Here is a 57,671-nt window from a genome sequence, read left to right on the forward strand (position 1 = left end):
CCACCCACCGAACCCCAGGCGCTACACGCACCCCCACCGAACCCGCACAGGCGCCGCAGGCATCACACCCACCCAACCCGCACAGGCGCCGCAGGGACCCTCCCCCGCCACAACCGAACCCGCACAGCCCGCCGCAGGCACCGCCACCCGCCCCCACCGCCGGAGGCACCCGCGCTGCACCACCTACGCTGAACACATGAGCAAGCAGACCGGCCGCCGCCGCCATCTCGCGGGACTGACCGCATGGGACCGCTGCGCGGTCATGGGAGTCGTCAACGTGACCCCCGACTCCTTCTCCGACGGCGGCCGCTTCTTCGACACCACCGCCGCCATCAAGCACGGCCTCGACCTGGTCGCCGAGGGCGCCGACCTGGTGGACGTCGGCGGCGAGTCCACCCGCCCCGGCGCGACCCGCGTCGACGAGGACGAGGAACTCAGGCGAGTGGTCCCCGTCGTGCGCGGCCTCGCCTCCGAGGGCGTCACGGTCTCCGTCGACACCATGCGCGCCTCCGTCGCCGAGCAGGCCCTCGCCGCCGGCGCGGCCCTGGTCAACGACGTCAGCGGCGGTCTCGCCGACCCCCGCATGATCCCCGTCGTCGCCGGCACCGGCGCCCCCTTCGTCGTCATGCACTGGCGCGGCCTCCTGGAGGGCGGCAACGTCAAGGGCACGTACACCGACGTCGTCACCGAGGTCGTCGACGAGCTGCACGCACGCGTGGAGGCCGTCCTGGAGGGCGGCATCGCCCCCGACCGCATCGTCGTCGACCCGGGCCTCGGCTTCTCCAAGAACGCCGAGCACGACCTCGTCCTCCTCGCCCACCTCGACCGCCTCCTCGCCCTCGGCCACCCCCTCCTCGTCGCCGCCTCCCGCAAGCGCTTCCTCGGCCGCGTCCTGGCCGGCCCGGAGGCCACCCCGCCCCCCGCGCGCGAGCGCGACGCGGCCACCGCCGCGGTCTCCGCGCTCGCGGCGCACGCCGGCGCCTGGGCCGTACGCGTCCACGAGGTCCGCGCCACCGCCGACGCCGTACGGGTCGCCCGCGCCGTCGAGGGCGCCCGGTGAACGCGCCGCACGTCGACGTCGAGCAGGTCGAGGCCGCCAACACCGCCTTCTACGAGGCACTGGAGGAGGGCGACTTCGAGAAGGTCTCCGAGTTCTGGCTCACCCCCTCCGACCTGGGCATCGACGAGTCGTACCACGACCCGGCCGACGCCGGCGTGGTCTCCTGCGTACACCCGGGCTGGCCGGTGCTCACCGGCCGCGGCGAGGTGCTCCGCTCCTACGCCCTGATCATGGCGAACACGGACTACATCCAGTTCTTCCTCACCGACGTGCACGTCTCCGTCACCGGCGACACCGCCCTGGTCACCTGCACCGAGAACATCCTCAGCGGCGGCCCCGCCCCCGACGGCGGTGAGGAGCTCGGCCCGCTCGTCGGACAGCTGGTGGTCGCCACCAACACCTTCCGGCGCACTCCGGCCGGCTGGAAGCTCTGGTCGCACCACGCCTCCCCCGTACTGACGGAGACCGAGGACGAGGACGGCGAGGACACCCCTCCCTGACCGAACTGGACCTGACCGGGACCGGACCTGACGTGACCGGCCCCGGCCTGGCCCGACCCCCCGTGTCCCGGCACTGTCGGTGCACGCGGGTAGATTCGACTGGGGCCGCCGTACCGCCCGCACGTGGTGCGACCGGCCGAGACCGACGACTGCAGGAGTGATTCGCGTGGATCGTGTCGCGCTGCGCGGCCTGAGGGCCCGCGGGCACCACGGTGTGTTCCCCAAGGAACGCGAGGACGGCCAGACCTTCCTCGTGGACATCGTCCTTGGCCTGGACACCCGCCCGGCCGCGGCCGACGACGACCTGGCGAAGACCGTGCACTACGGCATCGTGGCCGAGGAGGTCGTGGCCGTCGTCGAGGGCGAGCCGGTCAACCTCGTCGAGACGCTGGCCGAGCGCATCGCCCAGGTCTGTCTGAAGCACGAGGGGGTCGAGGAGGTCGAGGTCTGCGTCCACAAGCCGGACGCGCCGATCACCGTGCCCTTCGACGACGTGACCGTCACCATCATCCGGAGCCGTGCATGAGCGCCCCCTTCGCCAAGGGTCCGAGCGACCCGACCGTACAGCCCGTGCCCGCCTCCGTCATCGAGCAGGTCGACGCCGCGGACACCACCCTGTCCAACCCGAAGCGCGCGGTGATCGCCCTCGGCGCCAACCTGGGCAACCGCCTGGAGACCCTCCAGGGCGCCATCGACGCCCTGGAGGACACACCGGGTGTGCGCGTCAAAGGGGTCTCCCCCGTCTACGAGACGGAGCCGTGGGGCGTCGCGCCCGACAGCCAGCCCTCGTACTTCAACGCGGTCGTGATCGTGAAGACGACGCTGCCCCCGTCCTCCCTCCTGGAGCGGGCGCACGCCGTCGAGGAGGCGTTCCACCGGGTCCGCGACGAGCGCTGGGGCCCGCGCACCCTGGACGTCGACATCGTCGCGTACGCCGACGTCGTCTCCGACGATCCGCAGCTCACCCTCCCCCACCCGCGCGCCCACGAACGCGCCTTCGTGCTGGCCCCCTGGCTGGACGTCGACCCCGAGGCGGCGCTGCCCGGGCAGGGCAGGGTCGCCGACCTCCTGGCCGCCGTCACCCGCGACGGCGTGACGCTCCGCGCCGACCTGGAACTCCGGCTGCCCGAGTAGTCGTTAAGGTCGACGAGGACGACGAGGTCACGACGACCCGCGCCGGGGAGCGAAGGGACACCGGAACACCGTGAAAGAGTTGCGCATCAGGGTGCTGGCCGCCGTGTTCGTCGTCGCGGGGGTGCTGTCCTGGGCCGGCGCCCGCCTGTGGAACTCGGTGGGGACCCTCCCGAGCGTCCCCCTGGCCGCCCCCGTCGTCCTCGCCCTGATCGCGGTGATCCTCCTGGCCACGGCCCTGTCGATCCGCGCCCGGCTCAAGGCCCAGCGGGACCGGGTCCCCGGCGCCAAGGGCGTCGACCCGATGATGGCGGCCCGCGCCGTCGTCTTCGGCCAGGCCAGCGCCCTGGTGGCCGCCCTCGTCGCCGGCATGTACGGCGGCACGGGCGCGTTCCTGCTGGAGTACCTCGACATCCCGGCCCGCCGCGACCAGGCCATCTACGCGGGCGCCTCGGTCGTGGCGGGCATCGGCGTGATAGCGGCCGCCCTCTTCATGGAGCGAGTCTGCCGACTCCCGGAGGACGAGGACGACGACCACCCCGGCGCGGCATCGGCAGCCTGACCGGCGCCCCACACCCCCGGCGAACACCCGGGACAAACAGAACTCAGCCACACCCAGCCGCACTCACCGCCCTCAGCCACACCCAGCCGCACTCAGCCGCACTCAGCCGCACTCAGCCGGCCATGATCAGGCTCATCGCCTCGTTCCGCGTGGCAACGTCCCGCAGCTGTCCGCGCACGGCGGAGGTGAGGGTCTTGGCGCCGGGCTTGCGGATGCCCCGCATGGACATGCACATGTGTTCGCACTCGATCACGACGATCACCCCGCGCGGCTCCAGGATCTCCATCAGGGAGTCCGCGACCTGCGTCGTGAGACGTTCCTGCACCTGCGGGCGGCGCGCGTAGACGTCCACGAGCCGGGCCAGCTTGGACAGTCCGGTGATCTTCCCGTTGACGGACGGGATGTAGCCGACGTGCGCCACCCCGCGGAACGGCACCAGATGATGTTCACAGGTCGAGAAGACTTCGATGTCCTTCACGAGGACCATTTCGTCGTGGCCCAGGTCGAACGTCGTCGTCAGCACGTCCTCCGGCTGCTGCCACAGCCCGGCGAATATCTCCCGGTACGCACGCGCCACGCGCGCCGGAGTCTCCTTGAGGCCCTCGCGGTCCGGGTCCTCACCGACCGCGATGAGCAGTTCCCGTACGGCGTTCTCGGCCCGCTTCTCGTCGAACTCGCCGATCTGGCCCTCGCCGTCCAGCGTCACGGGGTCGGTCATCTGATGCCTCGTTCCTGATCCGTCCTGCGGTCGGCATCACGGAAATGCCGCACCCCCCAAGGCTAGAACCTGGGGGGTGCGGCAGACATTCCGGGCCTGGTGGGGCCGCCGGGGGCGTCCCCGCGAGCCGGACCGGGGTCAGCTCTCCGGGCGGTCCTCCGGTGCACGTTCCGGTGCCGGGGCGGGCTCCGTCGTGGTGCTCTTCGCGGTGGAGATCGCCGCCGCGGCGCCGTTGGCCCCGTTCGTCAGGGCGAGCTCCTTGGGGGAGAGCACCGGCGGACGGGTCGACGGCGTACGGCGGGAGGAGCCGGTCCAGGCGGGCCGGGCCGGGCGCTTGACGATCTGGGCGAAGACCTCGGCGATCTCCTCCTTGCCCAGCGTCTCCTTCTCCAGCAGCGCGAGGACGAGGTTGTCGAGGACGTCGCGGTTCTCGACCAGGATCTCCCAGGCCTCGTTGTGCGCCGTCTCGATGAGCTTCTTGACCTCCTCGTCGACCAGCGCGGCGACCTCTTCCGAGTAGTCGCGCTGGTGCGCCATCTCACGCCCGAGGAACGGCTCGCTGTTGTCCCCGCCGAACTTGATCGCGCCGAGACGCTCGGTCATGCCGTACTGCGTGACCATGGCGCGAGCCAGGCCGGTGGCCTTCTCGATGTCGTTGGCCGCGCCCGTCGTCGGGTCGTGGAAGACGAGCTCCTCGGCCGCGCGGCCGCCCAGCATGTAGGCGAGCTGGTCGAGCATCTCGTTGCGCGTGGTCGAGTACTTGTCCTCGTCCGGGAGCACCATCGTGTAACCGAGGGCGCGACCGCGGGAGAGGATCGTGATCTTGTGGACCGGGTCGGAGTTCGGTGAGGCCGCCGCGACCAGGGCGTGACCGCCCTCGTGGTACGCGGTGATCTTCTTCTCCTTGTCCGACATGATCCGGGTCCGCTTCTGCGGGCCCGCGACCACGCGGTCGATCGCCTCGTCCAGCATGTGGTTGTCGATCAGCTTCTGGTCGCTGCGGGCCGTCAGCAGGGCGGCCTCGTTCAGCACGTTGGCCAGATCGGCACCGGTCATGCCGGGGGTGCGGCGGGCGACGGCCGACAGGTCGACGTCGGGCGCGACCGGCTTGCCCTTCTGGTGGACCTTGAGGATCTCCAGCCGGCCCTGCATGTCCGGGCGGTCGACGGCGATCTGCCGGTCGAAGCGGCCGGGGCGCAGCAGCGCCGGGTCGAGGATGTCGGGCCGGTTCGTCGCGGCGATGAGGATCACGCCGCCCTTGACGTCGAAGCCGTCCATCTCGACGAGCAGCTGGTTCAGCGTCTGCTCGCGCTCGTCGTGACCGCCGCCGAGGCCGGCGCCGCGGTGGCGGCCGACCGCGTCGATCTCGTCGACGAAGACGATGGCCGGGGCGTTCGCCTTGGCCTGCTCGAACAGGTCGCGCACTCGGGAGGCACCGACACCGACGAACATCTCGACGAAGTCGGAACCGGAGATCGAGTAGAACGGCACGCCCGCCTCACCCGCGACGGCACGCGCGAGCAGGGTCTTGCCGGTGCCGGGCGGGCCGTACAGCAGTACGCCCTTGGGGATCTTGGCGCCGACGGCCTGGAACTTGGCCGGCTCCTGGAGGAACTCCTTGATCTCGTGGAGCTCCTCGACGGCCTCGTCGCTGCCGGCGACGTCGGAGAACGTCGTCTTGGGGGTGTCCTTGGTGATGAGCTTGGCCTTGGACTTGCCGAAGTTCATGACCCGGGAGCCGCCGCCCTGCATCTGATTCATCAGGAACAGGAACACGACGACGATCAGGACGAAGGGGAGCAGGGAGAGCAGGATCCCGACGAACGGGTTCTGCTTCGACGGCGACACCGTGTAGCCGTCGGGGATCTGCTTGTCCTGGTACTTGTTCTGCAGTGTGTTGGCGAGGGTCACGCCCTGGTCGCCGATGTAGCTCGCCTGGATCTTCGAGCTGTCTTCGACCTTCTGGCCGTCCTTGAGCTGGACCTTGATGGTCTGCTCGTCACCGGTGGTCAGCTTGGCCGACTCGACCTTGTTGTCGTTGATCGCCTGGACGACCTGGCCCGTGTCCACCGTCTTGTAGCCACCGGACGAGCCCACGACCTGCATCAACACGACCACGGCAAGGACGGCCAGCACGATCCACATGATTGGCCCACGGAAGTATCGCTTCACGTCCATCCACACGGAGCGGTGTCGCCCCGTCCCTCCTGCCATAGTGAGTTTGATAAGACAGTTCTTCTGACGGTACCCCAGCGTGGCGGCCGTCAGCCGCACGGGCGGGCCGACGGCCCGTCTGCATGCTCCAACGGCGCGGGGGCCTCAGGGGTTCCCGGTGACCCGCCGGAACGCGGTGGAACGCGCCACGGTTCGTGTCAGCCGCCGTACACGTGGGGCGCGAGCGTACCGACGAACGGGAGGTTGCGGTACTTCTCGGCGTAGTCGAGGCCGTAGCCGACGACGAACTCGTTGGGGATGTCGAAGCCGACCCACTCCACGTCGATGGCGACCTTCGCGGCGTCGGGCTTGCGCAGCAGCGTGCACACCTTGAGGGAGGCGGGCTCGCGCGAGCCGAGGTTGGAGATCAGCCAGGACAGGGTCAGGCCGGAGTCGATGATGTCCTCGACGATCAGGACGTGCTTGCCCTTGATGTCGGTGTCGAGGTCCTTGAGGATCCGCACCACCCCGGAGGACTGGGTGCCGGCGCCGTACGAGGACACCGCCATCCAGTCCATCGTGGCGGGGGTGGACAGCGTGCGCGCCAGGTCGGCCATGACCATCACGGCGCCCTTGAGGACGCCGACGAGGAGCAGGTCCTTGCCCGCGTACTCCGCGTCGATCTTCGCGGCCAGCTCGGCCAGCTTCGCGTCGATCTCTTCCTTGGTGATGAGTACCTTCTCGAGGTCGGCACCCATGTCGTTCGCGTCCACCCGCATCACTTTCGGTCGTCCCACCGGCCACTCCGGACCGTCCCGGTGATCCGTGCGGATCGGTGGGAGGGTCCGGATTCAGCCTTGCCGAATCACCAGTCTGCCACCCTGCCGCCGGGCGACGACTTTGCCCGGGAGGTTGATGGCCCCCTGACCGCGCCAGCCGGTGATCAGCCGGTCGACTTCCTCGATGTGGCGGGCGAACAGGGCACCGCCCGGGGCCCCCGCGTCGAGGGCGGCGCGGCGCAGGATCCGGCGGCGCACGGCGGGGGGCAGCGCGTACAGCTTGGCGCACTCCAGGACACCGGTGGCGTCGCGGACGCCGGCCTCGGCCTGGCGGGCCCAGGTGTCCAGGGCGTCGGCGTCGTCCCGGGAGAGCTGGGCCGTACGGGCGAGGGCTTCGACGACGCCCTTGCCGAGGGCCTTCTCCAGGGCGGGCAGGCCTTCGTGCCGCAGCCGGGAGCGGGTGTAGGCGGGGTCGGCGTTGTGCGGGTCGTCCCAGACGGGGAGGGACTGGACCATGCAGGCCTTGCGGGCGGTCTGGCGGTCGACCTGGAGGAAGGGGCGCCGGTAACGGCCGCCGGCCCCCGAGACCGCGGCCATGCCCGACAGGGAGCGGATGCCGGAGCCGCGGGCGAGGCCCAGCAGGACGGTCTCGGCCTGGTCGTCGCGGGTGTGGCCGAGCAGGACCGCGGCGGCGCCGTGCCGGGCGGCGGCGGCGTCCAGCGCGGCGTAGCGTGCGTCGCGGGCGGCGGCTTCCGGGCCTCCCTCGCGGCCGACGGTCACGGCGGTGGCCTCCACGGGGTCGAGGCCCAGTTCGCGCAGGCGCAGGACGACCTCCTCGGCGCGCAGGTCGGAACCGTGCTGCAGGCCGTGGTCGACGGTGACGCCGCCGGCGCGGATGCCGAGCCGGGGGGCCTCGAAGGCGAGGGCGGAGGCGAGCGCCATGGAGTCGGCGCCGCCGGAGCACGCCACGAGGACGAGCGGGGAGTCGGGGAGTCCGGACGCGCCTTCGGGCGTGCGTCCGGCGGCCGTCGTGGCGGGGACGCCGGCCGGAGTGTTCAGTTCGGTGAGGATGTCGTGGAGGACGCGGCGGACCGCCAGGCGTATCGCCGCGACCGCAGGATGGGGACCCATGTCCGGTGCCCTTCATGAAGTTGTCGGGGGTGAGCCCGAGGTTCGGTCACGCAGAGTGTGTAGATGGTGACAGAAACGGGCCGTTCCCCGAGCATCGCACGCCTGCCGGGGGCTCACGGTCCCTCGGACGGGTGATTGAAGGGTCGTTCGTCTGCCGTCGGCCGGAATCGTTCACGCCCCTTCCGCGCGGCTCACGCCTCCGGCTTGCGGTGCACCCGCGCGATCCAGTCCGCCGGTTTGGCGATCTCCGACTTGGTGGGGAGCGTGTTGGGCGAGGTCCAGACGCGGTTGAAGCCGTCCATGCCGCACTCGTCGACGACGGCCCGCACGAAGCGTTCGCCGTCGCGGTACTGGCGGAGCTTGGCGTCGAGGCCGAGCAGCCTGCGCAGGGCCAGGTCGAGGCGGGAGGCACCCTTGGCGCGACGCTGCTGGAACTTCTCGCGGATCTCGCCGACGGTCGGCACGACCGCCGGTCCGACGCCGTCCATCACGAAGTCGGCGTGCCCCTCCAGGAGGGACATGACGGCGGTGAGACGGCCGAGGACCTCCCGCTGGGCGGGGGTCTGCACCAGCTCCACGAGCGAACGGCCGCCGTCGTCCTCCTCTCCCTCGGGACGGCCCCCCGCCAGCGTCTGGGCCGCCTCGCGGATCCGTTCGAGGACGGTCATGGGGTCCACGTCGGTCTCGGCCAGGAACGACTGGATTTCGCCCTCGAGGTGGTCGCGCAGCCAGGGCACGGCGGTGAACTGCGTGCGGTGGGTCTCCTCGTGCAGGGTCACCCACAGGCGGAAGTCGTGGGGCTCGACGTCGAGTTCGCGCTCCACGTGCACGATGTTCGGCGCGACGAGGAGCAGCCGCCCGCCGCCGTTCGCGCCGGCGGGCAGCTCGCGGGTGGCGGGGGCGAAGGTCTCGTACTGGCCGAGGACGCGGGAGGACAGGAACGACAGCAGCATGCCCAGCTCCACGCCGGTCACCTTGCCGCCGACGGCGCCGAGGACCGCGTTGCCCGCGCCGCCGCCGCGCCGCTCCTGCATCTTCTCCAGCAGGGGCTTGAGGAGCTCACGGAACCCGGCGACGTTCGCCCGGACCCAGCCGGGCCGGTCGACCACCAGGAGGGGGGTGTCGTGGGTCTCCTCGGTGCCCATCCGGGTGAAGCCGCGGACGTGCTCCTCCGAGGACCTGGCATGGCGGCGGAGCTCCCCGACGACCGCCCTGGCCTCGTCGCGGCTCACCTCGGGGCCCGGTCGCACGAGCCGGGTCGCGGTCGCCACCGCGAGGTTCCAGTCGACCATGCCGGAATTTGCGCCGATGCTCGTCATGCGTCAACGGTACGGGAGCGCCGCCGCATGGGGCAGCCGTGCGGACCGGGGCCGGGCCGGGGGCGGGTACGCCGCCGGGCGTCGCCGACGCCCGCTAGGGCTCCCGCGACGCCAGCGCCGTCGCCGCGCGGTCCAGGGTCGACTGCGCCGCCCACGCGTCCGTCGTGGCGTTGGCCAGGAAGGCGAAGGCCAGGAGGCGGCCGTCGGGGGTGGCCACCGTGCCGGCGAGGGTGTTCACGCCGGTCAGGGTGCCGGTCTTGGCCCGGACGAGGCCCGCTGCGCCGTCCGTGTAACGGCCGGCCAGGGTCCCGGTGAAGTGGGCGACGGGCAGGCCGGTGAGCACCGGGCGGAGCTGGGGGCGGGCCGGGTCGGCCGCCTCGGTCAGCAGGCCGGTGAGCAGGTCGGCGGTGAGCAGGTCGGTGCGGTCCAGGCCGCTGCCGTCGTGGAACCGCGCGCCGCGCACCGGCAGGCCGAGCTGCTTCAGGCGGGCCGCGACGGCGGCGCCCGCACCCTCGAAGTCGGCGCTCTTGCCGGTCGCCACGGCGGTGTGGCGGGCCAGGGCCTCGGCGAGGTCGTTGTCGCTGTTGGTCAGCATCCGCTCGACCAGGGCCGACAGCGGGGGCGAGGAGACGGTGGCGAGGGTGTCGGCGCGGCCGGTGGCCTTGGAGGGGCCGGGACGGGAAGCGGTGACGCCGTGCTCCTTCAGGAAGCCGGCGAAGGCGCGGGCGGCGTCGGCGGCCGGGTCGGGCACCCGGGGGGCGGGGCCGCTGGTGGAGTCGTCGGTGCGGCCCTCGTCGGCCATCAGCGCGGTGACGCGGGCGAGGTTCTCGTTGACCCCGATCGGGTGCGTCTCCGTCCCGGCGTACAGCGTCGTGTCGTAGGACAGCGTCACCTTGCGCACGTCGCGCTTCTTGAGGGCGGCGGCGGTCTTCTCGGCGAGGGTGCGCAGGCTCGCCGGGCCCCGGGGGCCCTTGCGTGCGGTGAGGGTGGGATCGCCGCCGCCCACCAGGACGACCTCGCCGGTGTCGGCCTCCAGGGCGGTGCGGGTGGTGAGGCGGTGGTCGGGGCCCATGGCGGTGAGGGCGGCCACCGCCGTGGCGATCTTGGTGGTGGAGGCGGGGGTGAGGGGGAGGCCGGTGTCGAGGCCGTACAGGCGCTTTCCGGTGGTGAGGTCGACGACGGTGGCCGCGCGGCGCTCACCGAGCGCGGGGTCGTCCTCCAGCAGGGGGCCGAGGATCTCCGCGACGTCCTCCTGGCCCGGGGCCGCCTTGACGCCGCCGGGGTCGGTGGTGCCGCCCAGTCCGGTCAGTACGGCGCCGGCGCTGGGCGCGGGACGGGGCGAGCCGGACGCCGTACCGGAGGCCCCGGATCCGCGGCCGTGATCTGTGCCACCCGTGTGCTCCAGGGCGACTGCCCGGTCCCGCTCGGCCGTACGCTGACCCGTGGAGTCCCAGGGGCCGGCGGCGGTCACCACACCGGCGGCGAGTGCCAGTCCGGCGGTGGCGGCACCGGCGGTGTACTGCCAGGTCTTCGGCCTCGTGATCCGGGTGAGTCGCGGCGCCGTGGCCCGCACGGACCGCGCGACGCGCGGTGCGGCGGCCCGGGCGAAGCGTGCCAGACGGGGACGAACGGCACCCGCGGCGCGCGCCACGCGCGGTCGCACGGTCCGCCAAGGCCTCAGCTCTGGCACTGCCACCAGCCCCTTTCGCGATCACACACCTGCGTGAGGGACACTTAACCACCAGAACTATGTGCTGATCATGGAGGAGCGTCCGGTGGAGTTCGACGTCACGATCGAGATCCCGAAGGGTTCGCGGAACAAGTACGAGGTGGACCACGAGACCGGTCGTATCCGCCTGGACCGCCGCCTGTTCACCTCGACCGCCTACCCGACCGACTACGGCTTCGTCGAGAACACCCTCGGCGAGGACGGCGACCCGCTGGACGCGCTGGTCATCCTGGACGAGCCGACCTTCCCGGGCTGCCTCATCCGCTGCCGCGCGATCGGCATGTTCCGGATGACGGACGAGGCCGGCGGCGACGACAAGCTGCTGTGCGTGCCGTCGACCGACCCGCGCGTGGAGCACCTGCGTGACATCCACCACGTGTCGGAGTTCGACCGCCTGGAGATCCAGCACTTCTTCGAGGTCTACAAGGACCTGGAGCCCGGCAAGTCCGTCGAGGGCGCCGACTGGGTGGGCCGTACCGAGGCCGAGGCCGAGATCGAGCGGTCGTACAAGCGTTTCAAGGACCAGGGCGGCCACTGACCAGGCACCCTTCCCGCAACGGGCCGCACGCACCCGCGTGCGGCCCGTTCGCGTTTGAGTGGCCATACTGAGGTCAGCAGGTGGGTGTGGTCGTACCAGGGAGCGTTGCGCAGGTGACGGAGGCGGAGGACCCCAAGCCGCAGTCGGACGAGGCTCGCAGTGCCTTCCGGCAGCCCGGCGGGACCGTGGCGTCCATCGACGGCGAGTCGTCGACGACGTCGGAGTTCGAGATCCCGCAAGGGCTCGCCGTCCCGCGACACGCCGGTGGCGAGTCCGAGACGACCTCGGAGTTCGCGCTCCCCGACGGTCTGGAGGCGCCGCAGGCCACGCCCGCGGACGCCGAGGGTTCGGCGTTCACCATGCCGAGCACGCACAGCGCGTGGACCGCCCCGGCCACCTTCACCCCGGCGAGCGGCTTCCCCGCGGTGAGCCTCGCCGATGTGCCCTGGCAGGACCGGATGCGCGCCATGCTGCGCATGCCGGTGGCGGAGCGGCCCGCGCCCGAGCCGTCGCAGCGGCACGACGACGAGACCGGCCCCGCCGTGCCGCGCGTGCTCGACCTGACGCTGCGTATCGGGGAGCTGCTGCTGGCGGGCGGTGAGGGCGCCGAGGACGTGGAGGCGGCCATGTTCGCCGTCTGCCGGTCCTACGGCCTGGACCGCTGCGAGCCGAACGTCACCTTCACCCTGCTGTCGATCTCCCACCAGCCGTCCCTGGTCGAGGACCCGGTGACGGCGTCGCGGACGGTACGCCGCCGCGGCACCGACTACACCCGGCTCGCGGCCGTCTTCCACCTGGTGGACGACCTCAGCGACCCGGACACGAGCATCTCCCTGGAGGAGGCCTACCGGCGCCTCGCGGAGATCCGCCGAAACAGACACCCGTACCCCACCTGGGTACTCACCATGGCGAGCGGTCTGCTCGCGGGCGGGGCCTCGCTGCTCGTCGGTGGTGGGCTGACCGTCTTCTTCGCGGCGATGTTCGGCTCGATGCTCGGCGACCGGCTGGCGTGGCTGTGCGCCGGGCGCGGGCTGCCGGAGTTCTATCAGTTCGCGGTCGCGGCGATGCCGCCCGCGGCGATGGGCGTCGTGCTGACCGTGACCCACGTCGACGTGAAGGCGTCGGCGGTCATCACCGGTGGGCTGTTCGCGCTGCTGCCCGGGCGGGCGCTGGTCGCGGGGGTGCAGGACGGCCTGACCGGCTTCTACATCACCGCCGCCGCACGTCTGCTGGAGGTCATGTACTTCTTCGTCAGCATCGTCGCCGGGGTGCTGGTGGTGCTGTACTTCGGTGTCCAGCTGGGCGCCGAGCTCAACCCGGACGCCAAGCTGGGCACCGGTGACGACCCGTTCGTGCAGATCTTCGCCTCGATGCTGCTGTCGCTGGCCTTCGCCATCCTGCTCCAGCAGGAGCGGGCCACCGTGCTGGCGGTCACCCTGAACGGTGGCGTCGCCTGGTGCGTGTACGGCGCCATGAACTACGCCGGCGACATCTCACCGGTGGCCTCCACGGCCGCCGCGGCGGGGCTGGTGGGCCTGTTCGGGCAGCTGATGTCCCGGTACCGGTTCGCGTCGGCGCTGCCGTACACCACTGCGGCGATCGGGCCGCTGCTGCCCGGTTCGGCGACGTACTTCGGTCTGCTGGGCATCGCGCAGGGCAAGGTCGACGCGGGGCTGCTGTCGCTGTCCAACGCGGTGGCGCTGGCGATGGCCATCGCCATCGGGGTGAACCTGGGCGGGGAGATCTCCCGGCTGTTCCTGAGGGTGCCCGGCGCCGCGAGTGCGGCGGGACGCCGGGCGGCCAAGCGGACGCGAGGTTTCTAGCGGCCCTGGTTGTACGGGTACTGGTCGCCGTACTGCTGGTGCCGGTCGCCGTACTGCTGATGCCCGTCGCCGTACCCCTGCGGGTGCTGCGGGGCGTACGGCTGCTGCGGGGGCTGCTGGGCGTACGGCTGCTGCGGGGGCTGCCGGTACTGCTGCGGCTGCTGGTACTGCTGCGGCTGCTGCGGCTGGTCGTAGGGGTCCACCCGGCGCAGCTGCGTCGTGGCGTCGTCCATGACCGGGTACGCGGGCTGGTGCTGCTGCGGAGCCTGCGGGGCCGGTCCGGCCGCCGCGGCGCGCCGCTTCTTCTTGCGCTCGCGCAGGTACTCGACGGCGATCGGGACGACCGAGACCAGGACGATCAGGACGAGGATGGCCTCGACGTTGGTCCGGATGGCCTCGATCTGGCCGAGCCAGTAGCCCGCGAGGGTGACGCCGGTGCCCCAGGCGACGCCGCCGATGAGGTTGTACGTGAGGAAGGTGCGGTACTTCATGCGTCCGGCGCCCGCCACGATGGGGGCGAAGGTGCGCACGATGGGCACGAAGCGGGCCAGGACGATCGCCTTGGGGCCGTACTTCTCCATGAACTCGTGCGCCTTCTCCAGGTTCTCCTGTTTGAAGAGCTTGGAGTTGGGGCGGCTGAAGAGCTTCGGGCCGAAGAACTTGCCGATCATGTAACCGACTTGGTCGCCGAGGACGGCGGCGGCCACGATCAGGGCGCACACCAGCCACAGCGGCTGGCTGATGTACTGGCCCTGGGCGACGAAGAGGCCCGCGGTGAACAGCAGCGAGTCACCGGGCAGGAACGCGAAGAGTCCCGACTCGGCGAAGACGATGAGCAGGATGCCGGGCAGGCTGAACGTCTCGATCAGATAGTCCGGACTGATCCACTCGGGACCGAGCGCAAGGGTGGTCACGGGTTGTGGCTCCTGCTGCTGGGGGGAGGCGGGCTGGACCTGGCTGCCCAAACGTACAACGCGGCCGCGGCGCCCCGGGTTCCACGGGGCGTCCTGGGGTGCGCCGACACGTTCCCGGGGGAAACCTGAGAACCATGGGTATTGAAGAATACGGCGGCGGCCAGGACCCGCAGCCCGACGTGCTCGTGGTGACCACGAACGACCTGCCGGGCCACCGGGTGCAGGAGGTGCTCGGTGAGGTCTTCGGGCTGACCGTGCGTTCCCGGCACCTGGGGAGCCAGATCGGCGCCGGGCTGAAGTCCCTGGTCGGCGGTGAGCTGCGCGGCCTCACCAAGACGCTGGTCGAGACCCGCAACCAGGCGATGGAGCGGCTCGTCGAGCAGGCCCGCGCGCGGGGCGCCAACGCGGTGCTGTCCTTCCGCTTCGACGTGACGGAGGCGGCGGACGTGGGCACGGAGGTCTGCGCGTACGGGACGGCGGTGGTCGTGGCCCGGGAGTGAGACCCGTGCCACGACCACCGTTCAGGAGGTGTGCCGGACGGCGTTGGCGAGGATCGCGTCGCGCATGTAGGCGGCGAGGCCCGGCTTGGCGGCGTCGATGTTTCGCGTGAAACGTTCGTCCGAGACGTACATCTCCCCCAGGCAGGTGTGCATCTCGTACCCGCAGTCGTAGTGGTTGCGGGCGATGCTCCGCCGGTGGTCCTCGGCGGCGTCCATGGCCCCCTCGGAGTCGGCGGGCTCACCGGCGTCCATCAGGGCGACGAAGCGCCGGGTGAGCGCGTCGGCCTCGTCCTGGACGCGCTGCCAGTCCTCCTTGGTGTACGAGGCGGTCTTCTCCTTCGACTGGCGGTAGGCGTCGGTGTTCCCCCAGCGTTCCCGGACCTCCTCCTCGTACTGGTCGGGGTCGAAGTCGCCGAAGACCTCGAACTTCTCCTCGGGCGTGAGGTTGATGCCCATGCTGTGCGCCTCCATGGCGTGCTCCACGGCCGCCGCCATCCTCTCCAGCTTCTCGATCCGGGCGGTCAGCAGGTCGTGCTGGCGGCGCAGGTGCGCGCGCGGGTCCGCGGCCGGGTCGTCGAGCAGGGCGGCGACCTCGTCGAGCGGGAAGCCCAGCTCCCGGTAGAACAGGACCTGCTGCAGCCGGTCGAGGTCGGCGTCGCTGTAGCGCCGGTGGCCCGCGTGGCTGCGCTCGCTGGGTACGAGCAGGCCGATGTCGTCGTAGTGGTGCAGCGTGCGCACCGTCACTCCGGCGAAGCCGGCCACCTGTCCCACGGAGTAGCTCACTCCCGCTCCTTTCCCTGACGCCCTTCACGGTGCCGCCTCACGTGACGTGAGGTGCAAGCCCGGGCGCGAGCCCCGCGCGTGAGGTGCGGGCCCGGGCGGGCCCCGCCTCCCCGCCGTGCGGCCCGGTACGTCCCCGGGTGCGGGGTCGGGGGCGCCCGCCTACCGTCGGTCGTATGCCACTGCATCACGGGCCCCACCCGCCGCAGGACGACGACCGGGACCGACGCCGGCTCGCCGTGAACCCGTTCCACGCGACCGCGGACCCCCTCGGCGGCATGACCGAGGCGCCGCCCACGCACCGCATCCCCGACACTCCCCTGCCGCCCGAGACGGCGTACCGCCTCGTCCACGACGAGCTGATGCTGGACGGCAACGCGCGGCTGAACCTGGCCACCTTCGTCACCACCTGGATGGAGCCGCAGGCCGGGGTGCTGATGAGCGAGTGCCGGGACAAGAACATGATCGACAAGGACGAGTACCCGCGCACCGCCGAGCTGGAGCGGCGCTGCGTGGCGATGCTCGCCGGCCTGTGGCACGCGCCCGACCCCGAGGCGGTCGTGGGCTGCTCGACGACCGGGTCGAGCGAGGCGTGCATGCTGGCCGGGATGGCGCTGAAGCGGCGCTGGGCGGTGCGCAACGCCGACCGGTACCCGGCGAAGGACGTGCGGCCCAATCTCGTGATGGGCGTGAACGTCCAGGTCTGCTGGGAGAAGTTCTGCACCTTCTGGGAGGTGGAGGCCCGGCAGGTCCCGATGGAGGGCGACCGCTTCCACCTGGACCCGCAGGCCGCCGCCGAGCTGTGCGACGAGAACACCATCGGGGTCGTCGGCATCCTGGGCTCCACCTTCGACGGTTCCTACGAGCCGATCGCCGACCTGTGCGCGGCGCTTGACGCCCTCCAGGAGCGGACCGGCCTCGACATCCCGGTGCACGTCGACGGGGCCTCCGGCGCCATGGTCGCGCCGTTCCTCGACGAGGACCTCGTCTGGGACTTCCGGCTGCCGAGGGTCGCATCGATCAACACCTCGGGGCACAAGTACGGACTGGTCTACCCCGGGGTCGGCTGGGCGCTGTGGCGGGACGCCCAGGCCCTTCCCGAGGAGCTGGTGTTCCGGGTCAACTACCTGGGCGGCGACATGCCGACGTTCGCGCTGAACTTCTCCCGGCCCGGCGCGCAGGTGGTCGCGCAGTACTACACGTTCCTGCGGCTGGGCCGCGAGGGCTACCGGGCCGTGCAGCAGAACGCGCGGGACATCGCGGGCTCCCTCGCGCGGCGGGTGGCGGCGCTGGACGACTTCCGGCTGCTGACGCGCGGCGAGGAGCTGCCGGTGTTCGCCTTCACGACGGCCGACGACGTGACGGCGTACGACGTCTTCGACGTGTCCCGGCGGCTGCGGGAGGAGGGCTGGCTGGTGCCGGCGTACACCTTCCCGCCGCACCGCGAGGACCTGTCGGTGCTGCGGGTGGTGTGCCGCAACGGCTTCTCGGCGGACATGGCGGACCTGCTCGTCGAGGACCTGGAGCGACTGCTGCCCGAGCTGCGGCGGCAGCCAGGTCCGGTGACCCGGGACAAGGGCGCGGCGACCGGGTTCCACCACTAGGGGGTGTCGTTTGGATCTTGCCGTGGGTCGCGTCGGCAACAGGGCACCGTCGCCCGGAGCCGACCTGATCCGAACGACACCCCCTAGGCACCGGCGGGCGCCGTACGCTGCTGCCGCCGGTACCGGGGTCCGGTCGGCAACCGGGCGCCTTCGCCCGGAACCGGCCAGGCCCGGCCCGGGCGGCATCCCCCCGGACCGCGCCCCGGTCCGGCGCGTCAGCGGCTGAGCCGGCCGAACCTCGCCACCGCCAGCGGGAAGAACACCGCGAGCAGCGCCAGCGGCCAGGCGATGGCCGCCCAGACGTGCCCCGCCTCGCCGCCGGGGCTGCCGAAGAGGTCGCGGACGGCCGTGGCGGTCTGGGACATCGGGTTCCACTGGACGACCGTGCCGAGCCAGCCCGGCATGGAGCCGGGAGCGGCGAAGGCGTTGGAGAGGAAGCCGACCGGCCAGACCAGGATCTGCACCGCCTGCACCAGCTCGGGCTTGCCGGCCACCAGGGCCAGGAAGATGCCGATCCAGAGCATGGCGAAGCGGAACAGGAGGAGCAGGCCGATCGCGCCCAGGAAGGCGCCGGGGCCGCCGTGGGCGCGCCAGCCGAGCGCGTACCCGACACCGGTCAGCACGGCGAGGCCGAGCGCCGACTGGAGCATGTCGGCGGCGGAGCGGCCCACCAGGACCGCGCCGTTCGTCATCGGCAGCGAGCGGAAGCGGTCGACGACGCCCTTGTTGAGGTCCTGGGTGACGGCGATCATGGTGCCCTCCAGGCCGAAGGCCATGGTGAGCGCCAGCATGCCGGGGACCAGGTAGTCGATGTACTCCCCGCTCACGCCCCGGCCGCCGCCGACCAGGTAGCCGAACATCAGCAGCAGCATCACCGGGAAGGCCAGGCTGACGACGACCGTCACGGGCTGCCGTCCCCAGCGGGCCAGTTCCCGGCGGGTCATGGTCCAGGAGTCGGACAGGGCGTGGGTCACAGGGGTGCTGCCGGGGGTCATGGTGCCGGTGCTCACACGGTCTCCTTCGTGCGGTCGGTGAGGTGCAGGAACACCTCGTCGAGGGTGGGGCGGCGCAGTGCCACGTCCTCGGCCTCGATGCCGGCCTCCTCCAGCGCGCGCAGGACACCGGAGAGGGCCGCCATCCGGTCGGTGACCGGGGCGCTGAGCAGCCGGCGGTCGGTGTCGACCCGGACGCCGGTCAGCGGCAGCAGGGCGACCGCGGCGCCCAGCTGACCGGCGTCGCGCAGGACGACGTCGACGCGGTCGCCGCCCGTGGCCGCCTTGAGCTCGTCCGCCGTCCCGTCGGCGACGACCCGGCCCGCGTCGACGACCGAGATGCGGTCGGCGAGCTGGTCGGCCTCCTCCAGGTACTGGGTGGTGAGCAGGACCGTCGTGCCGGCGCCGACCAGGGAGCGGACGGAGTCCCACACCTCGGCGCGGCCGCGCGGGTCGAGGCCGGTGGTGGGTTCGTCCAGGAAGAGGACCTCCGGTTCGGTGATGAGCGAGGCGGCCAGGTCCAGGCGGCGCCGCATGCCTCCGCTGTAGGCGCCGACCGGCTTGCGTCCGGTGTCGGCGAGGTCGAAGCGGGCGAGCAGCTCGTCGGCACGCGCGCGTGCCCGCCGGGCGCCCAGGTGGTGGAGGCGGCCGAACATCTCCAGGTTCTGCCGCCCGCCCAGTTCCTCGTCGAGTGCCGCGTGCTGGCCGAGCAGGCCGATGCGCAGCCGTACCGCGTACGCCTCGGAGACGACGTCGTGCCCGGCCACCTCGACGCGGCCCGCGTCGGGGCGCAGCAGGGTCGAGAGGATCCGGACCAGGGTGGTCTTGCCCGCTCCGTTCGGGCCCAGCACGCCGTGCACCGTGCCCCGTGCGACGGTCAGGTCCAGTCCGTCCAGCGCGTTCTTGCTGCCGTATCTCTTGCGTGCACCTTCGACGGTGATCGCCGCGTCGGCCACTGCCACTCCCCCTCGGCACCACTAGACAACTTTGACTACTTGCTCGAAGGTAATGCCCCGCCCGCGATTGGTCAAACTTGATTAGTAAGCGTCTCCGTCATGCGGCCGCCCCGCCGCGAAGGGGTTCTCCTCGCCCTCGGCGAGCACACCGACGAACGGCTCGCCCTCGCCGGCGAAGGTGTACGCGCCGCCCCGGACGCGCTCGATGAGGCCGCGGGTCCACTCTGCGCCCGAGTCGGCCGAGTGGACCCAGTAGTTCATGACCTCGCCGATGTGCCCGTACTGGCCGGGCCCCTCGGCCGGCATGTAGTACTCGGTGACGGCGCCCCGCCATTCCTCGATCTTCCGCACCCGCTCCTCCAGGAGCGCCAGGGCCTCCTCGCGCGGCAGGTCGACCATGAAGCCGAGCGCAGCGGTGAGCACGTCGGGCCGCTGGTCGTAGGCGGTGAGGTAGGAGCGGAGCAGGGTGAGGTACTCCTCGGTGCCCTGCTCGGTGATCTCGTACTCCACGCGCGGCGGCCCGCCCGCCGTGGACGGCGCGATCTCGTGCGCGAGGAGCAGGCCCTGCTTCGCCATCTGCTTCAGCGCGTGGTAGATCGACCCGGGCTTGGCGTTGGACCACTCGTGCGCGCCCCAGTACTCCAGGTCGTTGCGCACCTGGTAGCCGTGGGCCCGCCCGTGCTGGCGGACCGCGCCGAGCACGAGAAGACGGATCGCTGACATGGGTCCAGACTAGGCCGGGCCCGGGCCGGGACTAGAACGGGAACCCGCTGCGCCCGTGCTGCACCGAGATCCACTTCTGGGTGGTGAAGGCGTCCAGCATGGTGTCGCCGTTGAGGCGGCCGAGGCCGGAGTGCTTCTCCCCGCCGAAGGGCACGATCGGCTCGTCGTGCACGGTGCCGTCGTTCACGTGGAACATGCCGGTGTCGATCCGCTTGGCGAAGTTGACGCCCCGCTCGACGTCCGCCGTGTGCACGGCGCCGCTCAGACCGTACGGAGTGTCGTTGACCAGGCGCACGGCCTCCTCCTCGCCGTCGAAGGGGACGAGGAAGGCGACCGGGCCGAAGACCTCCTGCTGGAGCAGCGCGGAGCCGGCGGGCAGGCCGGTGAGGACCGACGGCTCGACCAGGTTGTCCGTGACCGAGCCGCGCACCAGGGCGGTCGCGCCCTCGGCGAGGGCCTGCTCGACGACGCCGGAGAGCGCGTCCGCCTGCGAGGAGTTGATCACCGGGCCGATGACGGTCGACGGGTCGCGCGGGTCACCGGCCTTGAGGGTCTTCACCTTGGCGACGAACTTCTCGGTGAACTCGTCGGCCACCGAGCGGTCGACCAGCACGCGGTTGGCGGCCATGCAGACCTGGCCCTGGTGGACGAAGCGGCTGAAGACGGCGGCGTCGACCGCGTAGTCGACGTCGGCGTCGTCGAGGACCACCAGGGCGCTGTTGCCGCCCAGTTCGAGGACCGCGCGCTTGAAGTGGGCGGCGCACACCGTGGCCACGTGGCGGCCGACCTTGTCGGAGCCGGTGAAGGAGATCACCTTCGGCACCGGGTGCTCGATGAAGGCGTCGCCGATCTCCGCGATGTCGGTGACCACGACGTTGAGCAGACCGCCCGGCAGTCCCGCGTCCTCGAGGATCTTCGCGACCAGGGTGCCGCCGACGATCGGCGTGTTCTGGTGCGGCTTGAGGACGACGCCGTTGCCCAGCGCGAGGGCCGGGGCGACCGACTTCAGGGAGAGCAGGAAGGGGAAGTTGAAGGGGCTGATGACGCCCACGACGCCGACCGGCACCCGGTAGACGCGGTTCTCCTTGCCGTCGACCGGGGACGGGATGATCCGGCCCTCGGGCGCCAGCGCCAGGTGGACCGCCTCGCGCAGGAACTCCTTGGCGAGGTGCAGCTCGAAGGCGGCCTTCAGCCGGGTGCCGCCCAGCTCGGCGACGATCGCCTCGCCGATCTCCTCCTCGCGCTCCTCCACCAGGCGCAGCGCCTTCTCGAACACCGCGCGGCGCGCGTACGGGTTCGTCGCGGCCCACTGCTTCTGCGCACGCTCGGCGGCCCGGTAGGCGGCGTCGACCTCGTCGGCCGTGGCGATCGTGATCGAGGCGAGCTTCTCGCTGTCATACGGGTTGAAGTCGATGATGTCCCAGGACCCGGTGCCCGGACGCCACTGGCCGCCTATGTACTGCTGGGCGAGGTCGGTGAAGTACGACGACATGAGATCCCTCAATCCCCTCAACTGCCGCAGCCGCGCGAGCGAACCGCCTGATTGGGCGTCATCGTACTTATGTTTCAGGAGAGTTGGAGGAGTCCTCGGAGAAGGTCCCGGCTCTCGTCCGGCCCCGGGCTGTCCTGCTGCAGCTCCTTCAGTGCCGTCTCGTACTGGGCGACGTCCTCCCGCTTGTCCAGGTACAGGGCACTGGTGAGCTGCTCCAGGTAGACGACGTCCGAGAGGTCGGACTCGGGGAAGCTGAGGAGCGTGAACGCGCCACTCTCGCCGGAGTGCCCGCCGAAGCCGAACGGCATGATCTGCAGCCGCACATTGGGCCGTTCGGACATGTCGATCAGGTGCTGGAGCTGCCCGCGCATCACCCCGCGGTCGCCGTACGGCCGGCGCAGGGCGGCCTCGTCGAGCACGATGTGGAACTCGGGGGCGTTCTCCGCGACCAGGTACTTCTGCCGCTCCAGACGCAGTGCCACCCGGCGCTCGACGTCCGCCTCACCGGCGCCCTTCATGCCGCGCCGGACGACCGCGCGGGCGTACTCCTCGGTCTGCAGCAGGCCGTGCACGAACTGCACCTCGTAGACCCGGATCAGCGAGGCGGCGCCCTCCAGGCCGACGTAGGTGGGGAACCAGCTGGGCAGTACGTCCGAGTAACTGTGCCACCAGCCCGCGACGTTGGCCTCCTTGGCGAGGGAGAGCAACGAGTTGCGCTCCTGCTCGTCCGTGATGCCGTACAGCGTCAGCAGGTCCTCGACGTCCCTCGTCTTGAAGCTCACCCGGCCCAGCTCCATCCGGCTGATCTTCGATTCCGAGGCGCGGATCGAGTAGCCCGCCGCCTCTCGCGTGATCCCCCGCGTCTCACGCAGTCGCCTGAGTTGTGATCCGAGCAGCATGCGCCGCACCACCGATCCGGGCTCTCCCGCGCTCACGTTCGCCAGCCTCCCCAACCGTGTTTCAGGGGCCGAAGTCTGCCACTAAAACACTCCGAGCAGTACTCGTCCGGTTACGGAAACGGAATCGAGCCAAAGGAATCGTGCAGGATCATGCACGCGGTGGACCGGAATCGGCCTTCGAGGGAGATGAAGAGGAGGCGAAGAGGACGGAAAAATTGACCAACAAGCGGTACGGGCAGGTCCATTTCGGTCACGTGCACGTGCATCTGCCCTTGCATCTGCGGTACGCATCCGAAACCATGGTCCCCGCACCACCGCGCCGCATCGCTATGACCGCGAATTCCCGGGAGTGCCTCGCATGGGGACGAATGGATCGACCATGCTCGAGCCGTTACGGCAGGGCCTTCCGCCACTCGACCCCGCGGCCGTGTCGAACGCCGCCTCCTGCGCCCTCCCGCCCCGGTACGAAGCGGTGCGCGAGGCCCGCGGATTCACCCGCAGGACGCTCGACGGCTGGGACGCGGGGGACCGCTTCGACGACGTCTGCCTGGTGGTCTCGGAACTGGTCACCAACGCCCTGCGGCACGCGCTGCCCGCGGACATCCCGCGCCACGAGGAGCACGGTCCCGTACGGCTGCACCTGATGCGCTGGAGCGAACGGCTGGTGTGCGCGGTGCGCGACCCCAGTCACGACAGCCCGGTGGCCCGCGAGACGGACGACTTCTCGGCGGAGTCGGGGCGCGGCCTCTTCCTCGTCGACTCCTTCAGCGACAGCTGGGGCTGGCACCCGCTCGCCGGGACGCTCAACGGCAAGGTGGTCTGGGCGCTGTTCCGCATCTAGCCCGGCCCGGTCCGCCGCACGGCGTGCGCTTCGCCGGTCCGCGGCGGCGTCAGCTCGCGATCAGGTGGTCGAACTCGCCGTCCTTGATGCCCAGCAGCATGGCCTCGATCTCGGCACGCGTGTAGACGAGCGCGGGACCGTCGGGGAAGCGGGAGTTGCGGACCGCCACCGCACCGTCGGGCAGCCGCGCGAACTCCACGCACGACCCCTGCGAGTTGCTGCGCCGGCTCTTCTGCCAGGCCGCGTCGTGCAACTGCGTGGCGGCCATGCCGTTGTACACGTCGTACACGTCGTGGTCCACAGGTCGCTCCCCGGTGGCTGGTGCACTGGCTGATGTGGCCATTGATGCAGTGGTCAACTGATCCGGATCATAACCCTGTTCACGTGCGGATGCATGAGCAAATGCACGTGCACGCGCGGTGGTCCCGCGATTACAGCTTTGACGACCGCTTTACCGAGTCCTGCTCTCTACGACGCGAGCCCTCGGGAAGACGTTCCCGCATGTGCCCCCTAATTCGAAGAATATGCAACAACATGCGACACCGCCGGGGCGGCTCGTGACCGGCGGACCCTGGTGTTGTCCCCGGTACGCGAGGTGCGCTCGGGCTGGTCAGCGGGCGCCGTACGGCCACGGCGCCGACTCGTGCGCGTAAGTGATCGCCCCCGTCGGCGAGGGGGCCGAAAGGGAGGTCCCGGCCGGACCCGCGTGAGCAAGCGCACGCCGGGCATCTGCCCGGGGTCCGCACGTCCTCCTGGTAGCTTGCCGCTGTTCGTGGCCGAACCGGCCGTCCGGCTACAGCTTGGAGCTTCCGGTGACGCGGGTGACTGCGCAGAGCGTGGCGAGCACGGAGAACACGCGGGGTACGGCGCTGCCTACGGGCACGGACGTCCCGCCCGGAAGGATCGCACGGCGTCGGGCACGGCGTTCCGTGCGGGGCGCGGCGCTGGCGCTCGGGCTTGCGGGGGCGCTGGCCCTGACCGCGTGCACCGACGGCGGGTCCGACGACGGCTCGGGCGGCGGTGACACGTCCTCGGCGGCGCCCGGCGCGTCCGCGAGCGCGGATCCGGGCGGCGACGCGGGCGGATCGCCGTCCGCGGGCGGTGCCGGCGACCTGGAGGGCAGCTGGCTGGCGACCACCGACGGCCAGGCCGTCGCGCTGATGGTCACCGGCGACAAGGCGGCCCTGTTCACCACCGGCGGTGCCGTGTGCAGCGGTACGGCGGCGGAGAGCGCCGGCACCCGGACGATCCGCCTCAAGTGCACCGACGGCAGCGCCGACCGCGCGACCGGCAAGGTCGGCCGGGTCGACGCCACCTCGCTCACGGTGACCTGGGAGGGCGGGCTCGGCGAGGAGACGTACGCCAAGTCCGAGGGCGGGTCGATGCCGCCCGGCCTGCCGACGGCCGGCCTCGGTTCCTGAGCCGCGCCCGCCGCGGCCCCGACGGGCCCTACGGCAGCGGTCTGCGGTGCCCGACCCGGGCGGCGTCGGCCGCGCGGGTGCCCTCGGTCCAGCCCGCCGCGTCGCCGGCCCCGCGCAGCCGGGTCGTGGTCGTCTCCGGGAACATGCGCTCCGTGCGGTCGGTGACCGCGGCCTCGCGGGAGGCGAGCACCGGCAGGAGGTCCACGTCCGCCGCCGCGCCGGTGGCCGCGGACTCGGCGGTGGCCGCCTGTGCCGCGGCCCGCAGCCGGGTGCCCGCGCGGTGGGCGTAGGCGGCGAGGAACGACTGGCGGAAGGTCTTGGTGCGTTTGCGCCCCCCGGCCCGCTGCCCTGCCTCCGCCTTCGTCATCGCGGCCTCGGCCTGCACCAGCAGCGAGGTGTAGAGGAGTTCGACCGCCTCGAGGTCGGCCTCGAAGCCGACGACGGTGGAGAACCCGAAGGCCTCGTTCCACACGGCCCGGCAGTGGTTGGCGTCGGCCACCGCGTCCAGCAGCACCGCCTTGGCCTGCTCGTAGGGCGGCTCCACCCCGATCCGGCAGGCGCCCGGTGCGTCGGGCGCGGGGGCGTCGGCCGCCAGCAGCGCCTCGTCGACACTGTGCCGGGCCATCAGCTCCTGCGCCTTGGCGCTCAGCGCCTCCGCCTCCTCGGGGTACCCGGTCGCCTCCGCCTTGGCGAGCAGCGCGCGGATGCGGGCCGGGGCACGCGACTCGGGCCGGGCCTCCCGGCGCGGCGCGCCCGGCGGCTCCAGGGGCTCCAGCGCGGGCAGCCGCAACAGCAGCCGGTACAGCTCCAGTACGGCACCGGCCTGCGAGAAGCGGTCGGTGCGCGGCGCCGCCTGGTCCGGTACGTCGTTCAACTGGGCGGCCCAGCGGGGCCCGCGCGGGCGGTCCTTCGGCGCCTGGGCGCGGATCAGCGCCGCCACCAGGCGTACGTGCACGTCGTCCAGCTCGCGCCGCACGATCCGTACGAGGTCGGCGGGCTGCCAGCCGCGCCGCCAGGCGGTGGCGACGAACTCCTCGCCGCGCCGGGCCAGTTCCGCGTCCGCCTCCGGGTCGGCCGCGAGCAGGGAGGCGGCCGTGTCGAGGGCGTCGTCGGCGGTGTCGTACAGGGCGGCCTCGAAGGCACGGTCGACGGTGCTGGGCGTACTCACCCGGCGATGGTGCCACGGCCCGCGCTCCGTCTCACTCCGCGGAATTGGGCGGTCCCGTGCGCGCGGAGGTCCATCATGGCAAGCATGGTGGACACAACTCTGTACGCAGCGTTCCTGGTCGCCGCTCTCGCCCTGTGCGTGACCCCCGGTCCCGATCTGATGTTCATCGTGGCGATGGGCGGGCGGGGCGGGCCCACGGCCGGCGTGATGGCCGCGCTCGGTATGGCCTGCGCCATGATGGTGCACGCGGTCGCCGCGGCGCTCGGGCTGTCGGCCCTCTTCACGACCCTCCCCACGCTCTACCACGTGCTGCGCTGGGCGGGCGCGGCCTATCTGCTGTACCTGGCGGTGAAGGCCTTCCGGGACCGTTCGGTGCCGAGTGAGGACGGGGCGGCGCCGCAGGGCCCCGGGATGCGACGCGCGTTCTGGCAGGGCGCGATCACCAACCTGCTCAATCCCAAGGTGATCCTCTTCAACGTGGCGTTCCTGCCGCAGTTCGTCGACCCGTCGCTGGGGCACGTACCCGGGCAGCTCCTGCTGCTCGGCGGCACCCTCGTGGTGATGGGCCTCCTGTGGGACGCCTTCGTCGGGCTGCTCTCCGGGCGGCTGGCGAGCCTGCTCAGGCGCAGCGCCCGGGTGAACCGCTGGCTCAACATCGTCTCCGGGACGGTGTTCACGGGGCTGGCGGCGCGGTTGGTGGTGGCATCGCCGAAGTAGACCGAGGAAGGTGAAGAGGACGGAGAGGGTGTCAACCCAAGGTTGACACCTGGAGGGGGCGCAACCTACGGTTGACGCATGACGACGAATCCGAGCATCACGTCATCCGTACGCCTCGACGAGCTCATCACCGCGATCAAGAAGGTGCACGCGGAGCCGCTGGAGCAGCTCCAGGACGCCGTCATCGCCGGTGAGCACCTCGGCGAGGTGGCCGACCACCTCATCGGACACTTCGTGGACCAGGCGCGGCGGTCCGGCGCGTCCTGGACGGACATCGGCAGGAGCATGGGCGTCACCCGGCAGGCGGCGCAGAAGCGCTTCGTGCCCAAGGAGTCGGCCGACCTGGACGCGAGCCAGGGCTTCAGCCGCTACACGCCCCGCGCCCGCGAGGCCGTGATGGCCGCCCACCACGCGGCCAAGACCGCCGGCGGCACCGAGGGCCTGCCCGAGCACCTCGTACTCGGTCTGCTCACGCAGCACGAGAGCCTCTCCGCCAAGGCGATCGCCGCGCAGGGCGTGACCCTGGACGCGGTCCGCGAGGCGGCGACCGCGGCGCTCCCGCCGGCCTCCGCGCAGGTCCCGGAGCTGGTGCCCTACGGGCCGGCCGCCAAGAAGGTCCTCGAACTCACCTTCCGCGAGGCCCTGCGCCTCGGCCACAACTACATCGGCACCGAGCACATCCTGCTCGCCCTCCTGGAGCACGAGCACGGCGAGGGCGTCCTCAGCGGACTCGGCCTCACGAAGGAGGCCACCGAGAGCTACATCACCGAGGCACTGGCGCAGTTCATCGAGGTGACCCGGAAGAGCGGGGAGGGCGAGGAGGGCGAGAGCGGCGAGGCGGGCTGACCGAAGGCCGAGGGGGCCCGAGGGCCCGGCCGCGGAGCCGATGTCAGACCCGCCTGCGACACTCGCGGCATGGCCGAAAGGTGGGCGTTCGCGGAGACCGAGGACGGTGGCGTGGAGGTAGCGCCCCTCGGCCCGGACGGGCTGCCCGCCGGACCGGTGCGGCGCGAGCCCGACGCCGTGGACGCCGTGCGCACCAGGCCTGACGTCGCGCGATGGGTGTGGCGGTCCACCGCCGAGACGGTCCCGCGCCTGCTCGCCGCGGGGGTGCGGGTCGAGCGGTGCTACGACGTGGAGGCCGCCGAGACCCTCCTGCTCGGCCACGAGGGGCGGTACGGGGAGCCGCATTCGGCCGCGGCCGCCCTGGCCCGGTTGCGCGGCGGCCCGGTACCGCCCGACCCGCCGCAGCGCGCCGCCGAGCCCGGCGCGCAGTCCCCGCTGTTCGAGCCGCGCGAAGTCCACCTCCCGCTCACCGACCTGCTCGCCGTCTACGCCGAGCAGCAGCGCCGCCACGACCGCTCGGCGCACCCGGACCGACTGCGGCTGCTGACGGCCGCCGAGTCCGCGGGGATGCTGGTGGCCGCCGAGATGAACCACGCGGGGCTGCCCTGGCGGGCCGACGTGCACCGCGAGGTCCTGCACGGCCTGCTGGGCGAGCGGTATGCGGGCGGGGGCGAGCCGCGCCGCCTGGCCGAGCTGGCGGAGGAGGTGTCCGCCGCCTTCGGGCGCCGGGTGCGGCCCGACCTGCCCGCGGACGTGGTCAAGGCGTTCGGGCAGGCGGGTGTGAAGGTCGGCTCGACCCGCCGGTGGGAGCTGGAATCGCTGGACCATCCGGCCGTGAAGCCGCTGATCGAGTACAAGAGGCTGTACCGCATCTGGGTCGCCCACGGCTGGTCCTGGCTGCAGGACTGGGTGCGCGACGGACGGTTCCGCCCCGAGTTCCTGGCCGGCGGCACCGTCACCGGACGCTGGGTGACCAACGGCGGGGGCGGGCTGCAGATCCCCAAGGTGATCCGGCGGGCCGTCGTCGCCGACCCCGGCTGGCGGCTGGTCGTCGCCGACGCCGACCAGATGGAGCCGCGCGTGCTGGCCGCGATCTCCCGCGACCCCGGCCTGATGGAGGTGGCCGGCCGGGAGACCGACCTCTACCAGTCCGTCTCCGACCGCGCCTTCTCCGGCGACCGCGCCCAGGCGAAGCTCGCCGTGCTCGGCGCGGTCTACGGCCAGACCTCCGGGGACGGCCTGAAGAACCTGGCCGCGCTCAGACGCCGCTTCCCCCGCGCCGTGGCGTACGTCGACGACGCGGCCCGCGCGGGCGAGGAGGGCCGGCTGGTGCGCACCTGGCTGGGCCGCACCTGTCCGCCCGCGGCCGGCGCGGCCGACGGCGCCGAGGAGGCGGGGCTGCCGCAGGACGATCCCACCGGCGCCGGGGACCGCCCCCAGGAGTGGGTACCGGGGTACGCCTCCACCGACGCCCGCGCGCGGGGCCGCTTCGCCCGCAACTTCGTCGTCCAGGGCAGCGCCGCGGACTGGGCCCTGCTGCTGCTCGCCGCGCTGCGCCAGGCCTGCGCGGGCATGGCGGCCGAGCTGGTCTTCTTCCAGCACGACGAGGTGATCGTGCACTGTCCCGAGGAGGAGGCCGGCACCGTCGTCGCGGCGATCCGGGACGCGGCGGAGCTGGCGGGGCGGCTGACGTTCGGGGTGACGCCGGTGCGGTTCCCGTTCACGACGGCGGTGGTGGAGTGCTACGCGGACGCGAAGTGACGGGCGGCGCCGGGCCGCCCGGCACCGGCACCGGCCACACCCCGGCCGCGGCGGCGACGCCAGGCTGTGGCCCGGGCGGACCCACGGTGGCCCGCTCGGACCCGCTGGGACCCGCTCGGACCGCTGGAACCCGCTTGGGCCCGCTGGGACCCGCTCGGGCCCGCGGCGGACCCGCGGCGGACCCGCGACGGACCCGCGACGGACCCGCGACGGACCCGCGACGGACCCGCGACGGACCCGCGACGGACCCGCGACGGGCCCGCGACGGACGAGACTACCGGCATGGATCTGCTGTCTCTTCGCTACTTCCGGTCCGTCGCACGTCACCAGCACATCAGCCGGGCCGCAGAGGAACTCCGGGTGGCCCAGCCGTCGGTGAGCCGGACCATCATCCGGCTGGAATCGGAGCTCGGGACCCCCCTCTTCGACCGCACGGGCCGCCGGATACGTCTCAACGAGCACGGCGCCGCCTTCCTGGTCCGGGTCGAACGGGCGCTGGCCGAGCTGGAGGACGGTCGGCGGGAGGTCGCCGACGCCGGTCGCGGCGGCCCCGGGCGGGTCGCCGTCGCCGCCGAGACGCTGCTGCAACTGGCCGGTGTCCTGTCCGCGTTCCGTGAGCTGCGCCCCGGAGTGCGGGTGCACCTCTTCCAGGCCCCGCTGAGTTCGATGCGCCGCCATCTGCGCTCGGGCGAGGTGGACTTCGCCCTCGCCTCCCAGTCGCTGGCCGGCCCCGAGGTGTGCTCGACGGAACTGGCCCGCGAGGAGGTGCTGCTGGCCGTACCGCCAGGACACCCGCTGGCCGGCCGGGACCAGGTCACGGTGGCCGAGCTGGCCGACGAGGACTTCGTCAGCACACGCGCCGACCACTGGCAACGGGCGCTGTTGGAGCGGCTCTTCGCCCGGGAAGGGCTGTCCCCGCGCGTGGTCTGCGAGGGCGACGAGGCGGCGGCCACTCCCGAACTCGTCGGTGCCGGTGTGGGCATCGGCCTGATGCCGGCCGTCGCACGCCGGGCCCTCGGTGCGGACGGCCCGGTCCGCTGGCTGCTACTGGACGCCCCGGACTGCCACCGGGCCCTCACCCTGGTGTGGCGCCGGGACGCCTATCTCTCCCCCGCCGCCCGGGACTTCCGCCGGCTGGCCGGGGAACGGCTCATGCCCGGGGCGTCATGAGTACATGCCGGAACCGGTCGTGGACGTCATGAAAGGCCCGCCCCTAGCGTCGAGGACATCCACGGACACGGACTCGACCGACGGAGACAGCCGATGAGCCGGCAACACGACAGCACGGGGACGGACTTCACCACCTACGCGGAGGCCGTCCTCGACGTCCTGGCAGCCGCACCGTCCAGGGCGGTCCTGACGACCGCGGAGGGAGCCGTGATCAGCGCGGGGAGCCTGCGCGACCAGGTCTGCCGGCTCGGCGCGGAACTGGGGCGGCGCGGGGTGGGCCGGGGCGCCACGGTCGGCCTGCTCACCGGCAACAGCGCCGAAGGCCTCGTCGCCCGCTACGCCGCCAACCTGACCGGCGCGCGGGTCGTCGTCCTCTACGAGGGCATGAGCGCCCCGGTCATGGCCGGCATCCTGGCGAGCGTGGACGGCGTCCTGCTGCTGGTGGACGGCGGGCGGCACGCCCTGGCACGGGAGCTGCTGCCGCTGCCCGGTGTCCCTCCGGTGGTGTCCCTGGGCCCGAGCGACTTCGCCGAGGACGTACTGGCCGCGGCCGCCCGGCACCCGGCGCGTCCCCTGCACCCTCCGGTGGGGCCGGACGACGACTGGCGCATCGGCTACACGGGCGGGACCACCGGGATCCCCAAGGGCATCCGCATGAGCCACGGCTCCTACCGGCGCAGCCTGGAGCGCCGGCTCACCGGCGCGGGTGACCCGCCGCGCTTCCTGGCCTGCACCTCGCTCGCCCACCTCGCCGGGATCTTCGCCGACACGGCCCTCCTGGAGGGCGGTTCGGTCGTCCTGCGGCACGACTTCGACCCCGGGGACGTGCTGGCCACCGTCGCGCGCGAGCGCATCACCCACACCTGGCTGCTGCCGCCGCTGCTGTACCGGCTGCTGGACCACCCGGACGTGTCCGGCACCGACCTGTCCAGCCTGACCCGCGTCAGCTACGGCGGCACCGCCGCCGCACCGACCAGGCTGCGGCAGGCGGCCGAGCTGCTGGGACCGGTGCTGTACGGCCTGTACGGCCAGGCCGAGGCGCAGCTCATCACGGAGACCGGCCCCGACGAGCAGGAGCTGACCGGCCGCGAGGGGCACCCGACGGTCGGCCGGGCCGTACCCGGCGTCGAGATCGTCGTCCAGGACACCGACGGCACCGTCCTGGCCCCCGGGACACCGGGCGAAGTGCTGGTGCGCTCGCCCTACGCGATGCACGGGTACTGGAAGCAGCCCGAACTGACCCGGGAGGTGCTGCGCGACGGCTGGGTGCACACGGGCGACGTCGGCTACCTCGACGAGAACGGCTACCTCTACATCGTGGACCGCATCAAGGAGATGATCGTGGTCGTCGGAGGCCACGTCTATCCGGCGGAACTGGAGGCCCTGCTCCTGCACCACCCCTCGGTCGCCCAGTGCACCGTCTTCGGCAGCCGGGACGCGGAATCGCTGGAGCACGTCCACGCCGCCGTGGTGCCCGCCCCCGGACACGAGCCGACCCTGGAGGAGATCCGCGCCTTCGTCACCGCCCGCAAGGGCCGCCTCTACGCCCCCGAGACCGTGCACCTGCTCCCCGCCATCCCCCTGACCACGGTCGGCAAGCCGGACAGGCGCGTGCTGCGGTCCCTGCTGACGGTCTGACCCGCCCTCCCCGCGACACACGAAGAAGACCAGGCCGGATCAATCCGACCTGGTCTTCGCCCGAGCCGCCTTCGGGATTCGAACCCGAGACCTACGCATTACGAGTGCGTTGCTCTGGCCATCTGAGCTAAGGCGGCGCGCTGGTGCACCCATGGTGCGATCAGCAACGTCGGTAAGTCTACACAGTTTCCCGGGGTGCTTCGTACCGGCCCCGGACGCCCGGGAGCAGGGGCCGGTACGAGGGTTCCGTGCCGTCAGGAGCAGCGCTTGCCGGCCTTGGGCGCGGTGCCGCTCAGCAGGTACGTGTTGATCGCCGAGTCGATGCAGGAGCTGCCGCGGCCGTACGCGGTGTGGCCGTCGCCCTCGTAGGTGAGCAGGCGGCCGGAGGAGAGCTGGTCGGCCAGGGCCTCGGCCCAGCGGTACGGGGTGGCGGGGTCGCGGGTGGTGCCGACCACGACGATCGGGGTGGCGCCGGCCGCCTCGATGCGGTGCGGCTCGCCCGTGGGCCGCACCGGCCAGTAGGTGCAGTTCAGGGAGGACCAGGCGAGGCCCTCGCCGAAGACCGGGGATGCCTTCTCGAACTCGGGGAGGGCGTCGCGCACCTCGTCCGGGGAGGAGAAGGCGGCGGGGAGGTCGAGGCAGTTCACGGCGGCGTTGGCGAACATCAGGTTGCTGTAGCCGCCGTCGGCCTCGCGCTCGTAGTAGCTGTCGGACAGGATCAGCAGGCCCGCGCCGTCCTTCTCCTTCATCGCCGAGGTCAGCGACTCGCGCAGCTGCTGCCAGGCGCCCTCGTCGTACATCGCCGCGATCACGCCGGTGGTGGCGAGGGACTCGGTGAGCTTGCGGCCGTCGGCGTCCCCGGCGGGGACCGGCTCGGCGTCCAGGTCGTCGAAGAAGGCCTTCAGGTGCTTGCCGACCTGGTCGGGGGTGGTGTCCTTGTCGCCGAGGGGGCAGTCGGGCTGCTTCACGCAGTCCTTCGCGAAGGACTGGAACGCCGTCTCGAAGCCCGCCGTCTGCTCCAGGTTCAGGCGGCGCGCGGGCAGGGACGGGTCCATCGCGCCGTCCAGGACCAGGCGGCCCGTCCGGTCCGGGAACAGACCGGCGTAGGTCGCGCCCAGGAAGGTGCCGTACGACGCGCCGACGTAGGTCAGCTTCTCGTCGCCGAGCACCGCGCGCAGGACGTCCATGTCCCGCGCCGCCTCGACGGTCGAGACGTGGCGCAGCAGCTTCGGCGCGTCCGCTCCGCAGCCCTCGGCGAACTTCTTGTAGGCGCCGACCAGCTCGTCCGTCTCCTCGGCGTCGTCCGGGGTGACGTCGGTCTGCGTGTAGGCGTCCATCTCGCGCCCGTCCAGGCACTCGACGGGCTCGCTGCGGGCCACGCCCCGGGGGTCGACCGCGACCATGTCGTACTGGGCGCGGACCTTCGCCGGGTAGCCGATGCCCGCGTACTGCTGGAGGTAGCCGATCGCCGAGCCGCCCGGCCCGCCCGGGTTGACCAGCAGCGAGCCGAGCCGCTTGCCCGGTCCCGTGGCCTTCTTGCGGGCCACCGCGAGGCGGACGTCGCCGTCGGTGGGCTTGGCGTAGTCGAGCGGGGCCTTCAGGGTGGCGCACTGGAAGCCGGGGACGCCGCAGTCGCGCCAGCTGAGCTTCTGCTCGTAGTACGGAGCCAGCTCGGAGGGCGTGGCCCGAGGCAGGGCGGCCAGCGTCGCCGTCGCCGCCTCGGTGGAGCCCGCCGCCTCCGCCGCGGGCGAACCGGCGGACGTCGACGCGCCCCCGGCCGAGCAGGCGGTGGCGAGCAGCGCGGCGGCGAGCAGCGCGGCCCGGTGACGGGTGCTGCCGATGCGGGTCCTGCGGTGGGTGCGCCTTGTGTGCATCCGTCGAGCGTAACGCTCAGCGACCGTGCCATCGCGGTGCGTGGTGGCGTGTGCCTCGTACGGGTTACGGCGTCAACCGGGCGCTGCCCGGGGCGTCCCCGGGGTCCGTCCTCAGCCCGCTCTGAGTGCCATCGTCATCGCCTCCACCGCCAGCAGCGGGGGCACGTTGCGGTCGAGGGCCTCGCCGCAGGCCGCGATCGCCTCGATGCGGCGCAGCGTGGACTCGGGTGTGCTGCCGCGGGCGAGCCGCTCCAGGGCGTCCTGTGCGTCCGTGTTGGCGATGGCCACGCGGGTGCCGAGCTGGAGTGCGAGGACGTCGCGGTAGAAGCCGGTGAGCTCGGACAGGGCGAGGTCCAGGCTGTTGCGCTGCGTGCGCGCCTTGCGGCGCTTCTGGTCGGCCTCCAGGTCCTTGATCACGCCTGCCGTGCCGCGCGGGAGCCGGCCGCCCTGGGCCGCGCCCAGCGCCGCCTTCAGCTCCTCGGTCTCCTTGGTGTCCATCTCCTCGGCCAGCTGCTTGGCGTCCTCCGCCGCCGCGTCGACCAGCTCCTGGGCCGCCTTGAGGGCGCCGCCGATGTCCTCGACCCGCAGCGGCAGCTTCAGCACCGCCTGCCGGCGCGCCCGGGCCGCCTGGTCCGTGGCCAGGCGGCGGGCGCGGTCGATGTGGCCCTGGGTGGCGCGGGCCGCCGCCGCGGCGACGTCCGGTTCGATGCCTTCGCGCCGTACGAGCATGTCGGCGACGGCCTGGACCGACGGCGTGCGCAGGTTCAGGTGACGGCAGCGGGAGCGGATGGTGGGCAGGACGTCCTCGACGGAGGGGGCGCACAGCAGCCAGACGGTGCGCGGGGCCGGTTCCTCCACGGCTTTCAGGACGGCGTTGGCCGACTTCTCGTTCAGCCGCTCGGCCTCTTCGACGAGGATGATCTGCCAGCGGCCGTTCGCCGGTGAGGTGAACGACTTGCGGACGGTGTCCCGCATGTCCCTGGCGCGGATCTCGGCGCCCATGGCGACCACCGTGCTGACGTCGGCGTGGGTGCCGACCAGCGCGGTGTGGCATCCGTCGCAGAAGCCGCAGCCGGGGACGCCGCCGAGAGCGCGGTCGGGGCTCACGCACTGCAGGGCGGCGGCGAAGGCCCGCGCCGTCTGTGCCACGCCGGAGCCGGGCGGGCCCGTGAACAGCCAGGCGTGCGTCATGCTCGTCGACTGCGGCAGCGGGCCGGCGGCCGCGACCGCGGTGACGAAGGCGTCGGCGTCCCGGGCCGCGGCGGCGAGCGGCTCGCACACCTTCTCCTGCCCGACGAGGTCGTCCCACACGGTCATGGGTCACGCCGTCCTTCCGTCACACCGAGCCGGCCGTCGAGGCGGCCGCACCGAGCCGGTCACACCGATCCGGCCACACGGGGGCCGCCGCATCGCCGCGACGCCGATCCGCGTCGCGCCCCTCCATTGTGCGGGGCGGCACCGACAACGCGGCGGGGCGGCCGGGGCGCGGGCCCCGGCCGTCCCGGTACGCGGATGCTCAGCGCCGTCCCCGGCCCCTGCCCCGGCGGCCGCCCTCGTCGCCGTCCCGGCGGTCCGCCGCCTCGTCGTGCGGTCCGAGCAGCTCGTCCGCCAGCGTCGGCAGGTCGTCCAGCGGGGTCTCCTCGGCCCAGTCGGAGCGGCGCCTGCGGGACGGCGGCGCCTGGTCGGGGTCGATGCGGGGCAGCTCGCGCGTGCGGTCCTGGGCCTCCTCGGCGGGGCCGTCCTCCCGGAAGTAGCCCGGCGGGACCCGGTCGGCGGGGTCGTCGCCGCGCACCGGGGGCAGGACGGCCGTCTCTTCGGCGGCTCCCGGCGTCACGGGCGGCAGGACCGCCGTCTCCTCGGCGTCCCGCGGCTCCACCGCCGGCAGCACGGCCGTCTCGTCCGCCGCCGTGGACGGCGGCGGCTTGGGCAGCTCGGTCGTCACCTCCGGCTTGGGCAGCTCGGCCGTCACCTCGGATGCGGACTCGCCGGACGCCCGGCCGTCGCCCTCGGCGTCGTCGGCCCGGTCGTCGCCGGGCGTGTCCCGCACCGGCCGCAGGACCGCCGTGTCCTCCACCGGCCCGCCGGAGGCGTTGGTCGGGGTCACCACCGGGGTCGGCACGGTCGCCGCGTCCGTGGGGACGGAGGTGTCCGGCTTCGCGCGGGGTGCGTCCGCGGCCGCCGGGGCCGCCGGCTTCGGACCGGCGGCGGCCGCTGCGGCCGCCTGCTCCGCCGCCCGGCGTGCCGCTTCCGCCCGCAGCAGGGCCTCCTCGGCCTTGCGCTGCTTCTCCAGGCGCCGGGCCTCGGCCTCGGCCCGCAGCCGCTCCTCCTCCTCGGCCTGCTTGCGGCGCCGCTCCTGCTCGGCCCGCAGTCGCGCTTCCTCTTCGGCGCGCGCCTTCTCCTCCGCGAGGAGCCGGGCCCGCTCCTCCTCGGCCTTGCGGCGGGCTTCCTCGGCCCGCTGCCTGGCCTCCTCGGCCTGCCGCTCGGCCTCGCGCCGCTGCGCCTCTTCCAGCTCGCGCCGCTTGCGCTCCTCCTCCTCGGCGCGCACCCGCGCCTCCTCCGCGAGGCGCTCGCGCTCCAGGCGCTCTTCCTCTGCCTTGCGGGCGGCCTCTTCCTCGGCCTTGCGGCGCGCCTCCTCCTCGGCCTTGCGGCGCGCCTCCTCCCGGGCCTGGATCTCGGCCTCGGACAGCGGCAGCACCTGGTCGAGCCGGTGGCGTACGGCGGTGGTGACGGCCTCGGGCTCCTGGCCTGCGTCCACCACCAGGTAGCGCCCGGGGTCGGCGGCGGCCAGGGTGAGGAACCCGGAGCGCACACGCGCGTGGAACTCGGCGGGCTCCGACTCCAGCCGGTCCGGCGCCTCGGTGAACCGCTCGCGGGCGGCTTCCGGCGCCACGTCCAGCAGGACGGTCAGGTGCGGGACGAGCCCGTTGGTGGCCCAGCGGTTGATGCGGGCGATCTCGGTCGGCGACAGGTCGCGGCCGGCGCCCTGGTAGGCGACCGAGGAGTCGATGTAGCGGTCGGAGATGACCACGGCGCCGCGCTCCAGGGCGGGCCGCACCACGGTGTCGACGTGCTCCGCGCGGTCGGCGGCGTACAGCAGGGCCTCCGCGCGGTGCGACAGTCCGGCGCTGGAGACGTCCAGCAGGATGGAGCGCAGGCGCTTGCCGACCGGGGTCGCACCGGGCTCGCGGGTGAGCACGACCTCGTGTCCCTTGCCGCGGATCCACTCGGCGAGGGCCTCGGCCTGGGTGGACTTCCCGGCGCCGTCACCGCCTTCCAGGGCGATGAAGAACCCGGTCGCGGCAGGCACGGGCACCGGGTCGTCGCCGCCGAGCAGCGCGTCCCGCAGGTCGTGCCGCAGCGGCACCCCGGAGCGGTCGTCGACCTTGGCCAGCACCAGCGCGGCCAGCGGCAGCAGCAGCGCGCCGAGCAGCATCAGGACGAAGGCGGCGCCGCCGTGGGCGAAGACGAACTTGCCGTTCTCCAGCCGGTGCGGTCCGATCGCCGCGGCCAGCACGGGTCCGACGACCGCGCCGAGCGCCACGCAGACCCGGACGACCGCGTGCAGGTGCTCGGTGGTCCGTGCCCGGCGGTGGTCCTCGGTCTCCTGGTCGAGCAGCGCGTGCCCGGTGTTGGCGGCTACGCCCGCGCCGGTCCCGGCCAGCGCCAGGAGGAGCAGCACGGTCGTGTCGTCCGGGACGAGTCCGGCGGCCAGCAGGGCGACGCCGGCGAAGGCGATCGCCAGGGCGAGCAGCCGCCGCCGGGACAGGGAGGGCAGCAGGGCGGGGGCCGTGCGGATGCCGGCCACGACGCCGCCGGTCAGCGCGGCCACCGTCAGGCCGTACAGCACGGGGCCGCCGCCCAGGTCCTTGGCGTGCAGCACCGCGACGGCGACCGTGGCGGCCACCACCGCGGCGAGCGCGGCGCAGGCGAACACCAGCAGCGGCAGCACTCCGGTGCGGCCCTTGTCGACGGCGGTGCCGCTCTTGGGACGGCGCAGGCCCTCCAGCGGCGACCGCGCGCGCGGGGTGCGCATCGCGGGCAGCTCCAGGAAGGTCACCACGGACAGGGACGCGGCGAAGAGTCCGGCCGCCACGTACGAACCGAGCGCCGCCTGGTGCTCGGCGAACCAGTCGACGCCGGCGCCCAGCAGGTTGTTCAGGAGCCCCGCGACGACCAGCACCACGGCCGCGAGGGGGATGGCCACGAAGCTGGTGCGCAGCGACAGGCGGCGCAGCGCGTCCATGTGGTCGGGCAGCGGACGTACCGTCGCGCCCTCCAGGGGCGGGGCGGGCAGCAGCGCGGGAGCGGCGCTCTCGCGGCACACCGTCCAGAAGCGCTCGGCGACGCCGGTGACGAAGGCGGTCACCAGGAGGACGGCGAGCGCGTTGTCGGGCGTCCAGTCGATCCACAGCGGCGCCACGATCAGCAGCGCGGCCCGCAGCCCGTCGGCGCCGACCATGGTCCAGCGCCGGTCGAGCGGACCGTCCTGCGAGGTGAGCGAGGTCAGGGGCCCGAGCAGGACGGCGCCGAAGAGCAGCGTCGCGAGGATGCGTACGCCGAAAACGGTCGCCACTGCGAACGCCACGCCCCGGTAGCCCCCGCCGAACGAGCCCGCGCCGATCGCGGCCTGCACGGCGAGGAGGACCAGCACCAGCAGGGCGAGAATGTCGCCGACACCCCCCACGAGCTGTGCGCTCCACAAACGCCTCAGCTGCGGGCGGCGCAGCAGGGCGCGGACGGCGCGCTCGCGGGAGTCCGCGACCAGGGCGTCGTCCGGGGCGGAGTGAGGGGCCGTTGGCTGCTCGGCTCGCGTCATGCGTTCAGCCTATCGGTCGCCGCCGACAGTCCGGGATGCCCGGCCGAACGTACGCACGCCCCGACACCGAATTGATGCCGGGGCGTTCGTTTCGCGAAGAACGCGTAGAGCGGTGGAGGGGGCGCGGCGCCCGGCCGCGCCCGGGTTCTGAGCGGGGCTCAGTCCTCCGACGTCTTCGAGGCGGTCGCCTTCTTGGCTGCCGTCTTCTTCGTCGTGCTCTTGGCGGCGGTCTTCTTGGCCGTGGTGGTCTTGGCGGCGGCCGTCTTCTTGGTCGCCGTCGCCTTCTTGGCCGGGGCCTTCTTGGCGGCCGTCTTCTTCACGGCCTTCTTCGCCGTCTTCTTGGCGGGTCCCTTGGCGCGCTTCTCCGCGAGCAGCTCGTAGCCCCGCTCGGGCGTGATCTCCTCGACGCTGTCGCCGGAGCGCAGGGTCGCGTTGGTCTCGCCGTCGGTGACGTACGGGCCGAAGCGGCCGTCCTTGACCACGACCGGCTTCTCGCTGACCGGGTCGGTGCCCAGCTCCTTCAGCGGCGGCTTGGCCGCGGCCCGGCCACGCTGCTTGGGCTGGGCGTAGATCGCCAGCGCCTCCTCCAGCGTGATGTCGAAGAGCTGCTCCTCGGTCTGGAGGGACCGCGAGTCCGTGCCCTTCTTCAGGTACGGGCCGTAGCGGCCGTTCTGCGCGGTGATCTCGACGCCCTCCGCGTCGGTGCCGACGACGCGCGGCAGCGACATCAGCCGCAGGGCGTCGTCGAGCGTCACCGTGTCCAGGGACATCGACTTGAAGAGGGAGGCGGTGCGCGGCTTCACGGCGTTCTTGCCGGTCTTCGGGGTGCCCTCGGGGAGCACCTCGGTGACGTACGGGCCGTAGCGGCCGTCCTTGGCGACGATGGCGTGGCCGGTGGCCGGGTCGGTGCCCAGCTCGAAGTCGCCGCTGGGCTTGGCGAGCAGCTCCTCCGCCAGCTCCACGGACAGCTCGTCCGGGGCCAGGTCCTCGGGGACGTCGGCGCGCTGGTGGTTCTCGGCGTCCTTCTCGCCGCGCTCGACGTAGGGGCCGTAGCGTCCGACGCGCAGCACGATGTCGTTGCCGACGGGGAAGGACGACACCTCGCGCGCGTCGATCGCGCCGAGGTCGGTCACCAGTTCCTTGAGGCCGCCGAGGTGGTCGCCGTCGCCGTTGCCCGCGTCGGCCGCGCCGCCGCCTCCCGCGCCGTCGCCCTCGCCGAAGTAGAAGCGCCGCAGCCACGGCACCGACTGGGCCTCGCCACGGGCGATGGCGTCGAGGTCGTCCTCCATCTTGGCGGTGAAGTCGTAGTCGACGAGCCGCCCGAAGTGCTTCTCCAGGAGGTTGACCACGGCGAAGGAGAGGAAGGACGGGACGAGGGCCGTGCCCTTCTTGAAGACGTAGCCGCGGTCCAGGATGGTGCCGATGATCGACGCGTACGTCGACGGGCGGCCGATCTCGCGCTCTTCCAGCTCCTTGACCAGCGACGCCTCGGTGTAACGGGCCGGGGGCTTGGTGGCGTGGCCGTCGACCGTGATCTGCTCGGCCGTCAGCGCGTCGCCCTCGGCGACCTGCGGCAGCCGGCGCTCGCGGTCGTCCAGCTCGGCGTTCGGGTCGTCGGCGCCCTCGACGTAGGCCTTGAGGAAGCCGTGGAAGGTGATGGTCTTGCCGGAGGCGCTGAACTCGACGTCCCGGCCGTCGGAGGCGGCGCCGCCGATCTTGACGGTGACGCTGTTGCCGGTCGCGTCCTTCATCTGGGAGGCGACGGTCCGCTTCCAGATCAGCTCGTACAGCTTGAACTGGTCGCCGGTCAGGCCGGTCTCGGCGGGCGTGCGGAAACGGTCACCCGAGGGACGGATCGCCTCGTGCGCCTCCTGGGCGTTCTTCACCTTGCCGGCGTACGTCCGCGGCTGGGGCGGCAGGTAGTCGGCTCCGTACAGCTGCGTGACCTGGGCGCGGGCGGCGCGGACCGCCGTGTCGCTCAGGGTCGTCGAGTCCGTACGCATGTAGGTGATGTAGCCGTTCTCGTACAGCTTCTGGGCGATCTGCATCGTCGCCTTGGCACCGAAGCCGAGCTTGCGGCTCGCCTCCTGCTGCATCGTCGTCGTACGGAACGGGGCGTACGGCGAGCGGCGGTACGGCTTGGACTCGACGGAGCGGACGGCGAAGCGGGTGTTCTCCAGCGCGGCGGCGAGCGCGCGGGCGTTCGCCTCGTCGAGGTGGAGGGTGTTCGCGCTCTTGAGCTGCCCCAGGGAGTCGAAGTCGCGGCCCTGTGCGACACGCCGTCCGTCGACCGTCTGGAGGCGGGCGACCAGCGACGACGGGTCCGAGGCGTCTCCCGCGCGGCCGGTCGCGAAGGTGCCGGTGAGGTCCCAGTACTCGGCGGAGCGGAACGCCATGCGCTCGCGTTCCCGCTCGACGACGAGCCGGGTGGCGACGGACTGGACGCGGCCGGCCGACAGGCGCGGCATGACCTTCTTCCACAGGACCGGCGAGACCTCGTAGCCGTAGAGGCGGTCGAGGATGCGGCGGGTCTCCTGGGCGTCGACGAGCTTCTGGTTCAGCTCGCGCGGGTTGGCGACGGCGGCGCGGATCGCGTCCTTGGTGATCTCGTGGAACACCATGCGCTTGACCGGGATCTTCGGCTTGAGGACTTCCTGGAGGTGCCAGGCGATGGCCTCGCCCTCGCGGTCCTCATCGGTGGCGAGGAAGAGCTCGTCGGACTCCTTCAGCAGGTCCTTGAGCTTCTTGACCTGGGACTTCTTGTCCGCGTTGACCACGTAGATGGGCTGGAAGTCGTGGTCGACATCCACTCCGAGGCGGCGGACCTCGCCGGTGTACTTCTCCGGCACCTCCGCCGCGCCGCTCGGAAGGTCACGGATGTGCCCGACGCTCGCCTCGACGACGTAGCCAGGGCCGAGATAGCCCTTGATCGTCTTCGCCTTGGCAGGCGACTCGACGATGACGAGTCGGCGGCCGCCGTTCGCGGTCTCGCTGGTCGGGGACAACTTCGCTCTTCTCTCCGGTCGACGCTGGGGCCTTCCCAGGGCGTGGTCCCGGGTCGGGTCGTGCGGTGTTTCGATCGTGACGCTGCGGAGTGTGACGGTACCTCCCGCCCCCGTGTCAAACGGGAAAAGCCCGCAACGGCCACTCGAACGGTAACCCGACGAACCGTGTTCCTGCCGCCCGGAGTGCCCACCTGCCCCGGCCCGTGCATCCGGAGCGCGACCCCCCGGTTACCCAGGGGCGCTGCGGCCGGGGCCCGGATCCGGCCTCTCACACCTGCGTCAGGCACCAGGCCCCGACGGCCAGCGCGACCACGGCGGCGACGCTCGCGACGGTCGCCGATGCGACGGGGCTCACACCGAGCGCGACGGGCCGGCCGTGCCGCACCCGTGTCGCGATCCACACCAGCAGCCCGGCCCCGAACAGGGCGAACACCAGTCCCGCGAAGATCGCCGGTCCGCTCTCCATGGCCCTGTGCCCCTTTTCTACCGCCCGCGCGCATCCAGCCTCGGGGAGGCTGTCACGCGCGGGCGGCGGCCGGGCGAACCCGAGGTGAACGGGGAGCCGACGGCCCGCCGGGCGCCGTCGGTCGTGGCCGGTTCGCCGCCCGTCGGCGGGGCTGGCGGTGCGGGCGGCTCGCGTGAGCGGCCGGGGCGGCCGACGTGGGCGGCCGGGAAAAAGAATTGGGTGTGCGCACCCACGCCGGGAGACGCGCCTTCCGCTACGCCGGTTCGAGGAAGCCCTGCTCCACCAGCAGGCGGATCTGCGCGGGCGTGCGGTCGCGCAGGGCCACCGGGTCCTCGCCGACCAGCTGGGCGATGGCGTCCAGGATGCGGCCGGCGCTCATGGTGCCGTCGCAGACGCCCGCGAAGCCGGCACCGACGGTGTCGACCCGGGTCGCCCGGCGCATGCCGCGGTTCTGGCGCAGGACGACGTGCTCCGGGTCCTCGGCGCCGGGCAGCCCGACCTGTTCCTGGACGACCTCGCCGGCGAGCGCGAAGTGCGCCTCCAGCAGGGCGGCGTCGTCGTGGGAGCGCAGGTAGTCGACGCGGTCGAAGTGGGCGCGCACGGTCTCGCCGAGCGGCTGCTCGATCGGGTGCGGCCACTCCTCGGCGACGACCGAGGGCTCGGCGGCCCCGGTCCGGCGCAGCGTGATCCAGCCGAAGCCGACGGCCCTGACCTTGCGGGCCTCGAACTCGTCCAGCCACGCGTCGTAGCGCGCCTGGTAGTCGGCCGGGTCACCGCGGTGGTCGCCCGCGTCCCGCAGCCACAGCTCGGCGTACTGGGTGACGTCCTGCACCTCGCGCTGCACGATCCAGGCGTCGCAGCCGCGCGGCACCCAGGAGCGCAGCCGGTCCGTCCACTCCTCCCCCTCCACGTGCTGCCAGTTGGCGAGGAAGTGCGCGAACCCGCCCTCGTTCAGACGCTCCCCCGTCTGCTGAACGAGCGAGCGGCACAGATCGTCCCCGCCCATCCCGCCGTCGCGGTAGGTGAGACGGGCGCCAGGTGAGATCACGAACGGCGGGTTGGAGACGATCAGGTCGTACGTCTCGTCGTCGGCGACCGGCTCGTAGAGGGAGCCCTCGCGCAGGTCGGCGGCCGGGGCTCCGGACAGGGCCAGGGTGAGCGCGGTGATGTGCAGCGCGCGCGGATTGACGTCGGTGGCCGTCACGCGCGTGGCGTGCGCGGCGGCGTGCAGTGCCTGGATGCCGGAGCCGGTGCCGAGGTCGAGGGCGGCGGAGACGGGCGTACGCACGGTGAGGCCCGCCAGGGTGGTGGAGGCGCCACCGACTCCCAGGACGACGCCCTCGGCGTGGTTGCCGATGCCGCCGGCGCCGCCGACCGCGCAGCCGAGGTCGGAGACGATGAACCAGTCCTCGCCACCGGGCCCGCCGTAGGGCCGTACGTCCACGGTCGCCACCACCTCGTCGTCGCCCACGCGGTCGAGCCATCCGCTCTCCAGGCAGGCGTCGACGGGCAGCACGTCCGCCACGCGCGCGTAGGAGGCGGGTTGCTGGAGCAGAAACAGCCGCACGAGCAGTTCGAGCGGCGTGTCGCCGCGGGTCGCCCGGAGCGCGGGCACGGTCTCGCTGCGCGACAGCGCCGCGTAGGCGGGCGCGCCGAGCAGCTCCAGCAGTCCGTCGGCGGTGAAGGACGCCTCGAGCAGGGCGTCCCGCAACCGGGCGGTGACGTCGGGGCGGTCGGCGGAGGGCAGGGGGGACAGGCTGGCGTTACTCACACACCCATTGTGACCCGGCGGTCCGCACCCCGCCCCGTGTCTGCGTCAGGCGTCAGGCGTCGGGCGTCAGGCGTCGGGCCTGTCGGCCCCCGGCCCCGTCAGCCCTCGGTGGCCGAGGGCGTCACCGAGGCCGACTTGCAGCTGGCCTGCTTGGCCATCGCCTTGCCGACGTCGCCCTCCTCCAGGGTCTTCAGCGCGTCGCTGCCGCTCTTGCTGAGCTTGTTCAGCTCGGTGGCGATGTCCTTGAGGCCGTCGGCGAACTCGGCCTGGTCCTTGGTGTTGAGGTCCTCCACCTGCTTGCGCAGGGAGGCATAGGAGGAGGAGAGGCCGTTCAGCTCGGTGACGGCGTCCTTCTGCTTCTTCTCACCGTCGTCGACGTCCGGGGGGCCGGCCTTCTGGACGGTGGCCCCCATCGCCTTGTAGGCGTCGGACATGTCCTGGAACGCCTTCGCGTCGGTCTTCCGGACCTCGGCGGGAGTGCTGTTGTCCGAGGTCTCCTTCTGGATCGCCGCGTTGGCCGCCTCGATCTTCTTGGCCTGCGGCTGGACACCCTCGCAGACCTCCTTGGCCCAGGAGTCCAGCTTCTCGTTGTCGTCGCTGCCGCCGCATCCCGTCAGCGCCAGTACCAGTACCGCACCGCCGGACAGTGCGACCCCGAGCTTCTTGTTCACCGGATCTGTCCCTTCCATGGCTCTCGGCCCCGGAACATACACGCCGGATGGGTTACATCCACCCGACGAACATCCGTTAAGACCGTATTGAAGCCATTTGCACCAAGGGAGAACAAGGGAGAGAAGGCTCACGATGGACAGGGTGCGTACACGCGGAACGGGCGGGCAGCGCGCCAACACGCGCCGCCCGCCCGCACCTTGCGCCCCCTCCCGAACCGAGCCAGGCGGCGGGTGCCCGGACCGGGTCTACGAAACCACCGCCGGATCGGCCGACTTGGGCTCCTGGTCCGCGTCACCGTCGTCGCCCATCGCGATGCCGCGCCGCTTGGACACGTAGACCGCCGCCGCGATGACCAGGAACGCGACGACGGCGATCAGCACCCGTACGCCGATGCTCTTGTCGGCTCCGTAGGAGAACTTGATGACCGCGGGAGCGATGAGCAGCGCCACCAGGTTCATGACCTTCAGCAGCGGGTTGATGGCCGGTCCCGCGGTGTCCTTGAAGGGGTCGCCGACCGTGTCGCCGATGACGGTGGCGGCGTGGGCCTCGCTGCCCTTGCCGCCGTGGTGCCCGTCCTCGACCAGCTTCTTGGCGTTGTCCCAGGCGCCGCCGGAGTTCGCGAGGAAGACCGCCATCAGCGTGCCCGCGCCGATCGCGCCCGCCAGGAACGCGCCGAGCGCTCCCACGCCGAGCGTGAACCCGATGAAGATGGGCGCCATCACGGCGAGCAGCCCGGGCGTGGCGAGTTCCCGCAGGGCGTCCCTGGTGCAGATGTCGACGACCTTGCCGTACTCGGGTTTCTCGCTGTAGTCCATGATTCCGGGCCGCTCCCGGAACTGCCGGCGCACCTCGAAGACCACCGCGCCCGCCGACCGGGACACCGCGTTGATCGCCAGCCCCGAGAAGAGGAAGACGACCGCCGCCCCGGCGATGAGCCCGACGAGGTTGTTGGGCTGCGAGATGTCCATCATCAGGTTCATCGGCGCGCCCTCGCCGCTGAGCTTCTCGCCCACGTCCGCCGCGCCGGTGGTGATGGCGTCGCGGTACGACCCGAACAGGGCCGCCGCCGCGAGGACCGCGGTGGCGATGGCGATGCCCTTGGTGATGGCCTTGGTGGTGTTGCCGACCGCGTCCAGGTCCGTGAGCACCTGCGCACCGGCGCCCTCGACGTCGCCGGACATCTCGGCGATGCCCTGCGCGTTGTCGGAGACCGGCCCGAAGGTGTCCATGGCGACGATCACGCCGACCGTGGTGAGCAGGCCGGTGCCGGCCAGCGCCACCGCGAACAGCGCCAGCATGATCGACGTTCCGCCGAGCAGGAAGGCCCCGTAGACGCCGAGGCCGATCAACAAGGCGGTGTAGACGGCCGATTCGAGACCGAGCGAGATACCGGCGAGGACGACGGTGGCGGGACCGGTGAGCGAGGTCTTGCCGATGTCCCTGACGGGACGCCTGGTGGTCTCGGTGAAGTAGCCGGTGAGCTGCTGGATCACGGCGGCGAGCACGATGCCGATCGCCACCGCGACCAGCGCCAGGATCCGCGGGTCGCCGCTCTTGCCCGCGATCGCGGCGTCCGTTACACCGTCCAGGTCGGCGTACGAGCCGGGCAGGTAGACGAAGACGGCGACCGCCACCAGCACCAGCGAGATCACCGCGGAGATGAAGAAGCCCCGGTTGATCGCGCTCATGCCGCTGCGGTCGGAGCGCCGGGGCGCCACCGCGAAGATGCCGATCATGGCGGTGAGCACGCCGATCGCCGGGACCAGCAGCGGGAACGCCAGACCGGAGTCGCCGAAGGCCACCTTGCCGAGGATCAACGCGGCCACCAGGGTGACGGCGTAGGACTCGAAGAGGTCGGCCGCCATGCCCGCACAGTCGCCGACGTTGTCGCCCACGTTGTCCGCGATGGTCGCGGCGTTGCGCGGATCGTCCTCCGGAATGCCCTGCTCGACCTTACCGACCAGGTCGGCGCCGACGTCGGCGGCCTTGGTGAAGATGCCGCCGCCGACCCGCATGAACATCGCGATCAGCGCGGCACCGAGGCCGAATCCCTCCAGGACCTTCGGCGCGTCGGCCGCGTACACCAGCACCACGCAGCAGGCGCCCAGCAGGCCGAGCCCCACCGTGAACATGCCGACGACGCCGCCCGTGCGGAACGCGATCTTCGTCGCTCTGTGCGAGACGAGAGTGAGATCCTTTTCCGGTTCTCCGGGCGCCGGTGTCGCTTCCCGGGCCGCCGCGGCGACGCGCACGTTGCTGCGTACGGCGAGCCACATGCCGATATATCCGGTGGCCGCCGAGAACGCCGCGCCGATCAGAAAGAAGATCGAACGTCCGGCCCGTTGATTCCAGTCGTCCGCGGGCAGCAGCATGAGCAGGAAGAACACCACGACGGCGAATACGCCGAGCGTGCGCAGTTGCCGTGCCAGGTAGGCGTTCGCACCTTCCTGCACGGCCGCCGCGATCTTCTTCATGCTGTCGGTTCCCTCGCCCGCCGCGAGCACCTGGCGCACCAGGACGCCCGCGAGGACCAGTGCGGCCAGTGCGACGACCGCGATGACCGCGATCAGGGCGCGGTTTCCGTCGGTCAGCACGGCGGCCGCGAGGTGGGAGGGATCACCCAGTTGATGGGGGCCCAACTGATGAGAGGTGGAAAGCTCCGCCATTCGTCCTCCTTGACGCTTGGGCTGAGCTCAAGATGTGGACGGGATTGTAGGTACCGGAAGCTGATCAAAACAGTGCACGACAAAGCGAATTGACCTGTCAACCACACGGACGCCGGAAGTAGTAATGCCCCTCCGCCATTAATGCGATCCGATCCTTGATCCCTTTAGTGATCCCTTTGATGATCCCTTTAGCGATCCGATCAGTGAACTGCTCGCCGGTCGAATGTCGCGTGATTGATCGTGAATGAATTCACTCGACATCCGCACGACGCCAATGTATGTCCGCGCATGCCGAAGGGCCCCACCAGGTGGGGCCCTTCGGGTGACGCGGGTGATACGGGGGTGCAGCCGGGGCAGCGGAGATCAGACCGGCGGCAGTACCGCCGGCGCGGTCGGCCAGGTCATGCGGATCAGCCCGCCGTCCTCGTCCGCCGAGACCTCCACGTCGTCGACGAGTCCGCTGATGACCGCGAGGCCCATCTCGTCCTCCTCGGCCTCCAGCTCGTCGGCGGCATCCCCCGAGGTCTTGACCCCGGGGACGGCGTGCGGCGCCTCGTCACCGACCTCGATGGAGAACTGCTTCTCCTCCTCGATCAGCGACACCTTGACCGGCGCCGTGATGCCGACGTGCTGATGCAGGCCCACGGCCCGGGTGCAGGCCTCGCCCACGGCGAGCCTGACCTCGTCGAGGACGGCCTCGTCCACTCCGGCCCTGCGCGCCACCGCGGCCGCCACCAGACGGGCGGTCCGGACGTGCTCGGGCAGCGCGCTGAAGCGGAGCTCGACGGTGGCCATGCATCCCCCTCGGAACTACGGGCGTGCTTTCGGGGGTCCGGGCCGCCGTACAGCCTGGACCCCCCTCGTTGTACTTGCCGCTCCGGGCCCCACAGGCCCGGAGCCGGTCGTCAGTCGGTGGCCGCCACCGCTTCCTCGACCGAGGTGTGAATGGGGAACACCTTGGTGAGGCCGGTGATACGGAAGATCTTGAGAATGCGCTCCTGGTTGCAGACCAGCCGCAGCGAGCCCTCATGGGCACGCACACGCTTCAGTCCACCCACCAGCACGCCGAGCCCTGTGGAGTCGAGGAAGTCCACGCCCTCCATGTCGACGACGAGGTGGAAACTCCCGTCGTTCACGAGCTCGACCAGCTGCTCACGCAGCTTGGGCGCGGTGTATACGTCAATTTCGCCACCGACCTCGACGACCGTACGATCGCCGACGGTACGGGTCGACAGGGACAGGTCCACGGATCCTCCAGCACCTTGCTATCGAGCGGTCGTCCCTCGGGACACCTCGGCTTGAAGCCCCCAGGACGGTTCGCCAGCCGCGATGGCATTCAATCACTTACCGGCAGGCGTGCACGACGCCTTGGTCCCATTGTCCGTCACGCCAGTGACAGACTCGGTGCCGATGGCCAAGAATCACCGACCCGATCGATCCCCGGCGGAGCCCGGCTCCCGGCCGGAACCGGTCATGCTCCTGAACCGGCTCGCCGCGGGACCGAGCCGGGCTGCGCGCATCACTCATACGGAGCACTTGCCCCCACGTCCGGGCCGTCATGCCCGCTGGCCGGACCGGATTCGACCGGAGGTCCTGGCGGCGGTGCGGGCCGCGGGCATCGAGCACCCCTGGGCCCACCAGGCACGCGTCGCCGAGCACGCCCTGGACGGCGACTCGGTGGTCGTCGCCACGGGTACCGCCTCCGGCAAGTCCCTGGCCTATCTGGTGCCGGTCCTGTCGACCCTCGTGGACGGCTCCGAGGCTCCGAACGGGCGCGGCGCCACCGCCCTCTACCTGGCTCCCACCAAGGCGCTGGCGGCCGACCAGTGCCGGGCGGTGAAGGAATTTTCACACCCTCTTGGCACATCTGTCCGGGCCGCGGTCTACGACGGCGACACGCCGTTCGAGGAACGCGAGTGGATCCGCCAGTACGGGACGTACGTCCTGACCAACCCGGACATGCTGCACCGCGGCATCCTGCCCTCCCACCCCCGCTGGTCGTCGTTCCTGAAGGCGCTGAAGTACGTCGTCATCGACGAGTGCCACACCTACCGCGGCGTCTTCGGCTCCCACGTCGCCCAGGTGCTGCGCAGACTGCGCAGACTGTGTGCCCGCTACGGCGCGTCGCCCGTGTTCCTGCTCGCCTCCGCCACCGCCGCCGAGCCGTCGGTGGCGGCCCGCCGGCTCACCGGGCTCCCGGTGGTCGAGGTCGCCGACGACGCGTCACCGCGCGGCGAACTGGTGTTCGCCCTGTGGGAGCCGCCGCTGACCGAGCTGGAGGGCGAGAAGGGCGCACCCGTCCGCCGCACGGCCACCGCCGAAGCCGCCGACCTGCTCACCGACCTCACCGTGCAGGGCATGCGTTCGATCACCTTCGTACGGTCCCGGCGCGGCGCCGAACTGATCTCGGTGATCGCCAAGGAACGACTGGCCGAGGTCGACCGCTCCCTGGCCGGACGCGTGGCCGCGTACCGCGGCGGCTACCTCCCCGAGGAGCGCCGCGCTCTGGAACGCGCCCTGCACTCTGGTGACCTCCTCGGTCTCGCGGCGACGAACGCCCTGGAGCTCGGTCTGGACATCTCCGGCCTGGACGCCGTGGTGATCGCGGGTTATCCGGGCACGCGGGCGTCCCTGTGGCAGCAGGCGGGCCGGGCGGGCCGGGCCGGTCAGGGGGCGCTGGCCGTGCTGGTCGCCCGGGACGACCCGCTGGACACGTTCCTCGTCCACCACCCGGAGGCCCTGTTCGACCGGCCGGTGGAGTCCACGGTCCTCGACCCCGACAACCCGTACGTCCTCGCCCCCCACCTGTGCGCGGCGGCTGCCGAACTGCCCCTGACGGAGGAGGACCTGAAGCTCTTCGGTCCCGCCTGCGAGGAGCTGCTGCCCCAGCTGGAGGCGGCGAAGCTGCTGCGCCGGCGCACCCGGGCCTGGCACTGGACCCGCCGTGAGCGGGCCGCCGACCTGACGGACATCCGCGGAGAGGGCGGGCGCCCGGTCCAGGTCGTCGAGTCCGGCACGGGCCGGCTGCTGGGCACGGTCGACGCCGGTGCCGCCCACACGACCGTCCACGAGGGCGCCGTCCACCTCCACCAGGGACGCACCTACCTGGTGCGCACCCTCGACCTGGAGGACTCCGTCGCGCTGGTCGAGCAGGCCACCCCCGCCTACTCGACGGTCGCCCGCGACACGACGGCGATCTCCGTCCTGGAGACCGACCTGGAGGTCCCCTGGGGCGACGGGCGGCTCTGCTACGGCTCGGTCGAGGTCACCAACCAAGTGGTCTCCTTCCTGCGCCGGCGCCTGATCACCGGCGAGGTCCTGGGGGAGACGAAGCTCGACCTCCCTCCCCGGACGCTGCGCACACGGGCGGTGTGGTGGACGGTCACCGAGGACCAACTGGACGCGGCCCGGATCAACCCGGAGATCCTCGGCGGTGCCCTGCACGCCGCCGAACACGCCTCGATCGGCATGCTGCCGCTGTTCGCCACCTGCGACCGCTGGGACATCGGCGGCGTGTCGGTCCCCCTGCACCCGGACACCCTGCTGCCGACGGTCTTCGTGTACGACGGCCACCCCGGCGGCGCGGGGTTCGCCGAGCGCGCCTTCCACACGGCCCGCGACTGGCTGACGGCCACCCGGGAGGCCATCGCGTCCTGCGAGTGCGAGGCCGGCTGCCCGTCCTGCATCCAGTCCCCCAAGTGCGGCAACGGCAACGATCCGCTGCACAAGCGGGGAGCGGTACGGCTCCTCACGGTGCTGCTGCGCGGCGCCGCGGAGGCGGGGTAGGCCGCGCCGCGGCCCATGGGGAGAGATAGGCCGCACGGCCCGTGGGGGCGGGGCGGGCAGCACGCCCTGTGGGGGCGGGGTGAGCCCCGCACGGCCCGTCGGGGGTGTGGAGTGGGCGACGCGAGGGGGGTGACGTGGGTGCCGTCAGCGGGGCGGGGCAGGTGCCGTAAGCGGGACCGGCGCGGGTGCCATGAGCGGCTCCATCGCGGAGGCCTCGGGCAATCCTGGCGCGGAGGCTTGGGGCCAGCCCGGCACGGTGGGCGCGGGCGAGCCCGGGCCCGCTCTCGCCCGGATCTCCGCCGTGAAAGGTCCCCTGCCCGACGCCGCCGTCACGTCCGAGACCTGCCCGGTGAGCGCGCACCGCACCAACCGCGTCCGCTGGGCCCGCGCGACACGGTCCGCCCTGTCGCACGCGGCCGTACCGCCCTCCGCCCAGTGGTCCGCCGCCGCGAGCGCCGCCAAGTCGGCGCCACCGGCCGCGCGGTGACGAGCCACGACCGCCTGTCCCAGGGCCAGCACGATGCCGAACACCAGACACAGAACGGCGATGGCGCCCACGCTCCAGACGGTCGCCGAACCCTGGTCGGGAGCGGTCCGCACACCCTTGCGCCTCACGGCTCCACTCCCCCTGCGCCTCACGGCTCGGCTCCCACCGGTCCCGCTCCCGCCGGCTGCGCCGCTGACTGCTCCACCGAGGCCACGGCTTCCTCCCGTACCTCGAAGGGCAGTCCGTGCAGAGCCGGCGGGTCGGCCGTCACGACCACACGGACCTGGCCGCCCTCCCGGCCGACGGTGACCCGCGCCCCGCTCGGGGCCGCCTCACGGGCGACCTGCACGACCGCGTCGGCGGGGTCCTCCCGCGCCGCCGCGCGGGCGCCCGTCCGAGCCGCGTCCACGCACTGGATCTGGGCGGCCACCACGAGCAGCCCCCACACCAACGCCATCGCGAACACCACCAGCACGGGAAGCACCACGGCCGTCTCCGCCGTCACGAAGCCACCGTCCGGCCTCCGCCCCTCCCCGCCGCGGACTCGCGCCCTCGCCCTTGTCGTCGCCCCCGTCCTCGTCCTCGGTGCCTGTTCACATCCGCGCATCGAGGGCCCCCTTCACGACCCCCTGCAGCTCCGCGCTGACCGCGCCGCTCGTCACGACCTTGTAGAGGACCACCGCGAAGGCCACCGCCGCGACGATCCCCATCGCGTACTCGGACGTGACCATGCCCGCGTCCCGCCGTAGGGCCTGCTTCACCGCTCGCCGCCGCAGCGTCGTACCGACTCCGCAGACCAGGGCACGCACCCGCGCCCGCACCATCCGGCTCATCGCAACCCCCATGTGTCCGATACGTAGTTGGCTCGCTCGTTCATTGCTCGCCCGTTCGTCATTGCTCGTTCTGCTCCCTCGTCCGTCGCTGTTCGTTCTGCTCCCTCGTCCGTCGCTGTTCGTTCTGCTCCCTCGTCCGTCGCTGTTCGTTCTGCTCCCTCGTTCGTCACTGGTCCCTCGTGCTCGGTCGTCGTCCGTCCGTCGGACCTCCGCCCGCCGGCTCCGTCACCCGACGTGTCGGTCCGTCAGCCACCTCCCCCGCGGTCCAGCACCCCGCCGGCCAGTCCGATGACGACCGGCAGCACGCCCACCGCGATGAAGGCGGGCAGGAAGCACAGCCCCACCGGCGCGGTGACCATGACGGCCGCGCGCCGGGCCCGGGTGGTCGTGGTGCGGGCCCAGTCGGCGCGGGCCTGGGCGGCCAGCCGGGCGGCGGGACCCGCCGCGGGCAGACCCGAAACCTCGGACCGCTCCAGCAACCGCGCGAGAGGAACAGCCCCCGGGACGGCGGCCAACCCACGCCAGGCACCGTCCGGTTCACCACCGAGGCGCACCTCCGCGGCGCCGCGCCCCAGGGCGTCTCCGACCGGTCCGCCCAGGGCTTCGCCGACCGCCCTCGCGGCGGTGACCGGGCCCGCGCCCGCGGTGATACAGGCAGCCAGCAGATCGGCCGCCAGAGGGAGTTGACGGGCTGCCGCCACGGCGGCGGCCTCCGTCGCCGACGTCCCGGCGGCCGAGCGTCGGGCACTCCAGCGCCGCAGCACGACGGCCCCCACCAGCCCCACCAGAACCCCGGCCACACCACCGATCAGGGCCCAACCGGCGCCCACCGTGCCGACCAGCGGCAACCACGGGCGGACCTTGCTCAGCACCTCGGCACGGCGCGGGGCCGGGCGGGCGGGTTCCGGGCCCAGCAGGCCGGTGAGCTGCCTGCGCAGCGTCCGCTTCCGCCGCACGGCTCCCAGCGCGTGCGCCGGCCAGCCGACGGCCAGCGCCGCCCCCACCACCGCCCCCAGCCTGTGGACGAGGTCGCCGTTCACGACGCCGCCTCCGCTCCGCGCACGATCCGCGTCACCCACCACACGCCCACGCTCTCCAGCACCCCGCCCGCCAGCAGGCAGCCCAGCCCGGCCCCGGTGTGCAGCAGCACGTGCAAGGGGTCGGACCCGATGGCGACGCCGAGCAGGAGGCCGAGGACCGGCAGCCCGGTGAGCATCACGGCCGTGGCCCGAGCGCCCGCCAGTTGGGCGCGCAGGTCGGAGCGCTGGTCCCGCTCGGCGCGCAGCGCGCCCTCCAGCCGGTCGAGTCCGGCCGCGAGCCCCGCGCCCTGATCGACCGCGACCCGCCAGCACGCCGCCAGGCCCCGCAGTCCCTCGGCACCCGGTTGCCCGGCCGCCGCCGTGAGCGCCGCGGGGACGTCTCCGCCGAACCGGGCGGCCGCCAGCACCGTCGCCTGGGCGTCACCGAGTCCGCCGGAGTCGGTCGAGGACCCCTCGCGCGCGGCGCACAGCAGCGCCTCGCCGGGCTGACGCCCCGCCCGCACCTCACCGGCGAGCGTTCCGCACAGTGCGATCACCGCGTCCTGCCGGTGCTCCGTGGCTCGTCGCTGCCGACCGGCCAGCCGCATCCGCCGCAGCATCGGTACTCCGGCCGCCCCCGCGACGATCGGCAGCACCGAGTCACCCAGGAGCGCCAGCACCAGCCCGGCGGCCAGTGACCACCACTCGGGCCTCAGCCTGGCCCGGACACTCCGCAGGCCGTCCGTCACCCGCCGCGCCGGGGGCGGTCCCGAGCCACCGGTCAGGCCCGTTCCGTCCGATCCCTCGGCCGCGCCTGTCCGGCCCGTCCCACCCGTCGGGCCGGTCCGGCCTCCGGCAAGCACCAGCCGCGCCCGCCGTAAGCCGGAGTGCCACCCACCGGCCAGCCAGGCGGCCGCTCCCAGGCACACCAGGGCCATGCCCGTCGACACCTCGCCCGGCCCCGGCATGCCCGCGCCCACGCTCATGCCCGTCATGCCCGTCACCGCCGCGCCTCCCGTGCGACGGCCCGCTCTTCCGGCCCGGCACCGCGCAGCAACTCCCGCAGCCGCTGCCAGCCGCGCTCGGCGACGAAGGCATCCGCTCCCCATCGCAGCGCCGGTACCGTCCGCACCAGCCCCGAGGGATCCCGTTCCAGTACGTGCACCTCGGCGATCCGGCGTCGCCCGGCGCGGTCACGGACCAGGTGGAGAACCACCGAGAGAGCCGCCGCGAGTTGACTGTGCAGGGCCGCGCGGTCCAGGCCCGCGGCCGTGCCGAGTGCCTCCAGCCGGGCCGGGACATCAGCGGCGGCGTTGGCGTGCACGGTTCCGCACCCGCCCTCGTGTCCCGTGTTCAACGCGGCCAGGAGATGGACCACCTCGGGACCGCGCACCTCCCCCACCACCAGCCGGTCCGGCCGCATGCGCAACGCCTGGCGCACCAGGTCCTCCAGGGTGACCAGGCCCGCGGCCTCCTGGTTCGCCGGTCGGGTCTCCAGACGGACGACGTGCGGGTGGTCGGGCCGCAGCTCCGCCGAGTCCTCCGCCAGCACAAGGCGCTCGTCCGGCCCGACGAGCCCCAGCAGTGCGCTGAGCAGCGTCGTCTTGCCGCTGCCCGTCCCGCCGCTGACGAGGAAGGACAGCCGGGCCCGCATCAGGGCGCACAGCACGCGGTCCCCGCCGGGTGGCACGGTGCCCGCCGCCGCCAACTCGTCGAGCGTGAAGGCACGCGGCCGAACCACCCGCAGCGACAGGCAGGTGCAGCCGACGGCGACCGGTGGCAGCACGGCGTGCAGCCGGGTGCCGTCGGGCAACCTCGCGTCGACCCAGGGCCGGGCGTCGTCGAGCCGTCGTCCGGCGACGGTGGCGAGGCGCTGCGCGAGCCGTCGTACGGAGCCCGCGTCCGGGAAGGCGACCGGTGCCAGTTCGAGACCGCCGCCCCGGTCCACCCACACCCGGTCCGGGGCGGACACCAGTACGTCCGTCACCGACGGGTCGGCGAGCAAGGGCTCGAGCGGCCCACTGCCGACCAGCTCCGACCTGAGCTGTTCGGCGGCTCCGAGGATCTCGGCGTCCCCCAGCACCCGGCCCTGCTCCCGAAGGGCTTGCGCCACCCGCGCGGGCGTCGGCTCCGCCCCGCTCTCGGCCAGCCTGCGCCGCACACCGTCGAGCATCCCGGGCGCGGCCGGCATCCCGGGTGTCGCGCCCGGCCCGCCCCGCGGTGCCGCCCCCGGCGCCCCTACGAGAACCCGCTCCTGCCCGTGCGGCCGTCCGACCGCCGTTGCCGGGCCTCCGGCAACGGCCGGTCCCGTCAACGGTCCGGAAGCGTGGCGCCCGGTCCCTCCCGCAGGGGGCCGATCGTTCTGTCGAGAGGCCAGTCCCGGCACCTCGGACGCCTCCATCCTGCGCGAGCCCGCCCCCCTCTCCGTCACCGGGACAGGCGCCATGGTCGTCCCCGGCGTCCCGCCCGACCGCCCTGCGGTCATCACGTCCGTCTCACCCCGCGTCCGGCCCGACCGCCCCGCGGTCATCACGTCCATCTCGCTCCACGTCCCGTCCGACAGTCCCGCCGTCGTCACGTCCATCTCGCCCCGCCTTCCTCCGCTCATCACCGACCCGGCCCCGTCCCTCATGAACCGCTCCCGACCCGGCCGTCCGTCTCCGCCAGCGCCCGCTCCCAGAACTCCCGGCAGAAGCGCGCCAGCGGGCCCCGGGCCGGGGTGCCAGGGGGGCGTCTGCTCTCCGTGGCGCGCAGGAGGCCGGACTCGACGGGCACCTCACCGACGAGGGGGAGGCCGAGCAGGCGGGCCACCTCACGGTCGTCCAGTCCGGAGGCGTAGGGGCCGCGCACCGCGACCCGGAGGTCGCGCAGGACCATGCCGACCGCGGCGGCCACCCGGCCGGCCGCCGCCACGGCCCGCAGCTCGGCGGGGACGACGAGGATCCCGACGTCGAGCTGCGCGAGGACCTCGGCGACGCCGTCGTCGATCCGGCGTGGCAGGTCGACGACGACCGTGCCGCCCCTTCGCCGGGCCGCGGCCAGCACCGCGCGTACGGCCTGCGGCGGTACGGAGACGCAGTCCCCGCGGTCCCAGCTGAGCACCCGCAACGCGTGCAGCTCGGGCAGCGATTCCTCCAGGGCGCCGCCGCCGACCCGCCCGCGGGAGGCCGCGAACGCCGGCCACCTCAGCCCGTCGGCGGTCTCACCGCCGAGGAGGACGTCGAGCCCGCCGCCCATCGGATCGGCGTCCACCAGCAGACTGCGTAGCCCCTCACGCGCGGCGGTGACGGCGAGTGCGCAGGCCAGCGTGGACGCCCCGGCGCCGCCCCGGCCTCCGATGACACCGACGGTGAGGGCCGGACGGCCCACGCCCTCGGCGACGTCGGCGATGCGGTCTACCAGCCACTGCTCGCCGTCCGGCAGCATCAGGACGTGGTCGGCACCGATCTCGACCGCCCGCTGCCAGATCCCCGAGTCGTCCTGGTCGCGGCCCACGAGGACGACCCCGCGCCTGCGCACGGCTCCGCGGACGCGTCGCGCCGCGTCGTCCCCGACGAGGACCAGTGGCGCGGCCTCCCAGCCGGCCGGCCACGCCGAAGCCGAGGACGCCGAGGACTCCGGGGATGTGGCGGGCGCTGCCGTCGCCGTGAGCGCCCAGGGCGTCGAGGAGCGCGATCCGGGCACCGAATGGTGGACCTCCGGTGTGGCGCCCGCGGCCGCACACAGGCGCAGCAGGTCGTCGAGGAGATCCGGGTCCTCCGTGACGATCAGGGGTCCGCTCTGCCGGCCTCCGGCGGCGGGCGGCGGGTCGTGCGTGATGATTCCGGTCATGGCTGCTCCCTCTGCGCGCGGCACCCGCGGTCGCGTCGGTGTCTCGTGATCTCTCGCGCAGCCCCCGCGGCCCCGCGATTCGCGGCCGTGTGAAGCACCGGAAACCGGTCCCGCACGAGCGGCCGACATCACGCGTCCGGCAAAGAGATCCGGCCGTAGAACTCGGCGCGGTCCGAACGCGTGGGAATCACGGTGCAGCGATCTGGAAAATCGTGTGGATCTTGGTCGAAAACTGTGGACAACTCGACGATTGTGAATATCGACTCACTCGAACCGGTGAGCCCCGTCCGACCTCGCTCCGCCCCTCGTACGACTTCCGCAGAGCAGTCCGTCAACTACGCTCAGTAGTCGTCGACGGCATGACGACATCTGGGCCCCGAGCCGCAACGGCTCGGGGCCCAGATCGAGGAAAGAGTGAAAAACCCACCCGGACATGCGACGACCCCCGCCGGGGGGGAGAGCGGGGGTCGTCTCCACGGCCGACTCGGGGGGGGAGGAGTCGGGCCGGGTTAGCACGGTCGCGAACGATCCGTGACTTCCATGGTGTACCCGAGAGCCTTCTCAGGCAAACCCACACGC

The 57,671-nt window shown here is 72.6% G+C and carries 49 protein-coding genes and 1 tRNA gene; 17 read left to right on the forward strand and 33 right to left on the reverse strand.

The genetic code is table 11. The annotated features are described in order from the left end of the window. Positions 1 to 196 precede the first annotated feature (196 nt). From folP to EV562_RS22055, 5 genes are all read left to right on the forward strand, one after another. On the forward strand, positions 197 to 1,060 hold the full coding sequence (folP, locus tag EV562_RS22035; RefSeq protein ID WP_133888569.1) for a dihydropteroate synthase: 864 nt from the start codon (positions 197 to 199) through the stop codon (positions 1,058 to 1,060). Beyond that, entirely contained in the window at positions 1,057 to 1,560 is a 504-nt protein-coding gene (locus tag EV562_RS22040) for a nuclear transport factor 2 family protein (RefSeq protein WP_133888570.1), read from the forward strand. Before folP ends, EV562_RS22040 begins: the two co-directional genes overlap by 4 nt. 166 nt (positions 1,561 to 1,726) lie before the next feature. Continuing rightward, positions 1,727 to 2,086 carry a dihydroneopterin aldolase gene (folB, locus tag EV562_RS22045; RefSeq protein ID WP_133888571.1) on the forward strand — a complete coding sequence of 120 codons (360 nt, stop codon included), beginning with the start codon at positions 1,727 to 1,729 and terminating at the stop codon, positions 2,084 to 2,086. Continuing rightward, positions 2,083 to 2,694: a 2-amino-4-hydroxy-6-hydroxymethyldihydropteridine diphosphokinase gene (gene folK / locus EV562_RS22050; RefSeq protein ID WP_133888572.1), complete on the forward strand. Its 612-nt coding sequence runs from the start codon at positions 2,083 to 2,085 to the stop codon at positions 2,692 to 2,694. Before folB ends, folK begins: the two co-directional genes overlap by 4 nt. 70 nt (positions 2,695 to 2,764) lie before the next feature. Continuing rightward, positions 2,765 to 3,253: a DUF3180 domain-containing protein gene (locus EV562_RS22055; protein WP_133888573.1), complete on the forward strand. Its 489-nt coding sequence runs from the start codon at positions 2,765 to 2,767 to the stop codon at positions 3,251 to 3,253. 112 nt (positions 3,254 to 3,365) lie between these two features. On the opposite strand, the gene folE is transcribed toward EV562_RS22055, so the two are convergent. The 6 genes from folE to dacB form a co-directional block, all read right to left on the reverse strand. Then, positions 3,366 to 3,971: a GTP cyclohydrolase I FolE gene (gene folE, locus EV562_RS22060; protein WP_133888574.1), complete on the reverse strand. Its 606-nt coding sequence runs from the start codon at positions 3,969 to 3,971 to the stop codon at positions 3,366 to 3,368. A 138-nt stretch (positions 3,972 to 4,109) separates the two neighbouring features. Then, on the reverse strand, positions 4,110 to 6,149 hold the full coding sequence (gene ftsH, locus EV562_RS22065; protein ID WP_133888575.1) for an ATP-dependent zinc metalloprotease FtsH: 2,040 nt from the start codon (positions 6,147 to 6,149) through the stop codon (positions 4,110 to 4,112). 194 nt (positions 6,150 to 6,343) lie between these two features. After that, positions 6,344 to 6,883, reverse strand: a complete 540-nt coding sequence (hpt, locus tag EV562_RS22070; RefSeq protein WP_243860136.1) for a hypoxanthine phosphoribosyltransferase — start codon at positions 6,881 to 6,883, stop codon at positions 6,344 to 6,346. A gap of 93 nt (positions 6,884 to 6,976) precedes the next feature. Beyond that, positions 6,977 to 8,035 (reverse strand): tRNA lysidine(34) synthetase TilS, encoded by a 1,059-nt coding sequence (gene tilS, locus EV562_RS22075; protein ID WP_133888576.1) that lies wholly within the window; start codon positions 8,033 to 8,035, stop codon positions 6,977 to 6,979. Between the two features lie 191 nt (positions 8,036 to 8,226). Continuing rightward, complete coding sequence (locus EV562_RS22080) at positions 8,227 to 9,354, reverse strand: zinc-dependent metalloprotease (protein ID WP_133888577.1); 1,128 nt, start codon at positions 9,352 to 9,354, stop codon at positions 8,227 to 8,229. A gap of 94 nt (positions 9,355 to 9,448) precedes the next feature. Further along, positions 9,449 to 11,005, reverse strand: a complete 1,557-nt coding sequence (dacB, locus tag EV562_RS22085; RefSeq protein ID WP_208298397.1) for a D-alanyl-D-alanine carboxypeptidase/D-alanyl-D-alanine-endopeptidase — start codon at positions 11,003 to 11,005, stop codon at positions 9,449 to 9,451. 124 nt (positions 11,006 to 11,129) lie between these two features. Between dacB and EV562_RS22090 the strand changes: the two genes are divergently transcribed. After that, positions 11,130 to 11,621: an inorganic diphosphatase gene (locus tag EV562_RS22090; protein WP_003975424.1), complete on the forward strand. Its 492-nt coding sequence runs from the start codon at positions 11,130 to 11,132 to the stop codon at positions 11,619 to 11,621. Positions 11,622 to 11,734: 113 nt separating this feature from the next. Then, positions 11,735 to 13,444: a threonine/serine exporter family protein gene (locus EV562_RS22095; RefSeq protein WP_166661943.1), complete on the forward strand. Its 1,710-nt coding sequence runs from the start codon at positions 11,735 to 11,737 to the stop codon at positions 13,442 to 13,444. Here EV562_RS22095 and EV562_RS22100 read toward each other — a convergent pair. Then, complete coding sequence (locus EV562_RS22100) at positions 13,441 to 14,358, reverse strand: VTT domain-containing protein (protein ID WP_133888579.1); 918 nt, start codon at positions 14,356 to 14,358, stop codon at positions 13,441 to 13,443. The genes EV562_RS22095 and EV562_RS22100 overlap by 4 nt on opposite strands. Positions 14,359 to 14,492: 134 nt before the next feature. On the opposite strand from EV562_RS22100, the gene EV562_RS22105 reads away from it, so the two are divergent. Continuing rightward, positions 14,493 to 14,858, forward strand: a complete 366-nt coding sequence (locus EV562_RS22105; RefSeq protein ID WP_133888580.1) for a YbjQ family protein — start codon at positions 14,493 to 14,495, stop codon at positions 14,856 to 14,858. A 21-nt stretch (positions 14,859 to 14,879) separates the two neighbouring features. Here EV562_RS22105 and EV562_RS22110 read toward each other — a convergent pair whose 3' ends face one another. Next, positions 14,880 to 15,641, reverse strand: coding sequence for a MerR family transcriptional regulator (locus EV562_RS22110; RefSeq protein ID WP_133888581.1), 762 nt, complete (start codon positions 15,639 to 15,641; stop codon positions 14,880 to 14,882). A 173-nt stretch (positions 15,642 to 15,814) separates the two neighbouring features. Between EV562_RS22110 and EV562_RS22115 the strand changes: the two genes are divergently transcribed. Then, positions 15,815 to 17,242 carry a glutamate decarboxylase gene (locus EV562_RS22115; RefSeq protein ID WP_133888582.1) on the forward strand — a complete coding sequence of 476 codons (1,428 nt, stop codon included), beginning with the start codon at positions 15,815 to 15,817 and terminating at the stop codon, positions 17,240 to 17,242. Positions 17,243 to 17,457: 215 nt separating this feature from the next. Here EV562_RS22115 and EV562_RS22120 read toward each other — a convergent pair whose 3' ends face one another. From EV562_RS22120 to EV562_RS22140, 5 genes are all read right to left on the reverse strand, one after another. Further along, entirely contained in the window at positions 17,458 to 18,237 is a 780-nt protein-coding gene (locus EV562_RS22120) for an ABC transporter permease (protein ID WP_133888843.1), read from the reverse strand. Positions 18,238 to 18,248: 11 nt separating this feature from the next. After that, on the reverse strand, positions 18,249 to 19,190 hold the full coding sequence (locus tag EV562_RS22125) for an ATP-binding cassette domain-containing protein (protein WP_166661944.1): 942 nt from the start codon (positions 19,188 to 19,190) through the stop codon (positions 18,249 to 18,251). Positions 19,191 to 19,271: 81 nt separating this feature from the next. After that, positions 19,272 to 19,913, reverse strand: a complete 642-nt coding sequence (locus EV562_RS22130) for a PadR family transcriptional regulator (RefSeq protein ID WP_133888584.1) — start codon at positions 19,911 to 19,913, stop codon at positions 19,272 to 19,274. Between the two features lie 31 nt (positions 19,914 to 19,944). Continuing rightward, positions 19,945 to 21,405 (reverse strand): aldehyde dehydrogenase family protein, encoded by a 1,461-nt coding sequence (locus EV562_RS22135; protein ID WP_133888585.1) that lies wholly within the window; start codon positions 21,403 to 21,405, stop codon positions 19,945 to 19,947. 74 nt (positions 21,406 to 21,479) lie between these two features. After that, positions 21,480 to 22,304 carry a helix-turn-helix transcriptional regulator gene (locus EV562_RS22140; RefSeq protein WP_133888844.1) on the reverse strand — a complete coding sequence of 275 codons (825 nt, stop codon included), beginning with the start codon at positions 22,302 to 22,304 and terminating at the stop codon, positions 21,480 to 21,482. Between the two features lie 379 nt (positions 22,305 to 22,683). On the opposite strand from EV562_RS22140, the gene EV562_RS22150 reads away from it, so the two are divergent. Next, positions 22,684 to 23,145, forward strand: a complete 462-nt coding sequence (locus EV562_RS22150) for an ATP-binding protein (RefSeq protein ID WP_133888587.1) — start codon at positions 22,684 to 22,686, stop codon at positions 23,143 to 23,145. Positions 23,146 to 23,194: 49 nt separating this feature from the next. Here the strand turns inward: EV562_RS22150 and EV562_RS22155 are convergent, their stop codons facing one another. Beyond that, a complete protein-coding gene (locus EV562_RS22155) occupies positions 23,195 to 23,446 on the reverse strand; it encodes a DUF397 domain-containing protein (RefSeq protein WP_059301673.1) in 252 nt (83 codons plus the stop codon). A 628-nt stretch (positions 23,447 to 24,074) separates the two neighbouring features. Here EV562_RS22155 and EV562_RS22165 point away from each other — a divergent pair. After that, positions 24,075 to 24,566: a hypothetical protein gene (locus EV562_RS22165; RefSeq protein ID WP_166661959.1), complete on the forward strand. Its 492-nt coding sequence runs from the start codon at positions 24,075 to 24,077 to the stop codon at positions 24,564 to 24,566. 28 nt (positions 24,567 to 24,594) lie between these two features. Here EV562_RS22165 and EV562_RS22170 read toward each other — a convergent pair whose 3' ends face one another. Continuing rightward, positions 24,595 to 25,734 (reverse strand): DUF2786 domain-containing protein, encoded by a 1,140-nt coding sequence (locus EV562_RS22170; protein WP_133888590.1) that lies wholly within the window; start codon positions 25,732 to 25,734, stop codon positions 24,595 to 24,597. 84 nt (positions 25,735 to 25,818) lie between these two features. On the opposite strand from EV562_RS22170, the gene EV562_RS22175 reads away from it, so the two are divergent. From EV562_RS22175 to EV562_RS22195, 5 genes are all read left to right on the forward strand, one after another. Continuing rightward, a complete protein-coding gene (locus EV562_RS22175; RefSeq protein ID WP_133888591.1) occupies positions 25,819 to 26,451 on the forward strand; it encodes a LysE family translocator in 633 nt (210 codons plus the stop codon). 78 nt (positions 26,452 to 26,529) lie between these two features. After that, complete coding sequence (locus EV562_RS22180; RefSeq protein ID WP_133888592.1) at positions 26,530 to 27,297, forward strand: Clp protease N-terminal domain-containing protein; 768 nt, start codon at positions 26,530 to 26,532, stop codon at positions 27,295 to 27,297. Between the two features lie 69 nt (positions 27,298 to 27,366). After that, on the forward strand, positions 27,367 to 29,058 hold the full coding sequence (locus EV562_RS22185) for a bifunctional 3'-5' exonuclease/DNA polymerase (RefSeq protein WP_133888593.1): 1,692 nt from the start codon (positions 27,367 to 27,369) through the stop codon (positions 29,056 to 29,058). A 282-nt stretch (positions 29,059 to 29,340) separates the two neighbouring features. Beyond that, positions 29,341 to 30,228, forward strand: a complete 888-nt coding sequence (locus tag EV562_RS22190; protein WP_133888594.1) for a LysR family transcriptional regulator — start codon at positions 29,341 to 29,343, stop codon at positions 30,226 to 30,228. Positions 30,229 to 30,321: 93 nt separating this feature from the next. Then, complete coding sequence (locus EV562_RS22195) at positions 30,322 to 31,866, forward strand: AMP-binding protein (RefSeq protein WP_133888595.1); 1,545 nt, start codon at positions 30,322 to 30,324, stop codon at positions 31,864 to 31,866. A 63-nt stretch (positions 31,867 to 31,929) separates the two neighbouring features. Here the strand turns inward: EV562_RS22195 and EV562_RS22200 are convergent. The 11 genes from EV562_RS22200 to bldG all read right to left on the reverse strand — a co-directional run bounded on the left by EV562_RS22200 (position 31,930) and on the right by bldG (position 48,383). Further along, positions 31,930 to 32,003: transfer RNA gene (locus EV562_RS22200), tRNA-Thr, on the reverse strand. Between the two features lie 117 nt (positions 32,004 to 32,120). Next, entirely contained in the window at positions 32,121 to 33,740 is a 1,620-nt protein-coding gene (locus EV562_RS22205) for an alpha/beta hydrolase (protein ID WP_133888596.1), read from the reverse strand. 111 nt (positions 33,741 to 33,851) lie between these two features. Then, positions 33,852 to 35,057 carry a DNA polymerase III subunit delta' gene (locus EV562_RS22210; RefSeq protein ID WP_133888597.1) on the reverse strand — a complete coding sequence of 402 codons (1,206 nt, stop codon included), beginning with the start codon at positions 35,055 to 35,057 and terminating at the stop codon, positions 33,852 to 33,854. Positions 35,058 to 35,256: 199 nt separating this feature from the next. Then, positions 35,257 to 38,556 carry a dTMP kinase gene (tmk, locus tag EV562_RS22215; protein ID WP_133888598.1) on the reverse strand — a complete coding sequence of 1,100 codons (3,300 nt, stop codon included), beginning with the start codon at positions 38,554 to 38,556 and terminating at the stop codon, positions 35,257 to 35,259. Between the two features lie 158 nt (positions 38,557 to 38,714). Then, positions 38,715 to 41,561, reverse strand: a complete 2,847-nt coding sequence (gene topA, locus EV562_RS22220) for a type I DNA topoisomerase (protein WP_133888599.1) — start codon at positions 41,559 to 41,561, stop codon at positions 38,715 to 38,717. 268 nt (positions 41,562 to 41,829) lie between these two features. Then, positions 41,830 to 42,027: a hypothetical protein gene (locus EV562_RS22225; RefSeq protein WP_133888600.1), complete on the reverse strand. Its 198-nt coding sequence runs from the start codon at positions 42,025 to 42,027 to the stop codon at positions 41,830 to 41,832. Positions 42,028 to 42,280: 253 nt separating this feature from the next. Next, positions 42,281 to 43,798, reverse strand: coding sequence for a class I SAM-dependent methyltransferase (locus EV562_RS22230; RefSeq protein ID WP_133888601.1), 1,518 nt, complete (start codon positions 43,796 to 43,798; stop codon positions 42,281 to 42,283). Positions 43,799 to 43,896: 98 nt separating this feature from the next. Continuing rightward, positions 43,897 to 44,487, reverse strand: coding sequence for a small secreted protein (locus tag EV562_RS22235; protein WP_133888602.1), 591 nt, complete (start codon positions 44,485 to 44,487; stop codon positions 43,897 to 43,899). Positions 44,488 to 44,715: 228 nt separating this feature from the next. After that, on the reverse strand, positions 44,716 to 47,136 hold the full coding sequence (locus EV562_RS22240; RefSeq protein ID WP_133888603.1) for a sodium-translocating pyrophosphatase: 2,421 nt from the start codon (positions 47,134 to 47,136) through the stop codon (positions 44,716 to 44,718). Positions 47,137 to 47,499: 363 nt separating this feature from the next. Continuing rightward, the gene (locus tag EV562_RS22245; protein WP_133888604.1) at positions 47,500 to 47,931 is read right to left on the reverse strand and encodes an ATP-binding protein; all 432 of its coding nucleotides are present in this window, start codon (positions 47,929 to 47,931) and stop codon (positions 47,500 to 47,502) included. 110 nt (positions 47,932 to 48,041) lie between these two features. Next, positions 48,042 to 48,383, reverse strand: a complete 342-nt coding sequence (gene bldG, locus EV562_RS22250; protein WP_003975386.1) for an anti-sigma factor antagonist BldG — start codon at positions 48,381 to 48,383, stop codon at positions 48,042 to 48,044. Between the two features lie 82 nt (positions 48,384 to 48,465). On the opposite strand from bldG, the gene EV562_RS22255 reads away from it, so the two are divergent. Further along, a complete protein-coding gene (locus tag EV562_RS22255; protein WP_166661946.1) occupies positions 48,466 to 50,922 on the forward strand; it encodes a DEAD/DEAH box helicase in 2,457 nt (818 codons plus the stop codon). Between the two features lie 144 nt (positions 50,923 to 51,066). On the opposite strand, the gene EV562_RS22260 is transcribed toward EV562_RS22255, so the two are convergent. The 7 genes from EV562_RS22260 to ssd all read right to left on the reverse strand — a co-directional run bounded on the left by EV562_RS22260 (position 51,067) and on the right by ssd (position 57,092). Further along, positions 51,067 to 51,522, reverse strand: a complete 456-nt coding sequence (locus EV562_RS22260; RefSeq protein ID WP_133888845.1) for an Rv3654c family TadE-like protein — start codon at positions 51,520 to 51,522, stop codon at positions 51,067 to 51,069. Between the two features lie 35 nt (positions 51,523 to 51,557). Then, positions 51,558 to 51,914 (reverse strand): TadE family type IV pilus minor pilin, encoded by a 357-nt coding sequence (locus EV562_RS22265; RefSeq protein ID WP_243860114.1) that lies wholly within the window; start codon positions 51,912 to 51,914, stop codon positions 51,558 to 51,560. Between the two features lie 88 nt (positions 51,915 to 52,002). Beyond that, positions 52,003 to 52,242: a DUF4244 domain-containing protein gene (locus EV562_RS22270; RefSeq protein WP_133888607.1), complete on the reverse strand. Its 240-nt coding sequence runs from the start codon at positions 52,240 to 52,242 to the stop codon at positions 52,003 to 52,005. 245 nt (positions 52,243 to 52,487) lie between these two features. Next, complete coding sequence (locus EV562_RS22275) at positions 52,488 to 53,282, reverse strand: type II secretion system F family protein (RefSeq protein ID WP_133888608.1); 795 nt, start codon at positions 53,280 to 53,282, stop codon at positions 52,488 to 52,490. Continuing rightward, entirely contained in the window at positions 53,279 to 54,229 is a 951-nt protein-coding gene (locus EV562_RS22280; protein WP_166661960.1) for a type II secretion system F family protein, read from the reverse strand. Before EV562_RS22280 ends, EV562_RS22275 begins: the two co-directional genes overlap by 4 nt. Positions 54,230 to 54,261: 32 nt before the next feature. Beyond that, a complete protein-coding gene (locus EV562_RS22285; protein WP_133888610.1) occupies positions 54,262 to 55,452 on the reverse strand; it encodes a TadA family conjugal transfer-associated ATPase in 1,191 nt (396 codons plus the stop codon). Between the two features lie 437 nt (positions 55,453 to 55,889). After that, entirely contained in the window at positions 55,890 to 57,092 is a 1,203-nt protein-coding gene (ssd, locus tag EV562_RS22290; RefSeq protein ID WP_133888611.1) for a septum site-determining protein Ssd, read from the reverse strand. Positions 57,093 to 57,671 lie beyond the last annotated feature (579 nt).

Source organism: Streptomyces sp. BK208, from assembly GCF_004364245.1.
Lineage (GTDB): Bacteria > Actinomycetota > Actinomycetes > Streptomycetales > Streptomycetaceae > Streptomyces.

What these genes read in the sequence shown, in the direction of transcription:
- folP (WP_133888569.1), top strand. Translation starts at nt 197, where the DNA reads ATGAGCAAGCAGACCGGCCGCCGCCGCCATCTCGCGGGACTGACCGCA.
- folK (WP_133888572.1), top strand. Translation starts at nt 2,083, where the DNA reads ATGAGCGCCCCCTTCGCCAAGGGTCCGAGCGACCCGACCGTACAGCCC.
- folE (WP_133888574.1), bottom strand. Translation starts at nt 3,971, where the DNA reads ATGACCGACCCCGTGACGCTGGACGGCGAGGGCCAGATCGGCGAGTTC.
- ftsH (WP_133888575.1), bottom strand. Translation starts at nt 6,149, where the DNA reads ATGGACGTGAAGCGATACTTCCGTGGGCCAATCATGTGGATCGTGCTG.
- hpt (WP_243860136.1), bottom strand. Translation starts at nt 6,883, where the DNA reads ATGGGTGCCGACCTCGAGAAGGTACTCATCACCAAGGAAGAGATCGAC.
- tilS (WP_133888576.1), bottom strand. Translation starts at nt 8,035, where the DNA reads ATGGGTCCCCATCCTGCGGTCGCGGCGATACGCCTGGCGGTCCGCCGC.
- EV562_RS22080 (WP_133888577.1), bottom strand. Translation starts at nt 9,354, where the DNA reads ATGACGAGCATCGGCGCAAATTCCGGCATGGTCGACTGGAACCTCGCG.
- EV562_RS22105 (WP_133888580.1), top strand. Translation starts at nt 14,493, where the DNA reads ATGGGTATTGAAGAATACGGCGGCGGCCAGGACCCGCAGCCCGACGTG.
- EV562_RS22115 (WP_133888582.1), top strand. Translation starts at nt 15,815, where the DNA reads ATGCCACTGCATCACGGGCCCCACCCGCCGCAGGACGACGACCGGGAC.
- EV562_RS22120 (WP_133888843.1), bottom strand. Translation starts at nt 18,237, where the DNA reads ATGACCCCCGGCAGCACCCCTGTGACCCACGCCCTGTCCGACTCCTGG.
- EV562_RS22130 (WP_133888584.1), bottom strand. Translation starts at nt 19,913, where the DNA reads ATGTCAGCGATCCGTCTTCTCGTGCTCGGCGCGGTCCGCCAGCACGGG.
- EV562_RS22135 (WP_133888585.1), bottom strand. Translation starts at nt 21,405, where the DNA reads ATGTCGTCGTACTTCACCGACCTCGCCCAGCAGTACATAGGCGGCCAG.
- EV562_RS22140 (WP_133888844.1), bottom strand. Translation starts at nt 22,304, where the DNA reads ATGCTGCTCGGATCACAACTCAGGCGACTGCGTGAGACGCGGGGGATC.
- EV562_RS22150 (WP_133888587.1), top strand. Translation starts at nt 22,684, where the DNA reads ATGCTCGAGCCGTTACGGCAGGGCCTTCCGCCACTCGACCCCGCGGCC.
- EV562_RS22175 (WP_133888591.1), top strand. Translation starts at nt 25,819, where the DNA reads ATGGTGGACACAACTCTGTACGCAGCGTTCCTGGTCGCCGCTCTCGCC.
- EV562_RS22180 (WP_133888592.1), top strand. Translation starts at nt 26,530, where the DNA reads ATGACGACGAATCCGAGCATCACGTCATCCGTACGCCTCGACGAGCTC.
- EV562_RS22185 (WP_133888593.1), top strand. Translation starts at nt 27,367, where the DNA reads ATGGCCGAAAGGTGGGCGTTCGCGGAGACCGAGGACGGTGGCGTGGAG.
- EV562_RS22190 (WP_133888594.1), top strand. Translation starts at nt 29,341, where the DNA reads ATGGATCTGCTGTCTCTTCGCTACTTCCGGTCCGTCGCACGTCACCAG.
- EV562_RS22195 (WP_133888595.1), top strand. Translation starts at nt 30,322, where the DNA reads ATGAGCCGGCAACACGACAGCACGGGGACGGACTTCACCACCTACGCG.
- EV562_RS22205 (WP_133888596.1), bottom strand. Translation starts at nt 33,740, where the DNA reads ATGCACACAAGGCGCACCCACCGCAGGACCCGCATCGGCAGCACCCGT.
- EV562_RS22210 (WP_133888597.1), bottom strand. Translation starts at nt 35,057, where the DNA reads ATGACCGTGTGGGACGACCTCGTCGGGCAGGAGAAGGTGTGCGAGCCG.
- tmk (WP_133888598.1), bottom strand. Translation starts at nt 38,556, where the DNA reads ATGACGCGAGCCGAGCAGCCAACGGCCCCTCACTCCGCCCCGGACGAC.
- EV562_RS22225 (WP_133888600.1), bottom strand. Translation starts at nt 42,027, where the DNA reads ATGGAGAGCGGACCGGCGATCTTCGCGGGACTGGTGTTCGCCCTGTTC.
- EV562_RS22235 (WP_133888602.1), bottom strand. Translation starts at nt 44,487, where the DNA reads ATGGAAGGGACAGATCCGGTGAACAAGAAGCTCGGGGTCGCACTGTCC.
- EV562_RS22240 (WP_133888603.1), bottom strand. Translation starts at nt 47,136, where the DNA reads ATGGCGGAGCTTTCCACCTCTCATCAGTTGGGCCCCCATCAACTGGGT.
- EV562_RS22245 (WP_133888604.1), bottom strand. Translation starts at nt 47,931, where the DNA reads ATGGCCACCGTCGAGCTCCGCTTCAGCGCGCTGCCCGAGCACGTCCGG.
- EV562_RS22255 (WP_166661946.1), top strand. Translation starts at nt 48,466, where the DNA reads ATGGCATTCAATCACTTACCGGCAGGCGTGCACGACGCCTTGGTCCCA.
- EV562_RS22270 (WP_133888607.1), bottom strand. Translation starts at nt 52,242, where the DNA reads ATGAGCCGGATGGTGCGGGCGCGGGTGCGTGCCCTGGTCTGCGGAGTC.
- EV562_RS22280 (WP_166661960.1), bottom strand. Translation starts at nt 54,229, where the DNA reads ATGCCGGGGCCGGGCGAGGTGTCGACGGGCATGGCCCTGGTGTGCCTG.
- EV562_RS22285 (WP_133888610.1), bottom strand. Translation starts at nt 55,452, where the DNA reads ATGCCGGCCGCGCCCGGGATGCTCGACGGTGTGCGGCGCAGGCTGGCC.
- ssd (WP_133888611.1), bottom strand. Translation starts at nt 57,092, where the DNA reads ATGACCGGAATCATCACGCACGACCCGCCGCCCGCCGCCGGAGGCCGG.